The sequence below is a fragment of the Streptomyces sp. NPDC046831 genome, assembly GCF_040645305.1.
Classification (GTDB): domain Bacteria; phylum Actinomycetota; class Actinomycetes; order Streptomycetales; family Streptomycetaceae; genus Streptomyces.
The window spans coordinates 1-47,804 of sequence record NZ_JBEYXZ010000047.1 but is presented as its reverse complement, the minus strand read 5'-3'; the positions used below and the strand labels follow the sequence as shown (position 1 = coordinate 47,804).

At 73.0% G+C, this 47,804-nt stretch carries 48 protein-coding genes; 19 read left to right on the top strand and 29 right to left on the bottom strand.

Annotated features, from left to right (window positions below; translation table 11 throughout):
* The first annotated feature begins 499 nt into the window (after positions 1 to 499).
* The gene (locus tag ABZ920_RS28235) at positions 500 to 1,687 is read left to right on the top strand and encodes an alpha-hydroxy acid oxidase (RefSeq protein ID WP_361510852.1); all 1,188 of its coding nucleotides are present in this window, start codon (positions 500 to 502) and stop codon (positions 1,685 to 1,687) included.
* Between the two features lie 91 nt (positions 1,688 to 1,778).
* Here the strand turns inward: ABZ920_RS28235 and ABZ920_RS28230 are convergent, their stop codons facing one another.
* From ABZ920_RS28230 to ABZ920_RS28190, 9 genes are all read right to left on the bottom strand, one after another.
* Positions 1,779 to 3,014 (bottom strand): ketosynthase chain-length factor, encoded by a 1,236-nt coding sequence (locus ABZ920_RS28230; protein WP_361510850.1) that lies wholly within the window; start codon positions 3,012 to 3,014, stop codon positions 1,779 to 1,781.
* Positions 3,011 to 4,276, bottom strand: coding sequence for a beta-ketoacyl-[acyl-carrier-protein] synthase family protein (locus ABZ920_RS28225; RefSeq protein WP_361510847.1), 1,266 nt, complete (start codon positions 4,274 to 4,276; stop codon positions 3,011 to 3,013). Before ABZ920_RS28225 ends, ABZ920_RS28230 begins: the two co-directional genes overlap by 4 nt.
* A gap of 98 nt (positions 4,277 to 4,374) precedes the next feature.
* Positions 4,375 to 4,995, bottom strand: coding sequence for a malonic semialdehyde reductase (locus ABZ920_RS28220; protein ID WP_361510844.1), 621 nt, complete (start codon positions 4,993 to 4,995; stop codon positions 4,375 to 4,377).
* Positions 4,992 to 5,747, bottom strand: a complete 756-nt coding sequence (locus ABZ920_RS28215; protein WP_361510841.1) for a cyclase family protein — start codon at positions 5,745 to 5,747, stop codon at positions 4,992 to 4,994. Before ABZ920_RS28215 ends, ABZ920_RS28220 begins: the two co-directional genes overlap by 4 nt.
* A complete protein-coding gene (locus ABZ920_RS28210; RefSeq protein ID WP_361510838.1) occupies positions 5,747 to 6,241 on the bottom strand; it encodes an aromatase/cyclase in 495 nt (164 codons plus the stop codon). The genes ABZ920_RS28215 and ABZ920_RS28210 overlap by 1 nt, the downstream gene beginning before the upstream one ends.
* Before the next feature lie 23 nt (positions 6,242 to 6,264).
* A complete protein-coding gene (locus tag ABZ920_RS28205) occupies positions 6,265 to 6,603 on the bottom strand; it encodes a hypothetical protein (RefSeq protein ID WP_361510835.1) in 339 nt (112 codons plus the stop codon).
* A 77-nt stretch (positions 6,604 to 6,680) separates the two neighbouring features.
* The gene (locus tag ABZ920_RS28200; RefSeq protein WP_361510833.1) at positions 6,681 to 6,929 is read right to left on the bottom strand and encodes an acyl carrier protein; all 249 of its coding nucleotides are present in this window, start codon (positions 6,927 to 6,929) and stop codon (positions 6,681 to 6,683) included.
* 65 nt (positions 6,930 to 6,994) lie between these two features.
* On the bottom strand, positions 6,995 to 8,002 hold the full coding sequence (locus ABZ920_RS28195) for an acyltransferase domain-containing protein (protein ID WP_361510830.1): 1,008 nt from the start codon (positions 8,000 to 8,002) through the stop codon (positions 6,995 to 6,997).
* An 82-nt stretch (positions 8,003 to 8,084) separates the two neighbouring features.
* Complete coding sequence (locus ABZ920_RS28190; RefSeq protein ID WP_361510827.1) at positions 8,085 to 8,360, bottom strand: acyl carrier protein; 276 nt, start codon at positions 8,358 to 8,360, stop codon at positions 8,085 to 8,087.
* A gap of 185 nt (positions 8,361 to 8,545) precedes the next feature.
* Here ABZ920_RS28190 and ABZ920_RS28185 point away from each other — a divergent pair, with 185 nt between their 5' ends.
* On the top strand, positions 8,546 to 9,601 hold the full coding sequence (locus tag ABZ920_RS28185; protein WP_361510824.1) for a beta-ketoacyl-ACP synthase 3: 1,056 nt from the start codon (positions 8,546 to 8,548) through the stop codon (positions 9,599 to 9,601).
* A gap of 860 nt (positions 9,602 to 10,461) precedes the next feature.
* On the opposite strand, the gene ABZ920_RS28180 is transcribed toward ABZ920_RS28185, so the two are convergent.
* Both ABZ920_RS28180 and ABZ920_RS28175 read right to left on the bottom strand, forming a co-directional pair.
* Positions 10,462 to 11,616 (bottom strand): acyl-CoA dehydrogenase family protein, encoded by a 1,155-nt coding sequence (locus tag ABZ920_RS28180; RefSeq protein WP_361510821.1) that lies wholly within the window; start codon positions 11,614 to 11,616, stop codon positions 10,462 to 10,464.
* A 38-nt stretch (positions 11,617 to 11,654) separates the two neighbouring features.
* Positions 11,655 to 13,211, bottom strand: coding sequence for an FAD-dependent monooxygenase (locus ABZ920_RS28175; RefSeq protein WP_361510818.1), 1,557 nt, complete (start codon positions 13,209 to 13,211; stop codon positions 11,655 to 11,657).
* 188 nt (positions 13,212 to 13,399) lie between these two features.
* Here ABZ920_RS28175 and ABZ920_RS28170 point away from each other — a divergent pair, with 188 nt between their 5' ends.
* Complete coding sequence (locus ABZ920_RS28170) at positions 13,400 to 13,720, top strand: hypothetical protein (RefSeq protein ID WP_361510815.1); 321 nt, start codon at positions 13,400 to 13,402, stop codon at positions 13,718 to 13,720.
* 69 nt (positions 13,721 to 13,789) lie between these two features.
* Here the strand turns inward: ABZ920_RS28170 and ABZ920_RS28165 are convergent, their stop codons facing one another.
* Positions 13,790 to 14,725, bottom strand: coding sequence for an LLM class F420-dependent oxidoreductase (locus ABZ920_RS28165; protein WP_361510812.1), 936 nt, complete (start codon positions 14,723 to 14,725; stop codon positions 13,790 to 13,792).
* A 417-nt stretch (positions 14,726 to 15,142) separates the two neighbouring features.
* On the opposite strand from ABZ920_RS28165, the gene ABZ920_RS28160 reads away from it, so the two are divergent.
* From ABZ920_RS28160 to rfbD, 7 genes are all read left to right on the top strand, one after another.
* Positions 15,143 to 15,712, top strand: coding sequence for a helix-turn-helix domain-containing protein (locus ABZ920_RS28160; protein WP_361510809.1), 570 nt, complete (start codon positions 15,143 to 15,145; stop codon positions 15,710 to 15,712).
* Positions 15,713 to 16,051: 339 nt separating this feature from the next.
* Positions 16,052 to 16,810 (top strand): AfsR/SARP family transcriptional regulator, encoded by a 759-nt coding sequence (locus tag ABZ920_RS28155; protein ID WP_361510806.1) that lies wholly within the window; start codon positions 16,052 to 16,054, stop codon positions 16,808 to 16,810.
* 211 nt (positions 16,811 to 17,021) lie between these two features.
* Positions 17,022 to 18,176: a nucleotide disphospho-sugar-binding domain-containing protein gene (locus ABZ920_RS28150; protein WP_361510803.1), complete on the top strand. Its 1,155-nt coding sequence runs from the start codon at positions 17,022 to 17,024 to the stop codon at positions 18,174 to 18,176.
* 116 nt (positions 18,177 to 18,292) lie between these two features.
* On the top strand, positions 18,293 to 19,129 hold the full coding sequence (locus ABZ920_RS28145; protein WP_361510801.1) for an NAD(P)H-binding protein: 837 nt from the start codon (positions 18,293 to 18,295) through the stop codon (positions 19,127 to 19,129).
* A 20-nt stretch (positions 19,130 to 19,149) separates the two neighbouring features.
* The gene (rfbA, locus tag ABZ920_RS28140; RefSeq protein ID WP_361510798.1) at positions 19,150 to 20,019 is read left to right on the top strand and encodes a glucose-1-phosphate thymidylyltransferase RfbA; all 870 of its coding nucleotides are present in this window, start codon (positions 19,150 to 19,152) and stop codon (positions 20,017 to 20,019) included.
* A gap of 17 nt (positions 20,020 to 20,036) precedes the next feature.
* Positions 20,037 to 21,071, top strand: a complete 1,035-nt coding sequence (gene rfbB, locus ABZ920_RS28135) for a dTDP-glucose 4,6-dehydratase (protein ID WP_361510795.1) — start codon at positions 20,037 to 20,039, stop codon at positions 21,069 to 21,071.
* Positions 21,068 to 21,997, top strand: coding sequence for a dTDP-4-dehydrorhamnose reductase (gene rfbD / locus ABZ920_RS28130; RefSeq protein ID WP_361510792.1), 930 nt, complete (start codon positions 21,068 to 21,070; stop codon positions 21,995 to 21,997). The genes rfbB and rfbD overlap by 4 nt, the downstream gene beginning before the upstream one ends.
* 388 nt (positions 21,998 to 22,385) lie before the next feature.
* On the opposite strand, the gene rfbC is transcribed toward rfbD, so the two are convergent.
* From rfbC to ABZ920_RS28115, 3 genes are all read right to left on the bottom strand, one after another.
* The gene (gene rfbC / locus ABZ920_RS28125; RefSeq protein WP_361510789.1) at positions 22,386 to 23,000 is read right to left on the bottom strand and encodes a dTDP-4-dehydrorhamnose 3,5-epimerase; all 615 of its coding nucleotides are present in this window, start codon (positions 22,998 to 23,000) and stop codon (positions 22,386 to 22,388) included.
* A 207-nt stretch (positions 23,001 to 23,207) separates the two neighbouring features.
* Positions 23,208 to 23,615 carry an SgcJ/EcaC family oxidoreductase gene (locus ABZ920_RS28120; protein WP_361510786.1) on the bottom strand — a complete coding sequence of 136 codons (408 nt, stop codon included), beginning with the start codon at positions 23,613 to 23,615 and terminating at the stop codon, positions 23,208 to 23,210.
* Positions 23,612 to 25,189 (bottom strand): FAD-binding protein, encoded by a 1,578-nt coding sequence (locus ABZ920_RS28115; RefSeq protein WP_361510783.1) that lies wholly within the window; start codon positions 25,187 to 25,189, stop codon positions 23,612 to 23,614. The genes ABZ920_RS28120 and ABZ920_RS28115 overlap by 4 nt, the downstream gene beginning before the upstream one ends.
* 210 nt (positions 25,190 to 25,399) lie before the next feature.
* On the opposite strand from ABZ920_RS28115, the gene ABZ920_RS28110 reads away from it, so the two are divergent.
* The gene (locus tag ABZ920_RS28110) at positions 25,400 to 26,338 is read left to right on the top strand and encodes an NADP-dependent oxidoreductase (protein WP_361510780.1); all 939 of its coding nucleotides are present in this window, start codon (positions 25,400 to 25,402) and stop codon (positions 26,336 to 26,338) included.
* 251 nt (positions 26,339 to 26,589) lie between these two features.
* Here ABZ920_RS28110 and ABZ920_RS28105 read toward each other — a convergent pair whose 3' ends face one another.
* The 8 genes from ABZ920_RS28105 to ABZ920_RS28070 all read right to left on the bottom strand — a co-directional run bounded on the left by ABZ920_RS28105 (position 26,590) and on the right by ABZ920_RS28070 (position 34,127).
* Positions 26,590 to 28,206 carry a fused response regulator/phosphatase gene (locus tag ABZ920_RS28105; RefSeq protein ID WP_361510777.1) on the bottom strand — a complete coding sequence of 539 codons (1,617 nt, stop codon included), beginning with the start codon at positions 28,204 to 28,206 and terminating at the stop codon, positions 26,590 to 26,592.
* Positions 28,203 to 30,143 (bottom strand): hybrid sensor histidine kinase/response regulator, encoded by a 1,941-nt coding sequence (locus tag ABZ920_RS28100; protein ID WP_361510774.1) that lies wholly within the window; start codon positions 30,141 to 30,143, stop codon positions 28,203 to 28,205. Before ABZ920_RS28100 ends, ABZ920_RS28105 begins: the two co-directional genes overlap by 4 nt.
* Positions 30,140 to 31,186, bottom strand: coding sequence for an ATP-binding SpoIIE family protein phosphatase (locus ABZ920_RS28095; protein WP_361510771.1), 1,047 nt, complete (start codon positions 31,184 to 31,186; stop codon positions 30,140 to 30,142). The genes ABZ920_RS28100 and ABZ920_RS28095 overlap by 4 nt, the downstream gene beginning before the upstream one ends.
* The gene (locus ABZ920_RS28090; RefSeq protein WP_361510768.1) at positions 31,174 to 31,596 is read right to left on the bottom strand and encodes an anti-sigma regulatory factor; all 423 of its coding nucleotides are present in this window, start codon (positions 31,594 to 31,596) and stop codon (positions 31,174 to 31,176) included. Before ABZ920_RS28090 ends, ABZ920_RS28095 begins: the two co-directional genes overlap by 13 nt.
* On the bottom strand, positions 31,593 to 31,961 hold the full coding sequence (locus ABZ920_RS28085; RefSeq protein ID WP_361510766.1) for an STAS domain-containing protein: 369 nt from the start codon (positions 31,959 to 31,961) through the stop codon (positions 31,593 to 31,595). The genes ABZ920_RS28090 and ABZ920_RS28085 overlap by 4 nt, the downstream gene beginning before the upstream one ends.
* A complete protein-coding gene (locus ABZ920_RS28080; RefSeq protein WP_361510763.1) occupies positions 31,958 to 32,806 on the bottom strand; it encodes an STAS domain-containing protein in 849 nt (282 codons plus the stop codon). Before ABZ920_RS28080 ends, ABZ920_RS28085 begins: the two co-directional genes overlap by 4 nt.
* An 814-nt stretch (positions 32,807 to 33,620) precedes the next feature.
* The gene (locus ABZ920_RS28075) at positions 33,621 to 33,908 is read right to left on the bottom strand and encodes a hypothetical protein (protein ID WP_361510760.1); all 288 of its coding nucleotides are present in this window, start codon (positions 33,906 to 33,908) and stop codon (positions 33,621 to 33,623) included.
* A 21-nt stretch (positions 33,909 to 33,929) separates the two neighbouring features.
* Positions 33,930 to 34,127, bottom strand: a complete 198-nt coding sequence (locus tag ABZ920_RS28070; protein ID WP_361510757.1) for a hypothetical protein — start codon at positions 34,125 to 34,127, stop codon at positions 33,930 to 33,932.
* Between ABZ920_RS28070 and ABZ920_RS28065 the strand changes: the two genes are divergently transcribed.
* Both ABZ920_RS28065 and ABZ920_RS28060 read left to right on the top strand, forming a co-directional pair.
* Positions 34,114 to 34,473, top strand: coding sequence for a CAP domain-containing protein (locus tag ABZ920_RS28065; protein WP_361510754.1), 360 nt, complete (start codon positions 34,114 to 34,116; stop codon positions 34,471 to 34,473). The two genes, ABZ920_RS28070 and ABZ920_RS28065, sit on opposite strands and share 14 nt — an antisense overlap.
* A gap of 490 nt (positions 34,474 to 34,963) precedes the next feature.
* Positions 34,964 to 35,323 (top strand): DUF779 domain-containing protein, encoded by a 360-nt coding sequence (locus tag ABZ920_RS28060; protein ID WP_361510751.1) that lies wholly within the window; start codon positions 34,964 to 34,966, stop codon positions 35,321 to 35,323.
* 109 nt (positions 35,324 to 35,432) lie between these two features.
* Here ABZ920_RS28060 and ABZ920_RS28055 read toward each other — a convergent pair whose 3' ends face one another.
* The 6 genes from ABZ920_RS28055 to ABZ920_RS28030 all read right to left on the bottom strand — a co-directional run bounded on the left by ABZ920_RS28055 (position 35,433) and on the right by ABZ920_RS28030 (position 41,080).
* A complete protein-coding gene (locus ABZ920_RS28055) occupies positions 35,433 to 35,627 on the bottom strand; it encodes a hypothetical protein (protein WP_361510748.1) in 195 nt (64 codons plus the stop codon).
* A gap of 102 nt (positions 35,628 to 35,729) precedes the next feature.
* Positions 35,730 to 36,593 (bottom strand): phosphatidylinositol-specific phospholipase C/glycerophosphodiester phosphodiesterase family protein, encoded by an 864-nt coding sequence (locus ABZ920_RS28050; RefSeq protein WP_361510745.1) that lies wholly within the window; start codon positions 36,591 to 36,593, stop codon positions 35,730 to 35,732.
* Between the two features lie 366 nt (positions 36,594 to 36,959).
* Positions 36,960 to 38,051 carry an acyl-CoA dehydrogenase family protein gene (locus ABZ920_RS28045; RefSeq protein ID WP_361510742.1) on the bottom strand — a complete coding sequence of 364 codons (1,092 nt, stop codon included), beginning with the start codon at positions 38,049 to 38,051 and terminating at the stop codon, positions 36,960 to 36,962.
* A complete protein-coding gene (locus tag ABZ920_RS28040) occupies positions 38,048 to 39,229 on the bottom strand; it encodes an acyl-CoA dehydrogenase family protein (protein ID WP_361510858.1) in 1,182 nt (393 codons plus the stop codon). The genes ABZ920_RS28045 and ABZ920_RS28040 overlap by 4 nt, the downstream gene beginning before the upstream one ends.
* 8 nt (positions 39,230 to 39,237) lie before the next feature.
* Positions 39,238 to 40,215, bottom strand: a complete 978-nt coding sequence (locus ABZ920_RS28035; RefSeq protein ID WP_361510740.1) for an NADPH:quinone oxidoreductase family protein — start codon at positions 40,213 to 40,215, stop codon at positions 39,238 to 39,240.
* 292 nt (positions 40,216 to 40,507) lie between these two features.
* A complete protein-coding gene (locus ABZ920_RS28030) occupies positions 40,508 to 41,080 on the bottom strand; it encodes an XRE family transcriptional regulator (protein ID WP_361510737.1) in 573 nt (190 codons plus the stop codon).
* A gap of 237 nt (positions 41,081 to 41,317) precedes the next feature.
* On the opposite strand from ABZ920_RS28030, the gene ABZ920_RS28025 reads away from it, so the two are divergent.
* The 6 genes from ABZ920_RS28025 (at position 41,318) to ABZ920_RS28000 (ending at position 47,656) form a co-directional block, all read left to right on the top strand.
* The gene (locus ABZ920_RS28025) at positions 41,318 to 42,856 is read left to right on the top strand and encodes an ATP-dependent DNA ligase (protein ID WP_361510734.1); all 1,539 of its coding nucleotides are present in this window, start codon (positions 41,318 to 41,320) and stop codon (positions 42,854 to 42,856) included.
* A complete protein-coding gene (locus ABZ920_RS28020; protein WP_361510731.1) occupies positions 42,853 to 43,329 on the top strand; it encodes an NUDIX domain-containing protein in 477 nt (158 codons plus the stop codon). The genes ABZ920_RS28025 and ABZ920_RS28020 overlap by 4 nt, the downstream gene beginning before the upstream one ends.
* Before the next feature lie 78 nt (positions 43,330 to 43,407).
* Positions 43,408 to 44,793, top strand: a complete 1,386-nt coding sequence (locus ABZ920_RS28015; RefSeq protein ID WP_361510728.1) for an NADP-dependent succinic semialdehyde dehydrogenase — start codon at positions 43,408 to 43,410, stop codon at positions 44,791 to 44,793.
* Between the two features lie 25 nt (positions 44,794 to 44,818).
* The gene (locus tag ABZ920_RS28010; protein ID WP_361510725.1) at positions 44,819 to 45,055 is read left to right on the top strand and encodes a DUF6213 family protein; all 237 of its coding nucleotides are present in this window, start codon (positions 44,819 to 44,821) and stop codon (positions 45,053 to 45,055) included.
* Positions 45,056 to 45,959: 904 nt separating this feature from the next.
* Positions 45,960 to 47,018: a type III polyketide synthase gene (locus ABZ920_RS28005; RefSeq protein ID WP_361510722.1), complete on the top strand. Its 1,059-nt coding sequence runs from the start codon at positions 45,960 to 45,962 to the stop codon at positions 47,016 to 47,018.
* 116 nt (positions 47,019 to 47,134) lie between these two features.
* Entirely contained in the window at positions 47,135 to 47,656 is a 522-nt protein-coding gene (locus tag ABZ920_RS28000; protein WP_361510855.1) for a cupin domain-containing protein, read from the top strand.
* Positions 47,657 to 47,804 lie beyond the last annotated feature (148 nt).

Genomic DNA, 47,804 nt, shown 5'->3' with positions numbered 1-47,804 from the left:
CCCTTGGCATGCTGCGCCGCGGTCGCCTTCTCACCCGGACCCGCCACCGCCTGCGCACGAATCCCGTGCAACTCGGCGACCCGCCCACGGGCGTCGGCGGACGGAGGCCGCTCCGACGGGCCGGACGGCGCACCGGCGTGCCGCCGTGGTGTCGAGACGGTTGCCGACATCGGATACCTCCACCCCGTGGACCTGCCGTGCCGTGGAACCGCTGCGCCGGGCGCTCGGGTGGCCCGGCCGCGGATACGCGCGCCGCGCCGCGACGCGCGTCACGCAACTGGGGGAAGCGTGGCCGTCCGCGCTAACGCATCACTCAATCTCCGCTGAACGACCGTTCAGGGCCGCCGCCGCAGGTGCGCCGCGATCCCGGGAGGTGAGAGGGGAGCGTTCCTAGAGCGAAGGCCGAGTGTCCGTCGTCACTGTGGCTGCTGCCGCCGGAGGGCGCCGCCGGAGCGCAGGTGCCCCGCGGCGTCCCAGTCCACGGTCCCAGGAGGCACGCATGACGCCAGACCCTGTACTCGGCGGTCCGATCGGCACACTCACGGCCGCAGCACAGGAGAAACTCCCCGCCGAGATATTCCACTACGCGGCGGGAGGGGCCGGGGACGAGGCCACCGTCCTGCGCAACGTACAGAATCTGGACGCCTTCCGTCTCGTCCCCCGGGTGATGCGCGACGTGTCCGCCGTCGACACCTCGGCCGAGGTGGTGGGCGGTTCGCTGGCGGCCCCGCTGCTGGTGGCCCCGATGGGCATGCAGCGTCTCTACCACGAGGGTGCCGAGGTCACCACGGCGCGGGCCGCCGCGGAGCTCGGGACCGGTTTCTGCCTGTCCATGTTCGGCAGTTGCTCGCCGGAGCAGGTGGCGGGCGCGGCACCGGGCCAGGTCCGCTGGCGCCAGATGTACCTCACCAAGGACCGCCGGCTGAACGAGGAGCTGATCCGCCAGGCGGAGGCCGCCGGTTTTGACGCGGTCGTATGCACCGTGGACCTCCCGGTCATGGCCGAGCGGTTCCGGGACGCGGGCAACACCTTCCAGACCTTCGACAACGAGGTGGCGGAGGCGTGGTCGCCCGCCCTGGTCCGTGAGCCCTACTTCAAGGAGCTGCTCGGGCTGTGGCGTGAGGAGCGACCGGAAGCCACTCCTCAGCAGTTCATCGACCACGTGTTCCCGCACCCCGGATGCGGGTGGGGCGACCTGGAGCGCCTGGTCGGGCGATCGCCGCTGCCGGTCATCGTCAAGGGGGTCCTGCACCCCGACGACGCGGTGCGCGCGGTCGGCGCCGGGGCGGCCGCGGTCGTGGTGTCCAACCACGGGGGCTCGCAGCACGACCGCAGTGTCGCGGCCGTCGACGCCCTGCCGGCGGTCGCCGGAGCGGTCGACGGGGCCGTGCCCGTCTACTTCGACTCCGGCGTGCGCAGCGGCACCCACGCCGCCGTCGCCCTCGCCCTCGGCGCGGACGCCGTGCTGGTGGGCCGGCCGGTGCTGTGGGGTCTGGCCGTGCACGGCCCGGACGGTGTCCGGGCCGTGCTGGAGCACATGACGAAGGGCCTGCGTGACTCCATGGCGTTCGTCGGCGCGAGGACCGTCCGTGACCTGCGGCAGGCGACGGTCCTGTGCGAACCCGGTTCGTCCGGTGCGGTGGGCCGCCGGGACGTCCCCTCGCCCGCCGTGTCCTCCGCGCGCTGAGCGGACGGTCCCCTGTCCTGCGCCGGTCAGGACCCGACACCGGAGCGGGGCCCGGTTCCACCGGGCCCCGCTCCGGGTTCCGCCGAGGGCGTCAGGAGCGCGAGGAGTGCCCGACCCTCCGTACGACCACCGCGGAGTTGAATCCGCCCTTCCCCCGTGCCAGCACCAGGGCGCAGTCGACCCGCTGGTGGCGGGGCGTCTCGCGCACCAGGTCGATCCCGTAGTCCGGCGGGACATCGGCGACGTGGTGGGTCGGCGGCACGACCTCGTCCCGGATCGCGTAGAGCGCCGCGGCGACGTCCAGCGGCCCGCCGCCGGAGTAGAGGCGGCCGGTCAGGGTCTTCGGAGCGGTGACGGGGACGGCGTGCGGGCCGAACAGGCCGCTGATCGCCTCCGCTTCGAGGCGGTCCAGTTCGGCGACGCCCGCGGCGTCCGCGAAGACCACGTCGATCTCGCCGGGTCGCACCCGGGCGTCGTCCAGGGCGAGTTCGGCGGCCCGGCGCAGCCCCGGCGGCCTCCCCGACCCCGGCCGCGGGTCGAAGGTCGCCGCGTAGCCGGCGATCTCGCCGTAGACCTGGGGCGCCGCCCTGCGGTGCGCCTCCTCCGCGTCCTCCAGGATCAGGATGGCGCCGCCCTCGCCGGGCACGTATCCGCTCGCCTGCGTGTCGAAGGGCCGGTACGCCCGCCGCGGGTCCTCCTGCCTGCTCAGCCGGCCGCTGGCGACGTGCGACACCCAGCCCCAGGGATCGAAGGACGACTCGACACCGCCGGTGACCGACAGCGCGGTGCCCCGCCGCAGGGTGCGGCGCGCGTGACCCACCGCGTCCAGGCCGCCCGCCTGTTCGGCGACGAGCACCGCGCCCGGCCCGCGCATGCCGTGCCGGATGGAGATCTGGCCCGTGTTCACCGCGTAGAACCAGGCGAACGACTCGTACACGCTGACGAACCGGGAGCCCTTGGTCCAGAGTTTGCTGATCTCGGTGTGGGTGAACTCGAATCCGCCGGAGGCGTTGGAGGTGACGACGCCCATCCCGTACTCCGGCAGCTGCCCGGGATCGACTCCGGCGTCGGCGAGCGCCATGTCCGCGGCGACCAGGGCCAGCCTGGTGACCCGGTCGGTCTGCGGCAGCAGCCGGCCGGGCAGGTGCCGCTCGGCCTCGAAGTCGCGGATCTGGCCGGCGAGCCGCACCGGATACCGCGACGGGTCGAACCGGTCCAGCGTGCCGATGCCGCTGTGCCCCTCGAGCGTGGCCTTCCAGAACTCGTCGCCGCCTGCTCCGTTCGGGGCCATCACCCCGATGCCGGTGACAACTGCGGGCGACCTCATCGGACCTCTCCCTCACGTCGAAGGACCATGGCGCTCTGGAACCCGCCGAAGCCGCTGCCGACGCTGAGCACGGTGTCCACCCGCCGCTGCCTCGCGGTGAGCGGCACGTAGTCCAGGTCGCACTCCGGGTCCGGTTCGTGCAGGTTGGCGGTGGGCGGCACGAAGCCGTGCCGGATGGCCAGCGCGCAGGCCACGATCTCGATGGAGCCGATCGCGCCCAGCGAGTGCCCGACCATGGACTTGATGGAACTGACCGGTGTGTCGTAGGCGTGGGCGCCGAGCGTGCGCTTGAACGCGGCGGTCTCGTGCCGGTCGTTCTGCTTGGTCCCGGAGCCGTGCGCGTTGACGTAGTCCACCGCGGTCGGGTCGATGCGTGACTCGTCGAGTGCCGCGGTGATCGCGGCCGCCATCTCCCGCCCGTCGGGCTTCAGTCCGGTCATGTGGTAGGCGTTGCAGCGGGTGGCATAGCCGGTGATCTCCGCGTGGATGCGGGCGCCGCGGCGCCGCGCGTGCTCGCGCTCCTCCAGGACCAGCATGGCCGACCCCTCGGCGAGGACGAAGCCGTCACGGGTGCGGTCGAAGGGGCGGGAGGCGTGCTCCGGGTCGTCGTTGCGCGGGGTGGTGGCCTTGATCGCGTCGAAGCACGACACCGCGATCGGTGAGATCGGCGCGTCGGCGGCGCCGGTGATCATCACGTCGGCGCTGCCCTCGGCGACCAGCTGGTAGGCGTGTCCCACCGAGTCCAGGCCGGAGGTGCATCCCGAGGACACGATGGTGGCCGGCCCCTCCGCACCGACCTCCCACGCCACCTCCGCCGACAGCGAACTGGGCACGAAGTAGTCGAACATGTGCGGTGACAGGTAGTCGGGGTCGACCAGCCATTCCCGGCCGGTGTCCGACAGCACGAGGTACTCGCGTTCCAGACTGGTGGTGGCACCGACGGCGGTGCCGACGCTGACGCCGATCCGGCCGGGGTCCATCTCCTCGAACACCAGGCCGCTGTCGGCCAGGCACTCCCGGGTGGAGGCGATGGCGAGCTGCGTCGCCCGGTCCATGCGGCGGCTCTGGCGGTGCGTCAGCCCGGCCGCCTCCGGGTCGAAGTCGCATTCCGCGGCCACCTGCGAACGGAACGGCGACGGATCGAAGAAGGAAATGCGCCGGGTGGCGGTACGTCCGGACGTCAGCAGGTCCACGAATTCCTTCGTGCCTGCCCCACCGGGCGCCATCACCCCGATACCCGTGATCACGACACGGCGGTTCATGACGAGTCTCCCTACGCCAAACATGGACATGCCAGAAAGTCGGAAGGTCCTTCACCCTGCCGCAGCACGAACCCGTGCACCAGGTCGCCGGGTGAAGGTCAGACCGTGGTGACGACCTCGTGGTACTCCAGCCGCGGAAGCCTGGCGAACCAGGCGTTCTCGGCGGGCCTGCCCACGTTGACGACGGTGAGGACCGTGGCGGTGCGCTGCTCCGGGGGGCCGAAGAACTCCCGGTCGACGCCCTCGGCGTCGAAGCCCACGATCGGGCCGGCGGCGAGCCCCGCGGCGCGCACGCCGAGGATGAAGTAGGCGATCTGCAGCGTGGCGTTGAAGCGCGCCGACTCCTCGCGCACCGTGCGGTCGGCGTACAGGTCGCGGGCCTGCGGCCGGTGCGGGAAGAGGCGCGGCAGGTGCTCGTGGAAGCGGTAGTCCGCGGCGAGCAGCGCCACCAGCGGAGCGGCGCTCACCTTGGCGGCGTTGCCGCCCGCCATGTGCCGCAGCAGCCGCTCCCGCGCCCCGGCCGACCGCACGAGCACGATCCGCAGCGGCTGCTGGTTCATCGACGTCGGGGCGTACTTGACCAGGTCGTAGATGGCCTGGACCTGCTCGTCCGTCACCGGTTCGGACGTGAAGGCGTTCGCCGTCCTCGCCTCGCGGAACAGCAGGTCCTGTGCCGCCGTGTCCAGCGTCAGGAGCCGTGCCGCCGTCGTCGCGGTCACTCGGGACCGTCCACGATGGCGACCACCCGGGTCCAGCCCGCGCCGGCGCCGGCGATGGACACCGGGAAGCAGGCCACCGTGAACCCGGTGGAGCCGGGCAGCGTCCCGAGCCCGGCGAGTTTCTCCAGCTGCAGGTACTCCCGGGTCCGCCCGTAGACGTGCGCGGGCCACAGGACCGAGCTGTCGCCGGTGCGCCGGTACTCCTCGACCATCTCACGCATCGGGCGGTCCAGCCCCCAGGCGTCGATGCCGATGACCCGCACGCCCCGTTCGACCAGGTAGGCGGTGGCCTTGCCGCTCAGTCCGGGATAGGTGGTCAGGTACTCCGCCGTCCCCCACAGCGCGTCGGCACCGGTCCACAGCAGCACGATGTCCCCGGGCCCGGGTTCGTGACCGGCGGCGTCGACGGCGGCGACGAGCTGGTCGACGGTGATCTCCTGACCCGCGGGCACATGGCGCACGTCGAGCCGCAGACCCGGTCCGTAGCACCACTCCAGGGGCACCTGGTCGATGCTCTTGGCCGGCACTCCCCCGCTCAGGGGCCCGTAGTGCAGCGGCGCGTCCATGTGCGTGCCGGTGTGCGTGGTCAGAGTGACCGTCTCGTTGGAGATCGCCATGCCGTCCGGGAAGTCCTCCGGGCTCAGCCCCAGGACCGTGGCGCCGGTGCGGTGGTCGAGGAGCTCCACGGTCACCGGTGTCGCCTCGCTCGGTGTCGAACGGGTGGCCACGCTCAGGTCCAGGAAGCGGCGCATCACACGACCGCCGTCCGGTCCGCGCGGCGCTCGGCCTCGGTCTTCACGGCGTTCAGGTCCGCCACGCTGTTGCGCTCCACCGCCGCCTGGAGCATGGCGTCCGCCTCCTCGAAGGAGAACCGGCCGGCGACCTTGCCGTCCACCGGCTGCCGGGCGGCGAAGTCGTGGGTCAGCACGAGCTGGGTGCGGCCGGCGTCGAGCGGGAAGGCCCGCCACTCGCCGCCCATGCGCTCGACGATCGGGGCGGTCTCCAGCTGGCGGTAGGCGATGACGTGGCGCTGCGGGTCGAGGTCGCGGCGCGACACCCACGACTGGACCTCGCCGCCGACGTCGACGTGCAGCCGGGCCACCTGGTGCGCCGGCGACTCCTCCAGCAGGTGGACCTCACGGGTCGGCGGGAAGATGCGGGAGTAGCCCTCGACGTCGACGAGTACGCCCCACACCAGCTCGACGGGGGCCTCGACGGTGACGGTGTGTTCCGCGTGATGGGACATGGCTGGTCCTCTCGGTCGCCGGGTCAGGAGGGGAGGTCGCTCGACGGCGTCAGCGCCTCGTGGTTGGCGTAGGCCGCCTCGAACCGCAGCCGCCTCTTCCAGTCGGTGACGAAGTCGTACACCTCCGGCAGCTCGGAGAACTTCTGGAGCGCGTCCAGGTCGTCGCAGGTGAACTGGGCGATCGAGGCCGCCGTCATGCCGCGGGCGCGGTCGTCGGCGGGCAGCCACAGGTGCGGCTTGTGGTCGAAGCCCGTGATCAGCCCCGTCCTCAGCACCAGTGCGCGCATGGCGTCGAAGAACTCCGCGCGCTGCTCCTCGGCGACGTCGTCCGGGAAGCGGTAGATCAGCGTGTGTACGATCACGTCTTCTCCCTTGGTTTCCATGGCGGTTCACGATGTCTGCGGGCGCGGTCCGCGCCCGGCGGTCCGTGCCGCCCCGGTCAGATCGTCTGGACGGACGCCTCGCGGACCGCGTTCAGCAGCGAACGGGGCGTGTCGAGCGTGGTGATCAGGTCCTCGGGCAGACTGACGCCGAATTCCTGCTCAATGCGTGCCGCGGTCTCCAGTAATGCCAGCGAGTCGTAGCCGAGATCGGTGAACGAGATATCGGCGATGTCGACCCGGGGGTCGACGGCGTCACCGTCTCCCGAGCACTCGGCCAGTATTCGCCGGAGGTCTTCCAGGGTCATCTGCACCTCTCAATTGCGGTCAGCTCTTTCGCGTTCTCCACCTATTCGAGCCTCGCGAGTCAAGCTCAAAGCTCACTCAAGGACTGTTTTTGTTTCATGTGCAGTACGGCGGCCCGGTAGGTGGGCAATGCTCCGGCCGCCCGGGCCGGCAGCAGCGGGACGACCTCGCTGTGGCCCTGCCGTACTCGGTGATGGCGCCGGGCCAGCATCGAAAGTCCTTGGCCCGGCCCGGTTTCCACGAGGAGGAAATCGCGGCTTTCCAGCAGGGCGTCCAGGGCCGGCCAGAACTGCACCGGCGTGGCGAGCTGCCGGGCCCAGAACGCCGGATCCGCCGCCTGTTCCCGGCTCACGCGCGTGCCGGTACACGTCGACCAGACGGGCACCGCCGGCGGGCGCAGTTCGACCGTGGCGAAGGCCCGCTCGAACCGCTCGGCCGCGTGGGCCATGGCGGGACTGTGGAACGGCTGGCGCGCCGCGACCCGCCGGCAGGGCACACCGTGGCGCCGCAGCCTCTCCTCGACCAGGGTGAGCCGCGGTTCGGCGCCGGCGAGCACGGTCTGCCGCGGCCCGTTCCGGGCGCCCACGACGACGTCGTCCGACCGCTCCCCGGGGTCGAGGTAGGGCCGCAGTTCCTCCACCGACGCGGCCGCGGCGAGCATGCCCCCGGCGGGCACGCCGGCCGTGGCGGCGGCGCGCTCCCGCATCAGCCGGGCCGCGTCCCGCAGGCCGAACACCCCGGCCAGCGCGGCGGCCGCCAGTTCTCCGACACTGTGCCCGAGCAGCGCCCCGAGCCGGATGCCCTGGCACTCGACGCTGCGGCCGAGCGCGTAGCCGATGGCGAACAGCAGGGGCTGGGCGCGGGAGGCGTCGTCGATCTCCAGCCCGGGCGGATCGGCGAGCCACTGCGCTCGCAGCGCGGCGCCCTCGTCGCCCAGGTACGCGAAGAACTCGTCCAGGACGGCGGTGAACACCGGTTCCCGCCCGTACAGTTCGACCGCCATCCCGCGGTGCTGCGCCCCCTGGCCCGGCAGGAGCAGCGCAACCGGCCGGCAGCCCGGCCTGCCCGGCCTCACCCGCGCCGGAGCGCCGGCGGGTCACCGGCCGGCGCGGTTCCGCGCCCGGTCGCCCACCGCGTCCCGGTCGGGGCCGGCAGCCTCACGCGTCCGCCCTCTGACCGGCCGGGCGCCCGAGCAGTTCGTTGACGTGGCCGAGGAGCAGCCGCGGGGTTTTCAATTCGTCGATCTCCTCGTCGGCGATGGACACGGAAAGGTCGTCCTGGATCCGGGTGACCAGTTCGTACAGGGCGAGCGAATCCAGACCGAGATCCTTGAACGAGACGTCGAGCGACGCCTCGTCCACGACGTCCGCGTTTCCGGTTCCGACGCATGCGGCGACCGTCTGCCGCAGGTCGGCGAGAGTGAATTCCTTCATGACGGGCTCCCGAAAAGGATGCTGGCGCACTCCGACGCCTTGAGACAGTGCTGCGCGATCCTCAAGGAGGATTCAAGGACCACTGAACGGCGTGGAGTCGACGCCTTTGACGATGCTTGAGCCGGCGGCGGCACGCTGGCGCGCGGAAGGCTGGAGGAGACCGCCAAGAATCCGAGGAGGAACTCGTGGGCACTGGCCGACTCGGCTCCAACCCGACCGGGCACAGCAGGATCACCGGAGTGGGCGCTTATCGCCCACGGCGGGTGGTGTCGAACCGGGAGGTGTGCGCGCTGATCGACTCGTCGGAGGAATGGATCGAGACCAGGTCGGGAATTCGCACCCGGCGGTTCGCCGCGGAGGACGAGACGCTGCGCGCGATGGCCGCGGCGGCGGGCCGCCGGGCCCTGAGGCACGCGGGGATCGGCAGTGAACAGCTCGACTGCGTCGTCGTGGCGAGCATGTCCCATCTGGTGCAGACGCCGCCGCTGGCGGTCGCGGTCGCCCATGAGCTGCGAGCGGTGGACTCCGCGGCCTTCGACCTCTCCGCGGCGTGCGCCGGTTTCTGTCACGCGCTGGCGGTGGCGAGCGACATGGTGCGCGCCGGCGACGCACGGCACGTCCTCGTGATCGGTGCCGAGCGCATGACCGACATGGTCGATCCGCGCGACCGGAACACGGCGTTCATGTTCGCCGACGGTGCCGGTGCGGTCGTGGTCGGTCCGTCCGCCGTCCCGGGCATCGGGCCGGTGGCGCGCGGCGCGGACGGCGCCTTCCTCGACGCCTTGCGCATGAACACGTCCTGGGCCGCGTTCCGGGACGATCCGACACTGGACCGGCCCATGATGAAGATGGACGGGCGCCGGGTGTTCCGCTGGGCGGTCGACCGCGTGGTGGAGGCCGGCAGGCGGGCCCTGAAGGACGCCGGTGTCTCGGCCGGCGACCTGGTCGCCTTCATACCGCACCAGGCGAACGCGCGGATGATCGACGTCCTGGCCGACCGGCTGGCCCTCCCCGAGCACGTCGCCGTGGCACGGGACGTGGTGACGGCGGGCAACACCTCGGCGGCGTCGATCCCGCTGGCCATGGAGCGGCTGCTGGTGGACGGCGGGGCGCCGGCCGGCGGACCGGCCCTGCTGATCGGGTTCGGTGCGGGCCTGAACTACGCGGGCCAGGTCGTGCTGCTGCCGGACGCGCCCCCGGACCCCGCCCCCGTCGAGGCGCCGGCGGCGGCCGAGCGGTAGGCGCGGACGGGCCGGCGGACGACGGCCCGCCCCCCGGGGTGTGGGCGGTGCCCTCAACTGCCCGTACCACGGGGGCCGTTCGACGCGATGAGCACATCGACGAGCGGCCGGCCCCTGGTCCGCGGCGGGCGATCCCGCGGACCCGGACCGCCGCCCGAGCCGCAGCCCCCACCGGGCGTGAGCGCGGCGCGGACATCCCCCAGGCCGCGCGGCAGGTGCGGTACGGAGGGCGCGGACGGGCCGGCGGGCGACGGCCCGTCCCCCGGGCTGTGGGCGGTGCCCTTAACTGCCCGTACCACGGGGGCCGTTCGACGCGATGAGCACATCGACGACCGGCCGGCCCCTGGTCCGAGGCGGGCGATCCCGCGGCCCCGGACCGCCGCCCGAGCCGCAGCCCCCACCGGGCGTGAGCGCGGCGCGGACATCCCCCAGGCCGGGCGGCAGGTGCGGTGCGGAGGGCGCGGACGGGCCGGCGGACGACGGCCCGTCCCCCGGGGTGTGGGCGGTGTCCTCAACTGCCCGTACCACGGGGGCCGTTCGACGCGATGAGCACATCGACGACCGGCCGGCCCCTGGTCCGCGGCGGGCGATCGCGCGGCCCCGGACCGTCACCCGAGCCGCAGCCCCCACCGGGCGTGAGCGCGGCGCGGACATCCCCCAGGCCGCGCGGCAGGTGCGGTGCGGAGGGCGCGGAAAGCCTGGCGGAGTGCCCGTGGCCCGACCGCTATCCGCCGCCCGGCCGCGACGCCGCCGCCCGGCCGCCCGGCCGCCCGGCGTCTCCAGTGCCTGGAGTTTCACGGTGCCCGGAGCCTGACGCCGCCCGACGCCTCACGGTGCCCGGAGCGGCGGCCGGGTCCGGGTCACCCGCCCCAGACGTGGCGCGCGAAGTGGTCGCTGTTGCGGTCGAAGCGCAGCGCGGCGTGCGACGCCACGGCGAAGACGTCACGCCACGAGCGTTGCAGGGGGTTGGTCTCCGCCTGGGCCCCGGTGCCGCCGGCCCGGAACAGCCGGTCCACCACCGCCACGGCGAGTTCGGCCGCCACGGCCGCGTCCCTGGCATTGCGCACGGCGAGTGCGTGCGTCACCGCGCCCGAGTCCGCGGCCTGCCCGGCCCGCTCCAGCAGCAGCCGCGCGATGTCGGCCTCGGCCGCCGAGCGGGTCAGGGTCTCCTGTGCCCGGGGATCGTGCGCGGCGGGCAGGCCGTGGCCGCCCTGGCCGCCGGCCGACCGCGACCACCGGCGCAGCGCTCCGTGGGCCGCGCCCACCGCGGGCGCCGCGAAGAGCGGCGCCGCCACGGCGAGCAACGGCACCTCGTGGCACGGGGACCGCGGATTCCCGCCCTGGCCCTCCTGGCCCGCCTGGCCCCCCTGGCCCTTCATCAGCGCACCGTCGTCGAAGGACCGGTGCCGCGGCACACGGACGTCGTCGAGCACCACGGCGTTGCTGCCGGTGCCGCGCATGCCGACGGTGAACCAGACGTCCTTGACCCGGTAGTCGCGCCGTGGCACGGCGAAGAACCGCCGCGCGGGCCGGCCGTCCACGGGCACCGTCCCGCACAGCAGAGCCCAGTCGGCGTGGTCGACGCCGCTGAGGAAACGCCACTCGCCGCTCAGCCGCCAGCCCGCCGGGTCCTCCTGGACGTTGCCGGAGGGAACGAACGCCGCCGCCATGGACACGTCCGGACCGCCGGTCCAGATCTCCCGCTGGGCCTCCTCGGGGAGGTAGCCGGCCATCCTGGCCGAGGTCGCGAAGATCATTCCGCACCAGGCGGCGGAGGTGCACTCCTCGGCCACCGTCAGCAGCGCGTCGATCAGGTCGCCGAACCGCCCTGCCGGGCCGCCGTGCCGGACGGGGACGAAATGGCGGGCGAATCCGGCGTCGAGCAGCGCGTCGGCCACGTTCTTCGTCAGCCTCCGGTCCCGGTCGGCGTCCGTGGCGTACCGTGCGGCGACCTCGGCCACCCCGGCGGACGACAGCGGGAGGCGGTTCGCCTCAGCGACTACTGGGTGCGTCACATCAGTCTCCTTCGGTGCGCGGCCGTGGCCTGTTTTCCTCACGCAGCGAGCGGGGCACCGAACCACTTCTCCAGCGCGGCGGTCAGCCGGCCGGCGTCGAACCGGCTGCCGGTGCGCAGCACCCAGGCCACGCAGCCGTCGGGCCGCAGCAGGAGGGCCTCGACGTCGCCGAGGTCGCCGGCGCGCTCCCCGCCGGCGGTCACCGTCTCCACGCGTCCGGCCCAGCCGGCGGCCGTCTCCCCGATCTCGTCGCGTCCCCGCAGGTCGATCAGCAGGCCGCGCGCCGCGTGCATCGCCTCGGCCACGCTGCCTCCCGGTCCTTCGCCGGGCGCTGCCAGGGGCAGGTTCGGCAGCAGGGTGCCGACGAGGGGGTCGGAGTCGCCCAGGTCGTAGCGGATGTCGAAGCCGGCCAGCATGCGGCCGAGGAACCGGTCCACCTCGGGCAGGTCCATGAGGTCGGAGAACAGCTCGCGCAGTGCCGTGCTGTGCGGGTCGGGACGCATCAGGGCCGTCTGCGCGCGGGTGTTGTGCAGCAGCCGGGCGCCGACGGGGTGCCGTTCGGCGGAGTAGGTGTCCAGCAGCCCGGGCGGGGCGTGGCCCAGTACCTCGGCGGCGAGCTTCCAGCCCAGGTTGACCGCGTCGACGATGCCCACGTTCAGGCCCTGGCCGCCGAACGGCGCGTGCACGTGGGCGGCGTCCCCGGCGAGGAGTACGCGGCCCATCCGGTACGCCGAGGCCTGGTAGGCGTGGTCGGTGAAGTACCCGCCGGCCGTCATGGCGGTGATGGGGACGTCGGTGCCGCCGACCCTGCGTACGCTCTCCCGAAGCTCGGCGGTGGTCAGCGGCCGGCCGGGGTCCTCGGGGGGGCCGTCGAACTCGAGCGTGGCGACCCGGTTGACGCCCAGCCCGTAGACGAGCACCCCGCCGGGTCCGTACTGGAATCCCGGGGTGAGCGCCGACGGGTCGGCCAGTTCCACCACACCGCGCCGCCCGGTGACCGTGGCCGCAGTGCCCGTGAAGGCGAACCCGGTGAGCCGGCGCACGGCGCTGCCGCCGCCGTCGCATCCGACCACGTACCGCCCGCGCACCGCGCGCCGGCCGCCCGGCGTCTCGGCCGTCACGACCACGCCGCCGGAGTCCTGACGGACCTCGACGACCTCGTGCTCACGCCGTACGTCGATGCCGAGGTCCTCCGCCCTGCGGAGCAGGATCTCCACCAGCACGGGCTGTTCGACCCGCATCCTGCGGCGTCCGGCGCCCTCGTAGCGACCGGAGTCGATCTTGTCCAGCCCGGCGAAGTGCTCCTTGGGACTCGCCGTCCCGTCCTCGTCTCCCGGGTGGGGAGCCGCGGCCGCCATCTCGGCGTAGCGCCGGAGCGTGTCCTGTTCGGCGGCGCGCAGTTCCTTCGCGAGGCCGCGCCGCTCCAGTGCCTCCACGGCCAGCGGGCCGATGGACCCCGCCCTGATCGCCGGGTCCGGCCGTTCGAGACGGTCCAGCACGACGACGGAGACACCGGCCGTGCGCAGCTCGCAGGCGAGCATCAGCCCCACGGGGCCGGCCCCGGCCACCACGACGTCGGGTTCGAGGCGCGTCATCTCCCACTCCCATCGGCGACGGCAGCCGACGCACGTGTCGGCATCCGGCGTGCCCGAATCTCGTCCGGCCGGCTCAAGCCGGACTCAAGGTCCGTCAAGGGGTGGGGGCCGGGTGCCTCTTGAGCGATGGCTGAGGGAGTCGGCCCAGCCTGGCGCATCACTCCATCCAGGAAGGGACCTTGCCTCAGATGATCACACACACGCTGGTGTACCGGTTCTCGGAGCCGCCGGCGGAGGAGACCCGGCAGCGGTTCTTCGCCGAGGCCCGCGAGGTGGCACTCGGCACCGGGCTGGTGCGGGACTTCGACCACCAGCCGCAGCTCGTCACGCCGGACGGCCGCCCGCCCCGGGCGGTGATAGCGCAGCTCGCCTTCGACGACGTCGACGCGCTGCGGTCGTACGCGGCCGCGCCGGCCGTGCGCGCGTTCATCGGGCGCTGGAAGTCGGAGCTGAGCTGGGAGATCGACACGATCAGCCACCACCCGCTGCGCCTTCCCGCGGCGCACTGAGCCGGGAGGCGGCTGGTCCCCCGCGGGCCCGGTGCCCGGGCCACCGTGCCCGGGCACCGGGCCCGACGTTCAGTCGAGCTGCGGCATCACGTCGGAGGCGATCAGTTCGAGCTGGTCGAGGTCGGTGATGTCGAAGAGTTGCAGGTACAGGCGCGTCACACCGGTCGACTCGCGCCACCGGCCGATCCTGTCCACCACCTCGGCGACGGTGCCCACCAGCCCGTGGGCCAGCATCGCGTCGAAGGCCGGTCCGAGCGCGGGCCGGCGGCGCGCCACCTCCAGGTCGTCGCGGCCGACGGCGATGGTGTGGGCGGACGAGCGCACCAGTGCGGCCGGGTCCCGTCCGATCGAACGGCAGGCCTCCTCGACCCGGCGGAAACGTGCGAGCGCCTCCTGGGGCGAGGTGAAGTTGGCGTTGAACTCCGCGGCGTACCGGGCGGCCAGATACGGAGTCCGCTTCCTGCCCGCCCCGCCGATGATCACCGGAGGGCCGGGGTGCTGCGCGGGTTCCGGCAGGGCCGGCGCGTCGGCCAGTGTGTAGTGCTTCCCGGCGAAGGAGAAGCGCTCACCGGGCGGTGTCGCCCACAGCCCGGTGATGACCTCCAGCTGCTCGGTCAGCACGTCGAAGCGTTCCGCCGGCCCGGGGAACGGGATCCCGTACGCCCGGTGCTCGGCCTCGAACCACCCGGCGCCCACGCCGAACTCGACCCGTCCCCCCGACATCCGGTCGACCTGCGCGACGGCGATCGCGAGCGGCCCCGGCAGCCGGAAGGTCGCCGCCGTGACCAGGGTGCCGAGCCGGATGCGGGAGGTCTCACGCGCGAGGGCGGCGAGGGTCATCCACGCGTCGCTCGGCCCCGGCAGGCCGGCACCGCCGTCGACCGCGAGGAAGTGGTCGGACCGGAAGAAGCCGTCGTAACCGGCCGACTCCGCGGTCCGGGCCACCCGCAGCAGGTCCTCGTGGTCGGCGCCCTGCTGCGGTTCCGTGGTGATCCGCAACTCCATTGCCCAACTCCCCATTTCGCAGACGGTTCTCCGGAGGGCACCCCCGCCCGTCTTCTCGCCGGCGTCCGGCCCGTCACGGCGATCGCGCACTGAACGGCACGCGCACAGGTGACCTTGCACACATCGCCGGCTTCCCGGTCCGCCGCACGCTCCGCCCCCTGCCCGGGGTCCGCGGAGCGGCCTCGCGAGCCGCCTCGGGGGGCCGGGACAGGGATCGGGACCACCGCGGAGAAGGGCTCGCGCAGCCCTCGGCACCCAGCAGCCGCCTGTCGGCGAACCGGTCAGGACGGGACAGAACGCGGTCATGGCCGAACAAGAGGGTTGCCCTTTTGAACGAGTGGTGCGCGGGGTACGGTACGGGCCAGCGGTCCGGATAACAAGAACTACGGGGGGCGGCAGATGGCGAGAAAGGAGCGGGTGGACGCCGCCCGTAATCGGCAGGCCATTCTCGTCGCGGCGAGCGCCTTGTTCGACCAGCCCAACTCCGCAGAAGTGTCGATGCAGGAGATAGCGGCTGCCGCCGGCGTGGGCAAGGGAACGGTTTTTCGCCGCTTCGGCGACCGTACCCGTCTTATTCAGGCCGTTCTGCTGCCGCGGGTCGCGACGCTGCGATCCGCCGTGGAGTCGGGGCCCCCGCCATTGGGCCCGGGAGGCAGCCCGGACGCGGCTCTGGTGTCACTTGTCGAGGCCCTCTTCGACTTCGCCTGGAGAAACCGTCCGCTGATCCGCGCACTCGAGGTCCGCGGACCCCACGCCTACTACACCAACGAGGCCAGCCAGTTCTGGATCGCCGAACTCACCAGGAGACTCGCCGCGGCCGCCCCGGGAACCGATGCCGAATTCCGGGCGCATGCCGTGTTCACCGCACTCCGGGCGGATGTCATCGAGTACATGGTGGACAGGCGCGGGATGACGCGGGATCGGATCCGGTCAGGCCTGGCCGGTCTCCTGGGACTGCCCGGATGGCCGCCCGCCGGCAGTCCGTGAGCGTCCGGCAGGGAAACGAACAAGAACGGCCGGTTGTACTTCACCGGAATAAAAGCGATCGAAAATTCACAGCCTGAGCCCTACGCTGCCGGACCATGCCGCGGAAGCCTCAGGCATGCCGAACGACGCCCTGCGCCGGACAGGCACGAACAGCTTTGACGAAAGCTTTACGGGAGAAGTTTCGGAAACGACCTATCGTCGACGGGGTGGCTGTTCAACGTTGATGTTGCCGTCCACGCCGTCCTCGGAAAGCACAGTGCCTTGCCCTGAGCAACTCGACGAACTGCACCGACTGGACAGGGGGATGATTCGATGATCACCATACTGGGCAACTTGTCGATGACAGGCAGAAAGGGCGGCAACGCGGCCCCCAGCGCACCCAAGGAGCGCAAGGTGCTCGCGCTTCTCCTCTTCAACTACGCCCGGCCCGTCCCGGTGCACCTGTTCATCGACGAGTTATGGGCCGACAACCCGCCCAAACGGGCCCGTACGGCACTCCAGACCTACGTGCTCAATCTCCGCACCAGGCTGGCCCGCGGCCTGGGAATACCCTCGGGCCGGGTCCGCGACGAAATACTCGTCACCCGCAGCGAAGGATACCAGTTCCAACTCGAAGGGCACCCCTTCGACCTCCATGAATTCCTCCGTCTTGTCGATCTCGGCGAGAAGTCCATAGCCGACGGAGACGACGCGAGGGCGATCGAAGTACTGAGGAGGGCGGAAGGACTGTGGACCGGCCCGGTCCTTCCGGACGTGGAACACGGACTTCCGCTCCAGTCCGAGATCGCCCGCCTGGAGCAGCGCCGCACCGTGGCGCAGGAAATCAGGATCGAAAGTGAACTGCGGCTCGGCCGGCATCGCGAGCTGGTGAGCGAACTGTCGATGCTGGCGCTGCGGCATCCCTATCACGAGCGCTACCACGAGTACCTGATGTTCTGCCTGAACCGGCTGGGACATCGTGTTCAGGCACTGGAGGTCTTCCGGCGCCTGCGGTACTCCCTGGTGGACGAGCTGGGCCTGGAGCCGTCCGAAAGGATCCAGAACCTCCAGCGGGAGATCCTGGAATCACGCTGCGCGAGCTACGTGACTCTGCCGTAAGCGGGTACCGCCTTCGGACGTGGCCCGCAGAGTAGCCCTTCTCCGCGGGCCACGTCCACAGCCGCTTGCGGAAAAACAGTGACCGAAACCGCCGGCGGGTGCGCAGAGCCGACGGAAAGTGTTCCTTGAGCGGGCCCAGAGCACGGCCTCTTAGCGTCGGGGCAGCTTTCGACGAATTGCCGACTCCTCGACAAAGGGCGTATGCGGAGCCATGCGAATCCTGATCTGCACCTATTCCACGGCCAGCGACATCTTCGCTACCATCCCGCTGGCCTGGGCGCTGCGGTCCGCGGGCCACGAGGTCCTCTACGCGGGGGGCGGCGACGGAATGCGGGAGTGCGCCAAGGCGGGCTTTCCCTTCGTCGACCTGGCCCCGGACGTCGACCTGACCGAGCCGTTCCGGCGCAGAGCCGAACAGACCGGCACATCCGGACAGTTGGTCTGGTACCGCTCGGGGGTGATCGAGGAGGCCGACGTCGGCTCCGCCGTGGAGTTGTTCGGTGAGCTCTCCGACCTCGTGGCACCCGGCGCGGTGTCGCTGGCCCGGCGGTGGCGGCCGGAACTCGTCGTGAGCACCGACATCCAGGGCTCCGGCCCGCTGGTCGCGAGCCTGCTCTCGGTACCGCTCGTCCCCCTGAGCGCCCTCTTCGCGCTCGTGCCCGACATGGTCGAGCGGCTGCGCGGCGCGATGGCCGCCACGTACGACCACTACGGTGTCTCGGGGACGCCCCGGCTGGTGCAGCCGGTCAGGACGACGCCGCTCAGTGTGAACCCGCAGCGCTCCGATCACCTGCTCATGCGTCACATCCCCTACAACGGCTCCTACCTGGACGTCGGCTCCCTGCCCGACTGGCTGATGCGGGAACCGGAACGGCGCCGGGTGCTGCTCACGCTCGGCACTTTCGTGCCGAAGTACGGCGGCCTCGCCGTCCTGCCGGAGCTGATGGACCAACTTCAGGCCGTGGACGCCGAGTTCGTCCTCGCACTCGGTGACGTGGACCAGGAGCAGATCCCGCCCGTCCCGTCCAACGTCCGGCTGGAGGGCTGGCTGCCGTTGAACGCCGTGCTCGGCTCGTGCAGCGCGGTCGTCCACCACGGCGGCTCCGGCACCACCCTGGCCGCACTGTGTGCGGGTGTCCCCCAGATCATCCTGGCGCACGGCGCCGACCAGCACTTCAACGCGCACGTGGTGGCCCGGCGCGGCCTGGGTGTCGCCGCTGACAGGACGCAGCTGACCGCGGAGCTCATCGCCCGCACCCTCGCCTCGCCGGAACTGGCCGGGACCGCCGCCGAGGTGCGCGAGGAGATCCAGGCCATGCCGGCCCCGCGGGAGATCGCGGCCCTGCTCGAGGACGTCGTCAAGTAGGCGCTCCGGGACCCGGGCCGCCTGGACCCCTCCGGCCTGGCCGGCCGCTGCGCCCGCCGTGCCGGTCGCGCTTCGCACCACCCTTCCCTTTCCTGCCGCATCATGAGGAGACCCCTGTGACTGTTCTGGTAACCGGTGGCCGTGGGCACGTCGGCCGCAGTGTCGCGAAGAGGCTGCTGGCCGCGGGCGAGAAGGTGCGCATCGGCAGTTCCGACCCGGCGAACACCTCCTTCGACGGCGCCGCCGAGGTCGTCGAGGTCGACCTGGCGCGTCCGCAGACGCTCGCCGCCGCCCTCGACGGCGTCTCCAAGGTCTTCCTGTACGCCAAGCCGGAGACCGCCGGCGCGCAGGTGGAGATCCTGGAGGACGCGGGGATCGAGCACGTGACCTTCCTGTCGACGCGGTCCCTGACCTTCCTGGACGCGGACACCAACCCGATCGCGCAGCTGCACGTCCAGGTGGAGCGGGCGCTGGGCCAGTCGTCGCTGCCGTGGACGTTCCTGCGCGCCGGCACGTTCTCCACCAACACCCTGCAGTGGGCCGAGTCGATCCGCACGGCCGGGGTGGTGCGCGCACCGTACCCGGAGGCGTACGCGGCCCCCATCCACGAGGACGACATCGCCGACGTGGCGACGCTCACCCTCACCGAGGACGGGCACGCCGGCGTCGCCTACGCCATGAGCGGGCCGACCCCGGTCACGCAGCGGGAGCAGGTCGCCCTGATCGGCGAGGCCATCGGCCGGCCGGTCCGGTTCGAGGAGCTCCAGCCCGAGCAGTACCGCGAGACGCTGAGCCGGTGGGGCCGCAGCCAGGTCGTCGACCAGTTGCTGCGGTACCTGGAGACGTGGAACAAGCGGCCGGTGCCCGTGATCGACCAGCGCCGGCAGCTGATCGGCAGCCCCGGCCGGCCGTACCGGCAGTGGGCACTCGACCACGCCGACGACTTCCGCTGACCCGTCAGGACGGCTGGACGATGAAGGGGATCATCCTCGCCGGAGGCACCGGCAGCCGGCTGCACCCTTTGACGATGGCGATGTCGAAGCAGCTCCTGCCGGTCTACGACAAGCCCATGATCTACTACCCGCTGTCGACGCTGATGCTCGGCGGCGTGCGGGAGATCCTCGTGATCTCGACGCCGACGCACCTGCCGCTGTTCCGGCAGGTGCTCGGCGACGGGTCCGAACTCGGCCTCGACCTCAGGTACGCGGAACAGCCGCAGCCGGCGGGCATCGCCGACGCGTTCCGGATCGGTGCCCGCTTCATCGGCGCCGATCCGGTGACCCTGATCCTGGGCGACAACATCTTCTACGGCCAGGGCCTGTCCGAGCTGCTGCAGACGAGCATCCGGGACCTGATCGGCTGCACGCTCTTCAGCCACACGGTGCGCGACCCGCAGCGGTACGGGGTGGCCGAGTTCGACGCGGAGGGCCGCCTGGTGGACATCGCGGAGAAGCCGGCCCGGCCGAAGAGCTCCGAGGCGATCACCGGGCTGTACGTCTACACCAACGACGTCGTCGAGATCGCGCGCGGGCTCACCCCCTCGGCCCGGGGCGAGCTGGAGATCACGGATGTCAACCGGGTCTACATCTCCCAGGGCCGGGCCCGGCTGAGGTCCTTCGGGCGCGGCTTCGCCTGGCTGGACGCCGGGACGCACGACGGCCTGCTCAACGCCGCCCAGTTCGTGCAGGTGCTGGAGCACCGGCAGGGCGTGCGCATCGCCTGTCTGGAGGAGATCGCGTTGCGGATGGGGTTCATCGACGCGGACTCCTGCTACGCGCTGGGGCGCAAGCAGCAGAACTCCGGATACGGCCAGTACGTGATGACCGCGGCGCAGGCCGGCTGAGGGGAGGCGGGGCACGGATGTCGCGACAGCTGCGGATCCTGGTGACCGGCGGTGCCGGGTTCATCGGATCGCACTATGTGCGCCGGCTCGTCGGCGGTGCGTACCCGGCGTTCGCCGGGGCCGCCGTGGTCGTCCTGGACAAACTCACCTACGCGGGGACCGAGGCCGCCCTGGCACCGGTGGCCGACGACGAGCGACTCCGGCTGGTCGTCGGCGACATCTGCGACGCGGACCTGCTGGACGACCTGCTGCCGGGGACCGACGTGGTGGTGCACTTCGCCGCCGAGTCGCACGTGGACCGCTCGATCACCGGAGCGGCGGAGTTCGTGCGGACGAACGTGGAGGGCACGCACACGCTGCTGCGGGCCTGCCGGGATGCGCGTGTCGGCAGGTTCGTCCAGGTGTCGACGGACGAGGTCTACGGGTCGATCACCAAGGGGTCCTGGCGCGAGGACCAGCCGCTGGACCCCAGCTCACCGTATTCCGCGTCGAAGGCGAGCGCGGACCTGCTCGCCCTGGCCTACCACCGGACGTACGGCCTGCCCGTCTGCGTCACCCGGTGCTCCAACAACTACGGGCCGTACCAGTTCCCGGAGAAGATGATCCCGCTGTTCGTCACCAACCTCCTCGACGGTGCCACGGTGCCGCTGTACGGCAGCGGCCGGAACATCCGCGAGTGGCTGCACGTCGACGACCACTGCCGCGGTGTCCAGCTGGTCGCGGAGGGCGGACGGCCCGGCAGCGTCTACCACGTCGGCGGCGGGACGGAGCTGACCAACCGCGAGCTCACCTCCCTGCTGCTGCGGGAGCTGGGGGCCGACTGGCAGGACGCGGTCAGGCCGGCCCCCGACCGGCCCGGCCACGACCTGCGGTACTCGATCGACGACACGAGGATCCGGACGGAGCTCGGCTACCGGCCCCGGATCGACCTGTGCACCGGCCTGGCCGACACGGTGCGCTGGTACGCGGAGAACCGTTCCTGGTGGGAACCGCTGAAGGCCCGCACGGCAGCCGCCGGTGCGGCCGCCGCCGCGACCCGAGAGGCATCATGACCACGGCGATCTGGGTACCGGGTGGCAGCGGCCAGGTCGGTACCGAACTGGCCCGTGCGTGCCCGCCGGGGAACGTCCTGGTGGCGCCGGGGTCGCACGAGGTGGACATCACCGATCCGCAGGCCACGGCGGCCGCGCTCGGCAGGTTCGCCGCCGCGGCGCGCGAGCTCGGTCTGCCGCCCGTGGTGGTCAACGCGGCCGCCTACACCGACGCGGACGCCGCCGAGACCGACGAGCGGCGGGCGTTCCGGGTGAACGCCCTGGGTGCGGGGCAGCTCGCCGAGGCGTGCCGGGAGCACGACGTGCCGCTCATCCACCTGTCGACGGACTACGTCTTCGACGGCACGGCGGGCGAGCCGTACGAGGCGTCGGCCCCGCCGAACCCGCTCAACGCCTACGGCCGCACCAAGCTCGCGGGCGAACGGGCCGTCCTCGGCTCCGGCGCCGATGCCTGGGTGGTCCGGACGGCCTGGGTGTACTCCACGCACAGCGTCAACTTCGTCCGCACCATGGCCCGGCTGGAGCGGGAACGCGAGGAGGTGAGGGTGGTCGACGACCAGACCGGCTCCCCCACCTCGGCGGCCGACCTGGCCTCGAGCCTGCTGTCGCTGGCCGGGCGCGTCGCCGGGGGCGCCGGCCCGGCCGAGCGGCTGCTGCACTACGTCAACACCGGCCGGGCGAGCTGGTACGAGTTCGCGCGCGCGGTCTTCGAGCACCTCGGTGCCGATCCCCGCCGGGTGCGGCCGTGCACGTCGGCCGAGTTCGGGCGTCCCGCGCCGAGACCCGCCTACTCGGTGCTGGGTGTCGGTGCGTGGACGGCGTCCGGACTGCCCGCGCCGCGGCCGTGGCCGGCGGCTCTCCCGGAGGTCACCGCGGCCCTGCGCGCGGAGCGTGCCGGCGAGGACCGGGCCGCTCAGCGGGCCTGAGTCGCGGCGGCCCGCCCGGCGCGGACCGCGGAATGCGGTGGTGCGCCCGCCCTGTGGCCGGGCGCCGTCACCGGACCGCGCCGCGCCCGCGCCCGCGCCCGCGCCGGGAAGGCCGGCAGGGTGAACGGGGCGAGACCTGGCCGGTTGCACGGATCCGCCGACCGCGCACGCGCTGGGGCGGAACCGGCTCGGCCGGCAGGCTGGACGGGCCCGGTACTGATCGGCACGGTGGGCGAGCCCGACCTGGCCCGGTGTGCGGATCCGCCGAGCGCGCCCGCGCTGAGCGGCCGGCACAGCGCGGCGGCGCTGCGACACCGCACCCACGCCGGGCGGGTCCTGCCCTGCCGGCACGGTGGACGGGGCGCGGAGCGGTCGTGGGCAGCGTGCCTCAGGCGGGCGGGGCGGCTCGGCGCAGCCGGTCGTAGTGCGCGAGGCAGTCCTCGTAGCGGGGCAGCCGGCCTTCGGCGAGGGCCCGGGCCAGGGACGGCGCCGACCGGTCCTTGTCGGACAGGATCAGCTCCAGGCCCTCGGGCAGGGGCAGGCCGAGGTCCGGGTCCGTCGGGTCGATGCCGTGCTCGGCGGCCGGGTTGTAGCCGGTGGAGGTCAGGTAGGTGAGCGTGGTGCCGGGTTCCAGCGCGATCACCGCGTGGGCCAGTCCTTCGGCCAGGTAGACCGCGTGGTAGCCGGTCGCGTCGAGCCGTACGGTGTCGTACGCGCCGAAGGTCGGGGAGCCGACCCGGACGTCGACGACGAAGTCCAGCAACGATCCCTGCGTGCAGAAGGCGTACTTGGCCTGCCCCGGCGGGACGTCGGCGTAGTGCGGGCCCCGCACCGCGCCCCGGTGCGACACGGCGTGGCTGACCTGCACGAAGGCGGGCGTGAACCCGAGCACGTCGGCCAGCACGGCGGCCTGGAACGGGGCGCAGTAGACACCGCGCCGGTCGGGGAACGTCGGCGGGACGAGTTCGTACGCGTCCTGCACTGCGAGCTTGCGCACCTGCATGGTTCTCGGCTCCGGGGGCGAGGCGCGGCCGCACGGGTGTGGGTCCGGCGGCCCGGGACGGGAGTGCACCACGGCGCACGAGGGGGCGCGCCGTGGTGCACGAGGGGGGTGCTCGGGAAGTGTCCGCGGATCGAGTCGGAGGGAACCGGCGGCACCTCACGGACCGGGTGGCCCCGCGTCTCGGCATGATCCGTCGGGCGGCGGCTCCTAGCCGACGGGGCAGTTGTGGTAGGCCGCGATCAGCCAGCGGCCGTCCCGCCGTGTCAGCACCCAGGTGGCCACGCGTTCGTCGCCTTCGGCGACGCCGTCGTTGCCGGCGAGGACGATCCCGATGTCGCTGTTGACGACGGCCGTGTCGGCGCCGACCCTGCGGATCAGCCGCGGCACGTTGTGCGGGCGGCTGCCGACCAGCGGGCCGGCGAACGCGTCGGCCATGAACTTGCGGATGTCCTCCCGGCCGTTGAGGAACACCCCCGTCATCACCAGTGTCGCGTCCTCGGTGTAGAGGTCGGCGACCGCGTCCGGGTCGTTGGCCGTCCAGGTCTGCTGCAGACGGTCCAGGACCTCGCCCACCGCGCTCTCGATCTCCGTGTGGCCGGCGTCGGTGCTCGTCATGCGTTTCCTCCGGGTTCTGCGGGACGGATGGACAGGGAGTGCCGGAAGACGTGGAGCGGGTCCCACCGGCTCTTGACGCGCTGCAGCCGCGGATAGTTGTCCTTGTAGTACAGGTAGTGCCAGGGCACTCCGGACGTGTTCCAGCGGGGGTCGGCGAGGTCGGTGTCCGGGTAGTTGATGTACGTGCCGTCGCTGACCTCGCCGGGGACCGGGACTCCGCCGGTGTCCGCGTAGACGTCGCGGTAGAAGCGGCGCAGCCAGTCCAGGTTCTCCGCGTCGTGCGCGGGGTCGGTCCAGGTGGCGGTGTAGACCGCCTTCAGGATCGAGTCCCGTTGGGCCAGTGCGGTCGCCTCCGGGGCGACGGCGTTGACCTTTCCGCCGTACGAGACCAGCCACAGCCTGCCGATCTCCAGGTGCGGCCGCGGCTCGGTCAGGTGGTCGTACAGGACGTCGATCTGCCGGTCGGTGTACCCGCGCCGCAGGTAGCCGGCCTTCCCCTTGTAGCGGGCGTACTCGGAGCCCCGCTGGGAGTCGGCGTCCACGTCGTGCGGGATGACGGCGTGCAGCCACGGTGCCGGTTCGCCGACCTGGCGGATGCCCCCGACTCCTTCGGCGAGGCGGTCCAGGTACCCGTCCATCAGGGCGCGGGCGTCGGGCCGGCTGCCGTCCAGCATCGCGAAGACCAGCACGTCGGTCGGTGTGTCCTGCTCTCCCCGGCAGGTGATCATCAGGGTCGAGTGCAGGGTCCGGCCGGGGCTGTCGGGGCCGCTGTTGGCCTCGTGCCAGGCGGCGTGGTTGTGCATCAGCCGCCGGAACGCGTCCCGCGGCAGATCGGCCCAGGACCACATGATCGCCCCGCTGAGCAGGGACGCCGGGGGCTTGGGCAGCAGGGTCGCCGGATCGTCGCCCTCCGCGCCGGGTGAGCGCAGCCAGTACCGGGTGACCACGCCGAAGTTGCCCCCGCCGCCGCCGGTGTGCGCCCACCACAGGTCGTGGTGCGGGTCCTCGGGATCGCGGGTGGCCACCACCGCCCGGGCGGAGCCGGTGTCGTCCACCACCACGACCTCCACCGCGTGGAGGTAGTCCACCACCGAGCCGAGGCTGCGGGACAGGGCCCCGTAACCGCCGCCCTGGATGTGGCCGCCGACGCAGACGGAGTGGCACCAGCCGCCCGGAATGGTGACACCCCAATTGAGGTAGAGAAGACGGAACACCTCCCCCAATGTCGCGCCCGACTCCACGGCGAAGGCCCGGACTTCCGGGTCGTAATACACGGCGTTCATTCCCGCCATGTCGATGACCACGCCGTCCGGGTGCTCACCCACGGAATTCTCCATGGAGTGCCCGCCGCTGCGTACGGAAATCGGCCGTCCGGACCGGACCGTCTCGTTCACCGCGGCCACCACCTGGTCGGTGGTCCTGGCCAGCTGGAAGTACGCCGGCCGCTGGGTGAAGCGCTCGTTGCGGCGGCGCAGCGCCAGGTCGTCGTAGCGCGGATCGCCGGGCCGGACCGTGACGGGCGGCGGTGTCCCGCCGCTGCGGGGCGGCGTCCTTGCCGTAGAGGCGGGACTCATTGTGTCTACCATGAGAAGTCTTCCTCTTATTTCAGGACTCGGCCGGTCGCGTGTGGTCCTGTCGCTGACCACGGTCGAGTGCGGCGCTAGTCACTTGCTCAAGGAACACTCACCGCTCCACTGGCGGCTTCGGAACTGTCAACCACTGTGCGTACAACCGGAGTTGCTATGCTCCGACGCCGTCAGTCAAGCCCTTTCAGGAGGAAGTCCATGCAGGCGAACTACCGAGCTGTCACCTTTTCCGAATACGGCGCTCCCGAGGTGCTGCAGGTGGTGGAACGTCCTCTTCCCGTCCCGGGAGCGGGCGAGGTCCGGTTGGCGGTGCGCGCCGCGGGCGTGAACCCTCTGGACTGGAAGATCCGCAGCGGCGCCGCGGCGTCCTTCTTACCGGTCGAGTTCCCGGTGGTGCCGGGCGGGGACGTGGCGGGGGTGGTCGACGCGGTCGGACCCGGCGTCACCGGGTTCGCCGTGGGTGACGAGGTGCTCGGCTCGATCGGCTTCGGCGGCTACGCCGAGGCGGTGGTCGTCAGCGCCGGGACGCTGACCAGGAAGCCCGCCTCGGTGCCGTGGGAGACGGCCGCGGCCCTTCCGGTCGCCGCCAACACCGCCCTGCACGCCCTGGACGAGCTGAAGCTGCGGGACGGCGAGACGATCGTGATCGACGGCGCGGCGGGCGGTGTCGGGACGGTGGCCGTCCAGTTGGCCGTGCTGCGGGGCGCCCGGGTCGTGGGAACGGCGCGGGAGGCCAACCACGCGTACCTGCGCTCGCTCGGCGCGACCCCGGTGGAGTACGGAACGGGCCTCGCGGACCGGGTCCGGTCCGTCGCCCCGGAGGGCGTCGATGCGGTACTCGACGCTTCCGGGCGCGGTTCGCTGCCCGCGCTCATCGAGGTGGCCGGCGGTCCCGACCGCGTGGTCACGATCGCCGACTTCTCCGCCGCCGGACTGGGAGTGCGGATGATCTCCGCCGACGCGGAGGGCGCCGGCCGGCGGATCGGCGAGGCGGCGGCGCTGGCGGCGGAGGGGAAGCTGACCGTGCCGATCGCGGCCACGTATTCCCTTCAGGAGGCCGCCGAGGCGCACCGGGCCAGCGAGCAGGGCCATGTCCGGGGCAAGCTCGTCATCGTCCCGGACGGCAAGGCGGACTGACCCCGCCGCCCCCCGCGGACCTCGGCCGGCCGTCCCGTCCCGAACCCTGATCCGGGCAGCCCGCCCGCGCGGTCCCGCTCGCGCCGCTTCCCGTGGCCGGGACGGCGGCCGGCCGTCCGTGCGGCGCTGTCCGGAGCAGCCGGGTCCACCGGGGGCGAGTGGCCCGCATCGCCGTCCCCCGGCGAGTCCGGGGCCTGCTCCGACCGGGTTCCGCGGCCCGGCTCCCCGGTGCAGCCGGCCGGCGGAGCCGGTCAGTCCGGGTGGGCGTCGTTCAGGCGCACGGCGACCAGCGCCACGTCGTCGCCGCCGTCCGGTACCAGGCGGTCCAGCACGTGCGCGCAGGCCTCCTCGGGGTCCGCGGGCGCCTCGCCGGCCACGGCGGCGAGGGTGCACAGGGAGTGCTGGAGGTCTTCGTGACGGCGTTCGATCAGGCCGTCCGTGACCAGGAGGACCAGGGAGCCGGGCGCGGCGTCGACCTTCCGGGCCGGCGGGTGCGGCAGGCCGAGCCCGAGGAGGGGGCCGTGCTCGCGCAGGTACTGCGTCGTGCCGTCCGGGCTGCGCAGCAGGGGCGGCAGGTGACCCGCGTTGGCGACGTGGAGGGTGTTGGAGCCGAACTCGATCAGGACGACGCAGAGCGTGACCGTGGCGCCGGGTTCCACGGAGGTGAGCAGGTGGTCGAGCCGGGAGAGGATCACCTCCGGCGGGTGGCCCTCCACGGCGTAGGCGCGCAGCGCGTGGCGCACCTGGCCCATCACCATGGCCGCGTCCAGCGAGTGCCCGGCGACGTCCCCGACGGCGACGACCAGACCGGCGGGTGTGGTGATCGCCTCGTAGAAGTCCCCGCCGATCTCCGCCCGGGCGCTGGCCGGCAGGTAGCGCACGGCCAGGTCCGCGCGGGCGGTCTCGGGCAGGCTCTCGGGCAGGAAGCTGCGCTGCAGGGTGAGGGCCAGGGCGTGCTCCTCGCTGTAGCTGCGCAGCGCCTCCAGCGCCAGGGCGCTCGCCTGGGTGAGCTGGACCAGCAGTTGCTCGTCGTCGGGCGTCGTGACGGCGTCCGCGGACGTGATGATGACGACCGGCGGACGTTCGGCCTTGGCGCGGCCGATGACGGTGCGCCGTCGCGCCGGGTCCTTCAGGCCGGCCGGAAGGCACGGGAGGTCGGATCCGTGTTCCGCGGTGCTCCGGGCGCCGGAGTGGTCACGCCACTGCGGCCAGGCGGACGTGGAGTGGACCTGCGGCTCGCCGGGGCGCGCGGAGCCGTCCTGGTCCTGCCAGGTGTGGGCCACCAGGGGGCTGCCCTGGGGCGTGGTGAGCAGCGCGGCCGCGCTGCACCGGAGGATGGCCGCCGCTCCCTCGGCGGTCACTCTGACCAGTTCGTGCGCGTCGGACGCGCTGTACAGGGCCAGGGTGACGCGGTTGAGCAGGTGCAGCCGGTCGGCGAGGAGCTCGGCGTGGCGGCGGGCACGGGCGTAGCGCAGGGCGGCGGTGACGGTGGCGAGCAGTTCGTCGGGGGCCACGGGGTCGACGAGGTAGGCGTCGGCTCCGCGGTAGAGCCCCTGCGCCCGGTCGTTGACGGTGACGGCGGAGGCGGAGATGTTGATGACGGGGACGGTCGCGGTGGCCGGGTTGTTCTTGATGTGCTCGCACACCTCGAATCCGGTCATGTCCGGCAGCCGTACGTCGACGATGGCGACCTCCGGCAACGGGCCGGGGCGGTCCAGCAGTTCGAGCGCGCGCGTGCCGTCCTCGGCCTCGGTGACCTCGTGTCCGGCGCGGCGCAGGGTCGTGGCCAGCACGTACCGGTTGGTGGGGGCGTCGTCCACCACCAGGATGTGCGCCGGACTGTGATCCATGTCGGTTGGCTGGGTCATCGATGTTCCTCGGGGGCCCTGGACAACATCGGGGGGACACTGGTGGGCGCCTGCGGCGCGGACGGTGCGTCGTGCCGTCGCCTCAGGGCGGCGGCGAGGTCCTCGGCGGTGAGGCGGGACTTGTTCAGCACGACGTGGACCCGGGCGAGGCGTGAGCGGTCCACGTCGGCGGGTTCCAGGGCGGTCAGGACGATGACGGGCACACCCGCCGTCGAAGGACGGGCGGCGAGCGCCTGCCGGACCTCGTACCCGTCCGCACCGGGCATGTTGAGGTCGAGGAAGACGGCGTCGGGCTGCAGGGACTCGACGGTGGCGACCGCCCGGCTGCTGTCGGTGAGGACGGTGACGGATTCGGCGAGGCCGTCCAGCAGGGGACGGAATCCCGCGAGGAACGCCTCGTCGTCGTCGACGACGACCACGGACCCCACCCGGAGGCCGGCCGCGGCGGGCCGGCCCCCGGCCGCCCGCTCCGCCGTCGTGCCGCCGGCGCGCACCGCCTTCGGCTGCGCGGCGTCCGCCGCCCCGCCCGGTGCCGGGGCGGCGGTCGTGTCCTCCGCCGCCGGCCGGACGGGGCGGGCGGGGATCTCGATGGTCACGCGGGTGCCGTGACCGGCTTCGCTGTCCAGTGCCAGGCTGCCGTTCAGCAGTTCCGTCAGCCTGCGGGCGTAGGGGAGCCCGAGACCGGTGCCGGACCGGCCGCGCTGGTGTGGTCCGCGCACCTGGTAGAACTCCTCGAAGACCCGCTCGACGTCGGCGGCCGGTATGCCGACGCCGGTGTCCTGGACGCAGAAGACGAAACGGGAACCGTCGCCCTCCTCGTCCTGCTGTTCGCTGACGTCCAGCGTCACCGAGCCCTCGGCCGTGAACTTCAGGGCGTTCGACAGCACGTTCCGCAGGATCCTGGTGAGCATGACCTCGTCGGTGACCAGGGGGCCCCACTGGATGTGGTCCGGGATGTGCAGGCCCACCCCGGGCTGCGCGGTGCCCCGCAGCGTGCCGCGCAACTGGTGCAGGACCGACCGCAGGTCGACCTCGACGGGATGCGGTTCCAGCCGCCCGGACTCGGCCTTGGCGACGTCGAGCAGTTCGTCGACGAGGGCCAGCAGGGTGCTGCCCGACGCCTGGACGAGTGCCACCTGCTGGCGCTGCTCGTCGGACAGCGGATCCGCTCCGGAGTCCAGCAGCAGCCGGGCCAGGGCGATGACGGAGTTCACCGGCGAGCGGAGCTCGTGGCTGACGCTGGCCCAGAACCGGGTCTTGTACGCGTGGGCCAGTTCGAGCTGGCGGGTCTTGTCCTCCAGTTCGGCGTAGAGGGCGACGACCCCGCTGTTCGTCTCCTCCAGCTCGCTCGCCAGCTCCGAGTACAGCGCGACGACGCCGGCGTTGGTCTCCTCCAGTTCGGCGTTCAGCCGCTGGAGCTCGTCCTGCTGGGACTGCGACTCCTCCAGCGCGGCCAGGAGCTGGCGGTTCTGGGTGCGCAGGGCCTCGATCAGGTCGGCTGCCGTGTCGGCGCCGGCCAGTTTGCCGCGGACCTCCGTCGCCAGCTCCCCGACGGACGTGGTCGGCGTGGGGGTGCGCTGGGCGAGGAGGAGTTCGTGCCGGCCGCCGCCGTCCGCGGACCGCAGGCGGCTGTCGTCGAGCAGCCGCTTGGCGGCACTGAGCAGGGTCGACGGCGGCCGGCGTGCCTCCCGCCAGCCGAAGCGGACGGCCACCACGACCGCGTCGGTCTCCTCCAGGCAGAGCTGCGCGGTGAGCCCCGCGGCGCCCAGCAGATGCTCGCCGGCCTCGCTCACGACAGTGGTCAGCCGGACCAGGGAGCTGCCCGTCAGGCCCAGGGCCCGGCACGCCGACTGCGTGCACCGGCGCAGGGTGACCACGTCGCCCCCCTCCCGGAGGGCGATCGTGATCAGTTCGTGCACGGACGCTCCGGTGGTCATGGCTGCCTGTGCACGGCCACGACGATCCCGGCGTCGTCCCTGCGGACCGCGGCCTGGTTGAGGATCTGCGCGGCGACCAGAGAGGCGTCCTGCGTGAACAGGCCGGGGAAGTCCGCCGGCTTCCAGCGTTCGCTGAGGCCGTCGGAGTGCATGACGAGGGCGGCACCGGGCGGGAAGGCCGCCTCGAAGGTGCGGGGGCGGGGCAGCTGCAGTCCGACGATGCCCGGCATGGACAGCAGTCCGGTCCGGGTGTCGCCCGCACCGACCAGCGCCGTGATGTTCCCGGCACCGCTGAGATGCACCCGCCGGCCGACGAGGTCGATCAGGGCGATCGCCACGGCCGCGCCCCGGGTGCCGCGCAGGCCGTGGTGCACGTCCTGCAGTACGGCCGCCGGGCTCGTGTGACGGCTGGCGCGGAAGGCCTCCCTGGCCCGGTCGGCGACCCGGGCCGCGAGCGGGCCGTGCCCGAGCCCGTCGCACATCAGCAGCTGCAGGGCGTCGGAACCCCCCTCGCTCGGCCTGCGTACGGCCCAGGTGTCGCCGCACACCTGTTCGCCGCTGATCGGGCGGGTCAGCCCGGCGGTGTCCACCGGACCGGGTGCCGGTGCCGGCTCCTCCGCCCAGAAGCGTGCGTACACCACCGTGCCGCGCCCGCGCAGGGAGTGGACTCCGAAGACGTCGGCGAGCCGCCCGATGGCACCCAGGCCGATGCCCAGACTGCCGTAGGCGGACGTCCCGTCGCGCAGTGCCCTCGGGACGTCGTCGATGCCGGGACCGTCGTCCAGGGACAGGCACTCCACGGCGGCGCGGCCGCGCGCACGCACCACGCGCAGGGCCAGGGAGCCGTCCTGGGCGTGCTTGAGGAGGTTGGTCGCCATCTCCGTGACGCACAGTTCCAGGCGCGCCACCCGCTCCTCGGGGAGGCAGATGCCGCGGGCGAGCTGACCCGCGTGGCGGCGCGCCGACGCCGCCAGCGCGACGTCGGCGCGCAGCCAGCACACGTCACCGGCCTCGGCGACGAGAGTGCCGTTCACCGGCCCCACTTCACTATGCGCACGGTGGTGCCCCTGCCGTCGGCCCCGGACTCGATGTCGAACTCGTCGACGAGCCGTTTGGCGCCGCTGAGTCCGAGTCCCATGCCGTTGCCCGACGTCCAGCCGTCCGTCAGCGCGAGCTCGACGTCCTCGATACCCGGGCCCTCGTCCTTGAACTCCACGAAGACGCCGGGGCGGCCGCCGTCGACCACGGTCGCCGCGCGTACGACGCCCCCGCCGCCGTAGATCAGCATGTTGCGCCCGAGTTCGCTGGCCGCCGTGACGAGTTTCGTCTGGTGGACCAGGGACAGGCCGCTGCGCTGGGCGAGGGTGCGCACCACCTGGCGGGCGGTGACGACATCGCCGCTTCTGACGATGGGGACGGTCTCGACCGAGGCGCCCTCGCCGTAGTCCTTCATGCGCGGCCTGCGCTCAGACGCCGTAGCAGCTTCAGGCCGCGCTCCAGGTTGAGGGCGGTGCGCACGCCCTTCAGGGACAGCCCGAGCTCGACGAGCGTCATGGCCACGGCGGGCCGCATGCCGACCACGATCGTCTCGGCGCCGAGGATGCGCGAGATGGAGGCGTTGGTGGCCAGCATGCGCCCGACGAAGGAGTCGACGATCTCCAGGGCCGAGATGTCGATGACGACGCCCTTGGCTCCGGTCTCGACGATGCGGTGGGACAGGTCCTCCTGGAGATCCATCACCATCTGGTCCTCCAGGTCCGTCTGGATGGAGACCAGGAGGGTCTGGCCGATCTTGAGAACGGGGACGCGGTCGGTCACAGCAGCCCCCGCGAGTCGTCCTCGGCGTCCTGGGCGACTTCCTTCAGCGCCTGGCGCAGCGCGTCGGAGAGCGAGGCGTTGGTGGGGATGTCGCCGAACTCGATGCCGAGCGCCACGATGGTCTGGGCGATCTGCGGACGGATGCCCGAGATGGTGCACTGCGCGCCCATCATGCGGGCGGCGACGACGGTCTTCAGCAGATGCTGGGCGACCTGGGTGTCCACGGTCGGGACGCCGGTGATGTCGATGATCGCGTGCGTGGAGTTGGTGTCGACGAGCGTCTGCAGCATCTTCTCCATGACGACCTGGGTGCGGGCCGAGTCGAGCGTGCCCACCAGCGGTACGCCGACGACGCCGTCCCAGAGCTTGACCACGGGCGTGGAGAGTTCGAGGAGCTGCTCGGCCTGCGAGGAGATGATCTCCTCGCGGGTACGGACGTACGCTTCCGTCGTCAGCAGGCCGAGGTCGTCCAGCAGCCGGGAGAACTGCAGGTACGCGAGGGCGCCTTGCTCGTCGCCGGTGAGGAACGGCTCGAGCACCTCCTTGAAGGCGAAGACGCTCCTCGCGGTCTCGGTGGGGGTGAAGCCCTGCCGGGCGCGGGCCCGGGAGAGTTCGATCAGCAGGCTGCGCACCTCGCCGAAGTGCTCGGCCCGGCCGTCCAGTCCACCGGCGGACATGGCCTGGAGGATGGCCTCGTAGAGCTCACCCAGTTCGCGGCCCAGCTCTGCCATGCTCAGCCGGCCCTGGAGGTCGTCGCCGACCGTCCTGATCCACTGGGTGAGGAACACGTCGCGCTGTGCGGTCAGTGTATCGACCAGAAGGTGCGTTTTGCTCTCAGTCGCCACGTCTTCCTCATCACGTCATCGAATGAATATGCCTCCCAGACGATACGACAGTCCGGCAATCTCCCATCGCGCCCCTTGCCCGGCCGGCGCCCGTGTCACGGCCCTGCGAGGGCGAGCGCGCCTCCGTCAGCCGGCGCCCCCTTCCCCGCCTCCCAATCGGCGGGCGGAACCGGCCACTTCGCAAGGCGGCGCCAGGGTGTCGCCCCGGCCGTGACGGCTGGGGCACGGCCCGCCGGGACACGGCGCGCACCCCGGCCCGGGCCGGGCCGGGAGGCGTCCTCGGCGCCCCGTCTCCGGGGGAGTTCACCCCGGAGGCCCGCCGGCTCGAGACGCCCACCGGCGGCGGCCGCCGTCCGGGAGGACGGACGCCCCGGGCGGCAGGACGGCTCCGTGACATGCGTCACCCCTCCGCCCTCCACTAACCGGGCCGCATAGTAGGTGCCGCCTTGGTGATATTGAGGATTTGTCCGGCTTGTGATCATCGCCGGCGCGGCCGGACCTCGCGGCCGGGCCCGGATCGGCGCGCTCCCCTGTTGTCGCCGGACGCGGGGCTTCTGACGGAACAGCAGCCCTCTTGAGTGGTGCGCGGCAGTCGGGGCAGCACTCCCCCACCCCCCTGGCAAGAACCCCGCAGGCCTACTAAGCACATTAGTACCGAGGTCCTTTGCGCTCCCCGCGGAGCCCTTCTAACAATGGCCATCCGCAGCACGTCTCCGCAGCTCAGAGGCCGTGCCTGCACAGAGCCAACCGCACGAAGGGTGCTCGGCGACTACCGAGTGAGGTCACGCATGGGCAAGCATCGCAAAGACAAGCACTACCGACGGATAGTCATCGCCGCCGCCGCCGTGGGCGCCGTGGCGATACCGTCCGTCGCCATGGCCTGCACGGATTGGGGGAACAGCGGCAGCACTCGGGCGGACGGCGGGAGCGCACCGTCCCAGCGTGCCGAGCCGGTCGCGGCCAAGGGCTGGTGGAACGACTCGGACTGGAACCGGAACCGGACCACCGGCGGGGACGGCACACCGACGGCGTCGCCGACGCCGAGCGCCTCCGCGAAGCCGGCGAAGGCCGCCGCGCCGAAGCACCGGACCCCCGCGTCCACCCACCCGCACCGGAGGGCAGCTCACCAGGAGCGGAGCACGGCCCCGTCCGGCGCTCCGAAGGCCACCACCCCCTCGGCCCCCACGTCGCCGAGCACCCCGAAGGCCACCACCGCGCCGGCGAGCACGCCCAAGGCCACCACCGCGCCGGCGAGCACGCCGACGGCCACGGCCACGGCCACCGCGTCCGGGGCCACCGCGCGCGTCGTGGAACTGGTCAACGCCGAGCGCAGCAAGGTCGGCTGCGCGCCCCTGACCGTCAACGCGACGCTGACCAAGGCCGCCCAGGCCCACAGCGAGGACATGGCGGCGCACCGGAACATGTCGCACACCGGGTCCGACGGGTCCTCCCCGGGCGACCGCATCACGCGCGCCGGCTACACCTGGAGCACCTACGGCGAGAACGTCGCCTACGGTTACGCCACTCCGGAGAAGGTGATGGCGGGCTGGATGTCCAGCCCCGGCCACAAGGCCAACATCCTCAACTGCGGGTTCAAGGAGATCGGCGTCGGCCTCGCACAGCCCGGCGACTACTGGACCCAGGACTTCGGCACCACCCGGTCGTAGCCGCGGGCAGCGATCCGGTGCGGGACTTTTCACCCACCCGCGCGACTGATCGCGTCCCACCGCAACGGGGCCGCCCTCTCCATGAGGGGCGGCCCCGCCGCGCGTTCACCAGCCGGCTTCACGGTGCAGCCGTCGCTCGGTGCTGCAGATGAACCATGTACCCGGCCGCAACGGTCGTGTACGGGCGTTGTACGGGTACGGGTTTGCGCTCTGCGGCAGGCTGCGGTCACAGGCCCTTCGTGGCGCTAGCGGCGGGACGCGCCGTGCGGGGCTGCTGAGCGCAGCCCCGCACGGATTCGGGAGTTCGACCGGGGCTCGCTCGCGTCACCCGGGGTGAGACGGGCGAGCCCGTGGCCGTGCGGGGCGCCCTCCGGGCGCGGCCCGTCAGCGGCGGGCGCGGGTCCCGGGAAGCGGGCCGCTGCAACGTCCTCGCAACCCCTGGGCCGGTTGTCTCGGTCCGACGGCTTCCGTGCGGCGAAGGACGGCGACGATGTACGAGGAGTTCCCGCGTGTCGAGCTCACCCCCGCGGCCGCCGGCCTGGTGCGGCGGCTGAGCCGGACCCACGGCCCGCTGATGTTCCACCAGTCCGGCGGCTGCTGCGACGGCAGCGCCCCGATGTGCTACCCGGAGGGCGAGTTCCGCACCGGTGACGCGGACGTGCTGCTCGCCGAGCTGGAGGTCGAGGGCGTCGAGCGGCCGGTGGCGTTCTGGATGTCGCGCAGCCAGTACGCGGTGTGGAGCCACACCCGGCTGATCGTCGACGTGGTGCCCGGCCGGGGCAGCGGCTTCTCGCTGGAGGCGCCCGAAGGAGTGCGTTTCCTCCTGCGCTCCCGCGTCGTCGGCGCCTGACCACCGGGCGCGGGACGGCCGTCCGGCGCACGTGCCGGACGGCTCGTTGCGCGCCGGACCACCGCGGCGGGCCCACCGGCGCCCGGCGCGCCCCGCCGCCTCGTGAGTGTCACGGGCGCAGGCTGCTGACGAGTTCCGCGGTCGCCGAGAGCCCCTCGTGGATGGTCGGCGCCATGCTGGAACCGGCCAGGAAGAAGCCGAGGAGGACGCAGACCAGGGCGTGCGAGAACTTCAGGGCGCCGTTGCGGACGAAGACCACCACAAGGATCAGGAGCAGCAGCACCACCGAGATGGAAATGGCCATCGTCAACCTCCTCCGCCACGCCCGCTTCGCGGCGTTCGCCCGCAAGTGTGGCGCAGCGGAGTGTCGGCCGGGGCGGCTGACGTGTCCGCCGAACGTGTGGTTCTACCCGCGTGCGCGGGCGTCCAGGAACCGCTCCAGCCCGGCGAGGTCGTCGGTGTTGAGGTGGTCGACGCCGGCGGCGAGCAGTTCCGTCCACAGCGCGTCGCGGGCGGGCCCGGCGGTGTCCGGGGTGGCCCAGAACCGCACCCGCTGCCCGTGCGCGTGCGCCTCGGCGACGATGCCGCGCAGCCTGCGGCGCTCGGCGTCCGGGAACGGGCCGTCGCCCAGCCAGGTGAAGTTGAGGGTCCAGTTGTCGCTGACGAGCGGGAGGAACGAGGCGGGCGCCGGACCGCCGAGGTCGGCGAGCCGGCCGTCGTAGAAGGCGCGGCGCACGCGCTGCGCCGCCATGGGCGCGCGGGCGCCGCGGTCGCCGGAGACCACGGCCGTGACCGGTCCGGGGTGGACACGTCCGTGCGCGTAGGTCGTGAACAGGTGCGGGTAGCGGCTGAGGTGCCGGTCGAGTTCCCGGTACGTGGCGGCGCCCTCGGTCTTGATGTCGACGAGGAGTTGCAGGGGGCGGCGCCAACCGCGGTGGACGGTGCCGTGGTTGGCCCGGACGCGGGCGGCCAGCGGGTCCAGGTAGAGGGATTCGAGGGTGCGGCGCGGATCGAGGTCGACCGGGTCGTGGGCGACGAGGAGCTGGTCGCCGACCAGGTAGATGTCGGCCTCGACGCTGGCGAAGCGGTGGTCCAGCGCGTCGAGGAGGGGGCGCGGGTGCTCGTAGTCGTTGTGCGCGTGGGCGTGCCACAGCGGCCGGGGACCGCGGTGGCCGCCGGCCGCGGACGCGCGCGCGGCGGGCAGGGCGACCGCGCCGGTGAGGGCGGCGCCGAGGGTGGTGAGGGCTCTGCGTCGGGTGGTGAGGGCCATGCGCTGCCTCCCTGGAGGTGCCGTACGGGACCTTCAGGGAGTATGGAGCCCTCACCAGCCGAAGTAGCCATGTGCGCCGGGGAGTTGGCCGGATCGCCGCCGCCCGTTCACTTCGTGTCGCGGGCGTGCCCGAGCGGGGCCCGTCGTCCGGATCGGGCCGGCTGTGAGGCGCCGTGCTCTCGGCCGGCCCGGGCGGGGTCCGGGGCGTGCGGCGGCGGGGCGGAGGCGGGCGCCGGCTGCTGAACGCCGGCGACCGGCGGTGACGTGGCAGATGTGCGCACCGGGCCCCGCGACGCCGGGGTGGTCCGCCCGACAGGGCTCGGCCAGGCCCGCCCGGGTGCCGGGCGGGCCTGTGCGCGGCGTGCGTCAGGGGGCCTGGAGGTCGACCAGGCCGGCCAGCGCCTCGCGGTGGGCGCCCGCCGTGCCGTAGGCGATCGAGTCCGCCTTGGCGCGCTTCAGGTAGAGGTGGACCGGGTGCTCCCACGTCATGCCGATGCCGCCGTGCAGTTGCAGGGCCTCCTCGGCGGCGTGGACGGCGACGGGCGCCGCGTAGGCCTGGGCGACGGCGACCGCCACGTCGACGTCCTCGCCCTTCGCGAGCGCGTCCGCGGCGTTCCGGGCGGCGGCGCGCAGGTTCACGACCTCCAGCCACAGCTGGGCCAGCCGGTGCTTGAGGGCCTGGAAGCCGCCGACGGGCCGGTTGAACTGCTTGCGCTCCTTCAGGTACCGGACCGTCTCCGTCAGTGCCCACTCCGCGACACCGAGCTGCTCGGAGGCCAGCAGCCCCGCCCCGGCGCGCAGCGCCCGTCGTACGGCGGGTGCCGCCTCGCCCAGGCGACGGGCCGGAGCGCCGGTGAGGGTGACGGTCGCCAGGGGCCGGGTCAGGTCGAGGGAGACCTGCGGGGTCACCGTCACGGCGACCGTGTCCACGGCGTAGAGCGCGCCGTCGTCGGCCGGCACGAGCAGGACGTCGGCCACGGCGGCGTCGGCGATCGCCGTCAGCTCGCCGTGCAGCAGGCCGTCCTCGGCACGGGCGGAGGCGTGCGCGGCGCCCGCGGCGGTGTGCAGGCCGACGGCCAGGGCGCCGACGGCGCGTCCGGACGCCAGGCGGGACAGCAGTTCGGCGGCCTCGTCGCCCTCGCACGCCAGCAGGGCCTCGGTGGCGACCACGGCGCTGGTCAGGTAGGGCACGGGCGCCACCGCCCGGCCGAGCTCCTCCAGCACCACGGCGGCCTCCCGGTGCGTGGCGCCCTGTCCACCCCGCTCCTCGGGCACCAGGAGGCCGGCCAGCCCCATGCCCTCGGCGAGCGACTTCCACGCGGCGAGGTCGTGGGGGGCGCCGGACTCGGAGCGCGCGATGACGCCCGCCGGGTCGCAGTGGTCGCCGAGCAGGTCCCGGACGGCGGCGCGCAGCGCCTCTTCCTCCTCCGAGTACAGCAGATCGGGCTGTGCGCTCATCGGGCCAGGTCCTTCCATGCGACGTCCTTGTCGGTGCGCGGCTCGGGGGGCAGGCCCAGGACGCGCTCGGCGACGATGTTCAGCAGGACCTCCGTGGTCCCGCCCTCGATGCTGTTGCCCTTGGACCTCAGGTAGCGGTAGCCGGCGTCACGGCCGGTGAAGTCCACGAGCTCGGGCCGGCGCATGGTCCAGTCGTCGTACAACAGGCCCTCCTCGCCGCGCAGTTCCACCTCCAGGCCGCTGATCTCCTGGTTGAGGCGGGCGAAGGCGAGCTTCATCGCGGAGCCCTCGGGCCCGGGTTGTCCGGCCACGAGCTGCTGGCGCAGCCGCTCGCCGGTGAGGCGGGCGACCTCGGCCTCGACCCACAGTCCCAGCAGTCGCTGGTGGAGGTCGTGGGTGCGCAGTTCGGGGCGTTCGCGCCAGGTCTTCGAGACCGGGCCGATCATGCCGCCCTCGCGGGGCAGGCGCATGCCGCCGATGGACACGCGCTCGTTCATGAGCGTGGTCTGCGCGACCCGCCAGCCGTCGCCCACCTCGCCGAGCCTGCGCTCGTCCGGGACGGCGACGTCGGTGAGGAAGACCTCGTTGAACTCGGCCTCGCCGGTGACCTGGCGCAGGGGCCGCACCTCGACCCCGGGGTCGGTCATGTCGCAGATGAAGTAGGTGATGCCCCGGTGCTTGGGCACGGCCGGGTCGGTGCGGGCGATCAGGATGGCCCAGCGGGCGAGGTGGGCGCTGGACGTCCACACCTTCTGCCCGTTGACCACCCAGCCGTCGCCCTCGCGGACCGCGCGGGTGCCGAGCGCGGCGAGGTCGGAGCCCGCGCCCGGCTCGCTGAACAGCTGGCACCAGACCTCCTCCCCCGTCCACAGCGGCCTGAGGTAGCGGCGCTTCTGCTCCTCGGTGCCGTAGCGCAGGATCGTCGGCGCGGCCATGCCGAGGCCGATGCCGATGCGCCGGGGGTCGTTGTCGGGGGCGCCCGCGGCCTCCAGCTCGGCGTCGACGACGGCCTGCAGGGAGCGCGGGGCGCCGAGACCGCCGAGGCCCTCGGGATAGTGCACCCAGGCGAGCCCGGCGTCGAACCGGGCCCTGAGGAAGTCCAGGCGGTCGGTGCTCGCGGGCGGGTGGGCGGCCAGCAGCTCGCGGGTGCGGCGGCGCAGTTCCGCCGCGTCGACCAGGGTGTCCGTCATGCGGTGGCTCCGTTCTCCAGCGAGGGCAGGACGGCGATACGGCCGGTGGTCACGCCGTCGGCGACGCGCTGGACGGCGGCCGCGGCGCCGTCCAGCGGCACCCGCTCGCTCACCAGCGGCCTGATCGCGCCCCGGGCGGCCAGGTCGGTGAGCTGTTCGTGGCAGTGCTGGACCAGCTCGGGGTTCTTGGTGTTGTACAGGCCCCAGTGCAGGCCGAGGATCGCGTAGTTCTTCACCAGGGCGTGGTTGAGCGCGGGGCTGGGGATCGTGCCGCTCGCGAAGCCGACGACCACGATGCGGCCCTCGAAGGCGACCACCTTGGCGGACTGGGCGTAGGCCGTGCCGCCGACCGGGTCGTAGATCACGTCGGCGCCCCGGCCTCCGGTGGCCTCCTTCACCGCGGCGACCACGTCCTCGGTCCGCCGGTCGATCACCACGTCGCAGCCGAGTTCGCGGGCCACGGCGGCCTTGCCGGCGCCGCCGACGACGCCGATGACCCTCGCGCCGGCCGCCTTGCCGAGCTGTACGGCGGCGCTGCCGACGCCACCGGCCGCGGCGTGCACGAGCAGGGTCTCGCCGGCCTCCAGGCGGGCCCGGCGGTGCAGACCGAACCAGCCCGTCTGGTAGCCGATGTGCAGCGCGGCCGCCTCGGCGTCGTCCAGGGCGTCCGGAGCGGGCAGCAGGGCGGCCGCGTCGGCGACGGCGTACTCGGCGAAACCGCCGTACGGCAGCGCCGGGTTGGCGATCACCCGTCGCCCGTCCTCGGTCTCGCCGCAGATCTCGACGCCCGGGGTGAAGGGCAACGGGGGCCGGACCTGGTACTGGCCGCGGCACAGCAGCGCGTCGGGGAAGTTGATGTTCGCGGCGCGCACCTTCAGCAGGACCTGGCCCGCACCGGGCGCCGGCGGCTCGGTCTCCTCGAGCCGCATCACCTCGCTCGGCTCACCGTTCTCGTGCACTCGCCATGCCTGCATGCGCCGCCTCCACGGGACTGCGTCGTCTGACCGGGGTCGACGGCATACTAAGCGGTCGCTTGCCGATCAGGGAACCGTCGCGTGCGTCATACCGCGGATACACGTCGTTACCTGCGTCACGCGGCGGACGCCGGCAGGCCGGCCCGCCGGGCGCCGGCCGCCACCGCAGCCGTGCGCCACCCGCGGGGTACGGCCCGCCGTGCCCCGCGCGCGCCGGTACCGACCGCCCCGCGCGCCGGCGCGGACGCGGCCCGCCGCGCGCACCCCGGGCGCACGCACCAGGGGCAGGCCGTCACGCGCGCCTGGGCCGTGCCCGGACGTGCATCCGCTCCCCTTGCGGGCCGAAGAGGCTCAGGAACTCCGCCGGCCCCTCCCCCGTCGACCCGAACCAGTGCGGCACGCGCGTGTCGAACTCGGCCGCCTCCCCGGCCGTCAGCACGACGTCGTGCTCGCCGAGGACGAGCCGGAGTCTGCCCGAGAGCACGTAGAGCCACTCGTAGCCCTCGTGCGAGCGCGGGTCGGGGTCGCGTCTGCGCCGCGGTTCCAGCACCTTGAAGGCTTGGAGCCCGCCGGGCTGCCGGGTCAGCGGCCAGTGGGTGCGGCCGTCCCGCACGATCGGCTCGGCGCGCACCCGGGGATCGCCGACCGGCGGGGCGCCCACCAGTTCGTCCAGCGCCACCTGGTGGGCCCGCGCGATCGGGAGCAGCAGTTCGAGGCTGGGCCTGCGCAGGCCGGACTCCAGCCGGGAGAGGGTGCTGACGGAGATGCCCGTCGCCTCGGACAGGGCGGCCAGGGTCACCTCCCGCTCCTTGCGGAGCCGCCGCAGCCTCGGGCCCACGCCCGCCAGCACGTCGTCGGTACTCATGACCGCATTGCAGATTCGGCAAAGGCGTTTGTCAAGGTCGCACGGGCCGGGCGGCGCCTTCCCGGGAGCCGGCGACCACCACGGCCGCGGCGCCGACGGCGGCCACCGCGGCCGGAGGCGGCCGTCCGGCACGCCGGCCGTCGCGCCGTGCGCCGTGCGCCGTGCGCCGTGCGCCCGGGGCGGATCCGTCCGGCACGCCCAGGTGTGAAGCCCCCGCCCGCGTAGCACGATGACTGCATGTTGCTGATCCGGTTGGCACGTGTGTCCCAGGAGGTCGCCGCCACCTCGGCACGGTCCCGGAAGATCGCTCTGCTCGCGGAGCTGTTCCGGGCCGCCGAGGCGGAGGACGTGCCGATCGTCATCCCGTATCTGGCGGGGCGCCTGCCGCAGGGGCGGATCGGTGTGGGGTGGAAGGTGCTGGGCCGGCAGGTCGCCCCGGCCGCCGAGCCGACGCTGACCGTACGGGAGGTGGACGCCGTGCTGTCGGAGCTGGGCAAGGTGTCCGGCACCGGTTCGCAGGGCGAACGGGCCCGGATCGTCGGCGCGTTGATGGCCGCGGCCACCGAGGACGAGCAGCGGTTCCTGCGGGGGCTGCTGACCGGCGAGGTCCGGCAGGGCGCCCTGGACGCGCTCGCCGTCGAGGGGCTGGCCGAGGCCACCGGCGCCGGCGCGGCGGACGTGCGGCGGGCGGTGATGCTGGCCGGGTCCCTGCAGACGGTGGCCCGGGCCCTGCTCGCCGACGGGCCCGCGGCCCTGGACCGCTTCCGGCTGACCGTCGGCCGTCCCGTGCTGCCGATGCTGGCGCACAGCGCCTCCTCGGTGGCCGAGGCGGTCGGCAAGCTCGGCGCGTGCGCCGTGGAGGAGAAGCTGGACGGCATCCGGGTGCAGGTCCACCGGGACGGAGACGCGGTACGTGTGCACACCCGCACCCTCGACGACATCACCGACCGGCTGCCCGAAGTGACGTCGGCGGCCCTGAAGCTGGCGGGCGAGCGGTTCATCCTGGACGGCGAGGTCATCGCCTTCGGCCCCGACGGGCGTCCGCGCTCCTTCCAGGAGACCGCCGGCCGGGTCGGCTCGCGCATGGACGTCGCGACGGCCGCCGAGGCGGTCCCCGTCTCCCCCGTCTTCTTCGACGTGCTGTCGGTCGACGACCGCGACCTGCTCGACCTGCCGTTCGCCGAGCGGCACACCGAGCTGGCCCGGCTGGTCCCGGAACCCCTGCGGGTGCGCCGGACGCTGGTGTCCGGGCCGGAGGAGGCCGACGAGGCCGAGCGGTTCCTCGCGCGGACCCTGGAGCGCGGGCACGAGGGCGTCGTGGTGAAGTCCCTGGACGCGCCCTACAGCGCCGGCCGGCGCGGCGCCTCGTGGCTGAAGGTCAAGCCCGTGCACACCCTCGACCTCGTCGTCCTCGCCGCCGAATGGGGCCACGGCCGCCGCACCGGCAGGCTGTCCAACCTGCACCTGGGCGCCCGCACCGCCGACGGCGGCTTCGCCATGCTCGGCAAGACCTTCAAGGGCATGACCGACGCGATGCTGGCCTGGCAGACCGAGCGGCTCGGGGAACTCGCCGTGCAGGAGCACCGCTGGGGGGTCACCGTGCGCCCGGACCTCGTCGTCGAGATCGCCTACGACGGCCTGCAGCGCTCCTCGCGCTACCCGGCCGGCGTCACCCTCCGTTTCGCGCGGGTCCTGCGCTACCGCGAGGACAAACGGCCTGACGAGGCCGACACGGTCGAGGCCCTGCTGGCCGCGCACCCGCACGTGCGGCCGTGACCGGGGCGCGGAGGGCCCGGCGCAGCGCCGGACTGCTGCTGTTCCGGCGCACCGGCGACGGCCCGGAGGTCCTGCTCGGCCACATGGGCGGCCCGTTCTTCGCCCGGCGGGACGCCGGGGCGTGGACCGTGCCGAAGGGGGAGTACGAGGAGGACGAGCCCGCCTGGGAGGCCGCCCGCCGCGAATTCCGGGAGGAGCTGGGGCTGGAGCCGCCCGACGGCGAGGCGGTGCCGCTCGGCGAGGTCCGGCAGGCCGGCGGCAAGACCGTCACGGTGTGGGCGGTCGAGGGCGACCTCGACCCGGCGGCGGTCGTCCCCGGCACGTTCGTGATGGAGTGGCCGCCGCGCTCGGGACGCACGCGGGAGTTCCCGGAGCTCGACCGGGTGGCCTGGTTCGGCCTGGACCGGGCCCGTGAGGCGATCGTCAAGGCCCAGAGCGCGTTTCTCGACCGGCTGGCCGAGCACCCGCACTGAGAAGGCGACCACGCGTTGCGGTCCCCACCGCGGCGCGGGAAGGTCGAAGCACAGCCCGCTCCCAGGGAGGTGGCAGCCATGGCCATCGCAACGGTGAATCCGGCCAACGGCGAGACACTCAAGACGTACGAGGCCATGGGCGAGGAGGAGATCGAGCGCCGGCTCCAGCTCGCCGAGGCCACGTTCCGCACGTACCGTTCGACGTCGTTCGCCGAGCGGGCCCGGCTGATGAACCGGGCCGCGGACCTGCTGGAGGAGGACCAGGAAGAGATCGGCCGTGTCGTGACCACCGAGATGGGCAAGCCGGTCAAGCAGGCCCGCGCGGAGGCGGCGAAGTGCGCGAAGGCGATGCGCTGGTACGCCGCGCACGCCGAGGAGCTGCTCGCCGACGAGGAGCCCGCCGAGGCCGACGTGCACGACTCCGGCGCCTCGCGGGCCTTCGTGCGCTACCGCCCGCTCGGGCCGGTGCTCGCGATCATGCCCTGGAACTTCCCGCTGTGGCAGGTGGTCCGCTTCGCGGCGCCCGCGCTGATGGCGGGCAACGTGGGTCTGCTCAAGCACGCCTCGAACGTGCCGCAGACCGCCCTGTACCTGGAGGACCTCTTCCTCCGTGCGGGCTTCCCCGAGGGCTGCTTCCAGACGCTGCTCGTCGGCTCGTCCGCGATCGACGGCATCCTGCGCGACGACCGCGTGAAGGCGGCCACCCTCACCGGCAGCGAGCCGGCGGGCCGGGCCGTCGCCGCCACCGCCGGGGACGTGATCAAGAAGACGGTGCTGGAGCTGGGCGGCAGCGACCCGTTCGTCGTGATGCCGTCCGCCGACCTCGACCGGGCCGCCGAGGTGGCGGTGACCGCGCGGGTGCAGAACGCCGGGCAGTCGTGCATCGCGGCCAAGCGGTTCATCGTGCACACGGACGTCTACGACGCCTTCGCCGAGCGCTTCGTGGAGGGCATGAAGGCGCTCAGGATCGGGGACCCGCTGGAGGAGGACACGGAGGTCGGGCCGCTCTCCAGCGAGCGGGGGCGGGCGGACCTCGAGGAGCTGGTCGAGGATGCCAGGCGTGCCGGAGCGAAGGTGCTGTGCGGTGGCGAGCGGCCCGACGGGCCCGGCTGGTACTACCCCCCGACCGTCCTGGCCGGCATCACCCCCGAGATGCGCATCCACCGCGAGGAGACGTTCGGTCCGGTCGCCACGCTGTACCGGGTGGAGGACCTGGACGAGGCGGTGCTGACCGCCAACGACTCGCCGTTCGGGCTCAGTTCGAACGTGTGGACGCTGGACGAGAACGAGGTGGTCCGGTTCGTGCGGGACCTGGAGGCGGGCGGCGTGTACGTCAACGGGATGACGGCTTCCCACCCGGCGCTCCCGTTCGGCGGTGTGAAGCGGTCGGGCTACGGGCGTGAGCTGTCCGGGCACGGAATCCGGGAGTTCTGCAACATCACCACGGTATGGCACGGAGCGTGAGGCTTCCGCGGCTACGATCCTTTTTGTGAACCGCGAAGTGACTCTGCCTCTGATCGTCGACGACCGCGGTACCTTGCAGGTGGCCGCGGCCGACGTGAGCAAGCTGCTGCGCACGGTGGGCGGACGGTGGGTGCGTCTGGTCGAGGCCGGGCAGGAGGGTCTGGACGAGGACACCGTCGCGGCCCTCACCATCGAACTCGCCAAACTGGCCGATCGCATCGACGTGGCCTGCATCGCGCACAGCAGCGGCAAGACCGGCTAGTACGCGGACGCTTCCTGCCGCGGCCCCGTCGCCCTCGCAGGACGCGGAGGGCGCCGACGCGCAACGCCGGTGACCGGCCGGAGCGCGGCAGGAGTGCCGCCGGCGCGACCACCACGGTCCGGCAGCCCGTCCCGTCCGGAAGGCGCGAAGCAGCCACCCGGTCCAGGAGCGGGCCGCTCCCGCTAGGCGCGAAGCCCGGCCACTGTGGCACGGCGGCCGGCCCGCCCCCGAAGGCGGCGGAAGCAGGGCGCGTGCCGCGGACCGGAGGCCCCGGAGCGGATCGCGCTCCGGGGCCTCGGCTCGCGTCGCCGTCAGCCTCCCGGTTCCTCGATCGCGCCGCGTCCGGCCCTGAAAAGGACCGCCCTCCTCCCCCTCGGCTCCCGTCCGAGCGGGCGTGGCCGGAGCCCGGCCGAGCGGCCGCCGCCCGTCGGCGGCCACCGCCTCACTCCGAGCCGCCGCGGGGACGACGTGCGCGCGATTGCCGCGTCACGGCGGCACCACCGGAGCGCCGGCTTCGGCCGGCCGGCGGTACGGCCGGCCGGCGGTACGTTGCGCCGGATGCAGCAGCCTGGGCCGGCCGGCGGTTGTCACCCACCCGGGCCGGGGGCCGGGCGCCGGGCGCCGGGCCGGGCGGGTGCCGCCCCGCACGACCAGCCACGACAGCCGGTTGGCCTGCGGCTTCGCGGCGCAGCGCCCCCGGATCGCCGCCCGGGGTTCCCCTGCCGCCGTCCTCCTCACGTACTCCGTTCGTGGAGCGTCCCGGGCCCACTCCGGCCCCGCCGGGGTGTCCCCGGATTGGAGTAGTCCGGCGAGAGATCGTCGCTCTCCCGAGTGATCGTGGGTGGACCAGACCACCTTCTGAGCGGAGGGCCATGGCTCTCCCGGAGGCGAAAGCAGGCGAGGCATGGCGACCTTGTGCAGACCCTCGGTGTCCGTCCCAGAGCACGTCATCACGATGGAGGAGACGCTGGAGCTCGCGCGCTCGCGCCACGCGGACCACCCACAACTCCCGCTGGCCCTCCGGCTGATCGAGAACACCGGTGTGCGCACCCGGCACATCGTCCAGCCCATCGAGGAGACCCTGGAGCACCCCGGCTTCGAGACCCGCAACAAGATCTACGAGGCCGAGGCCAAGGCCCGCGTCCCCGAGGTGATCCAGCGCGCGCTCGACGACGCGGAACTGCTCACCACGGACATCGATGTCATCATCTACGTCTCGTGCACGGGCTTCATGATGCCCTCGCTCACGGCGTGGCTGATCAACGAGATGGACTTCGACAGCACCACCCGGCAGATACCCATAGCCCAGCTGGGCTGTGCGGCGGGCGGCGCGGCCATCAACCGGGCCCACGACTTCTGCACGGCCTACCCGAACGCCAACGCGCTGATCGTGGCCTGTGAGTTCTGCTCGCTGTGCTACCAGCCCACCGACCTCGGCGTCGGCTCCCTGCTCTCCAACGGCCTGTTCGGTGACGGCATCGCCGCCGCCGCGGTCCGCGGCACGGGCGGCACCGGCGTCCGGCTCGAACGCAACGGTTCGTACCTGATCCCCAAGACGGAGGACTGGATCGCGTACGACGTCCGGGAGACCGGCTTCCACTTCCTGCTGGACAAGCGGGTACCCACCACCATGGAACCGCTCGCCCCGGCTCTGCAGGACCTCGCGAACATGCACCAGTGGAACGCGTCCGACCTGGACTTCTACATCATCCACGCGGGCGGGCCGCGCATCCTCGACGACCTCAGCAGGTTCCTGCGGGTCGAGCCGTGCGCGTTCCGGTTCAGCCGGGCCACGCTCACCGAGTACGGCAACATCGCCAGCGCCGTCGTGCTGGACGCGCTGCGCCGGCTGTTCGACGACGGCGGCGCCGAGGACGGCGCGCGCGGGCTGCTCGCCGGCTTCGGTCCCGGCATCACCGCGGAGATGTCCCTCGGTCGCTGGACCCGCGGAGGGGCGGCATGACCCGGGAGACACTCGCCGGGGCCCTGCCGCCGCCCTCCGGCTCGGGCGCGCCGGTCCGCGGGCCCGAGGCTCCGCCCGTGACGTGGTGAGGTGCGATGACCGCGATCGAGGAACCGATGCCGTCGACCGACGGGCTGCTGGTGCCTCCGGGCCACGGCCGCGTCGTGGAGACGCCCGCCCAGCGCGTGACCTTCAAGGTGACCGGCTCGCACTCGCGGATGGCCTCCACCTTCGAGGTGGAGGTTCCGCCCGGGTTCGACGTGGGCGCCCATGTGCACACGCGCAGCGAGGAGTTGTTCTACGTGCTGGAGGGCGAGCTGGACGTGCTGGCCTTCGAGCCGCGGATCCGGACCCCCGACCACTGGCAGAAGTGGGAGTCCCGGTCGGGCAACCGGGTGGTGCGGGCCGGTCCGGGGACGGTCATCGTCGTGCCGCCCGGCTGCCCGCACGCGTTCGCGAACCCGACGGACACCCCGGCGCGGATGTTCTTCCAGGCGTCCCCGCCGCCCGACCACGAGCGGTACTTCGAGGAGCTGCTGGAGATCCTGGGTGACGGGGGCCCGCCGGACCACGCGGCGATCGAGGAACTGCGCAAGCGGTACGACATCGAGCAGCTCACGCCCCTGAGGCATCGGTGAGCCGTTCCCCGTGACGGGCGCGGGCCGGCTGCGTGCTGCGGCCGGGCCGGGCCGCGCGGGCGCGGGGCGGGCCCCCCGCGCCGGCCCCCGGGCGCCCCCCCCCGCCCCCCGGCACCCCGGCGGGCCCGGGGCGGCGGCCCCCCCCCCC

What these genes read in the sequence shown, in the direction of transcription:
- ABZ920_RS28235 (WP_361510852.1), top strand. Translation starts at nt 500, where the DNA reads ATGACGCCAGACCCTGTACTCGGCGGTCCGATCGGCACACTCACGGCC.
- ABZ920_RS28230 (WP_361510850.1), bottom strand. Translation starts at nt 3,014, where the DNA reads ATGAGGTCGCCCGCAGTTGTCACCGGCATCGGGGTGATGGCCCCGAAC.
- ABZ920_RS28225 (WP_361510847.1), bottom strand. Translation starts at nt 4,276, where the DNA reads ATGAACCGCCGTGTCGTGATCACGGGTATCGGGGTGATGGCGCCCGGT.
- ABZ920_RS28215 (WP_361510841.1), bottom strand. Translation starts at nt 5,747, where the DNA reads ATGCGCCGCTTCCTGGACCTGAGCGTGGCCACCCGTTCGACACCGAGC.
- ABZ920_RS28210 (WP_361510838.1), bottom strand. Translation starts at nt 6,241, where the DNA reads ATGTCCCATCACGCGGAACACACCGTCACCGTCGAGGCCCCCGTCGAG.
- ABZ920_RS28200 (WP_361510833.1), bottom strand. Translation starts at nt 6,929, where the DNA reads ATGACCCTGGAAGACCTCCGGCGAATACTGGCCGAGTGCTCGGGAGAC.
- ABZ920_RS28190 (WP_361510827.1), bottom strand. Translation starts at nt 8,360, where the DNA reads ATGAAGGAATTCACTCTCGCCGACCTGCGGCAGACGGTCGCCGCATGC.
- ABZ920_RS28175 (WP_361510818.1), bottom strand. Translation starts at nt 13,211, where the DNA reads ATGACGCGCCTCGAACCCGACGTCGTGGTGGCCGGGGCCGGCCCCGTG.
- ABZ920_RS28170 (WP_361510815.1), top strand. Translation starts at nt 13,400, where the DNA reads ATGATCACACACACGCTGGTGTACCGGTTCTCGGAGCCGCCGGCGGAG.
- ABZ920_RS28165 (WP_361510812.1), bottom strand. Translation starts at nt 14,725, where the DNA reads ATGGAGTTGCGGATCACCACGGAACCGCAGCAGGGCGCCGACCACGAG.
- ABZ920_RS28155 (WP_361510806.1), top strand. Translation starts at nt 16,052, where the DNA reads ATGACAGGCAGAAAGGGCGGCAACGCGGCCCCCAGCGCACCCAAGGAG.
- ABZ920_RS28150 (WP_361510803.1), top strand. Translation starts at nt 17,022, where the DNA reads ATGCGAATCCTGATCTGCACCTATTCCACGGCCAGCGACATCTTCGCT.
- rfbA (WP_361510798.1), top strand. Translation starts at nt 19,150, where the DNA reads ATGAAGGGGATCATCCTCGCCGGAGGCACCGGCAGCCGGCTGCACCCT.
- rfbB (WP_361510795.1), top strand. Translation starts at nt 20,037, where the DNA reads ATGTCGCGACAGCTGCGGATCCTGGTGACCGGCGGTGCCGGGTTCATC.
- rfbD (WP_361510792.1), top strand. Translation starts at nt 21,068, where the DNA reads ATGACCACGGCGATCTGGGTACCGGGTGGCAGCGGCCAGGTCGGTACC.
- rfbC (WP_361510789.1), bottom strand. Translation starts at nt 23,000, where the DNA reads ATGCAGGTGCGCAAGCTCGCAGTGCAGGACGCGTACGAACTCGTCCCG.
- ABZ920_RS28120 (WP_361510786.1), bottom strand. Translation starts at nt 23,615, where the DNA reads ATGACGAGCACCGACGCCGGCCACACGGAGATCGAGAGCGCGGTGGGC.
- ABZ920_RS28115 (WP_361510783.1), bottom strand. Translation starts at nt 25,189, where the DNA reads ATGAGTCCCGCCTCTACGGCAAGGACGCCGCCCCGCAGCGGCGGGACA.
- ABZ920_RS28110 (WP_361510780.1), top strand. Translation starts at nt 25,400, where the DNA reads ATGCAGGCGAACTACCGAGCTGTCACCTTTTCCGAATACGGCGCTCCC.
- ABZ920_RS28105 (WP_361510777.1), bottom strand. Translation starts at nt 28,206, where the DNA reads ATGACCCAGCCAACCGACATGGATCACAGTCCGGCGCACATCCTGGTG.
- ABZ920_RS28100 (WP_361510774.1), bottom strand. Translation starts at nt 30,143, where the DNA reads ATGACCACCGGAGCGTCCGTGCACGAACTGATCACGATCGCCCTCCGG.
- ABZ920_RS28090 (WP_361510768.1), bottom strand. Translation starts at nt 31,596, where the DNA reads ATGAAGGACTACGGCGAGGGCGCCTCGGTCGAGACCGTCCCCATCGTC.
- ABZ920_RS28060 (WP_361510751.1), top strand. Translation starts at nt 34,964, where the DNA reads ATGTACGAGGAGTTCCCGCGTGTCGAGCTCACCCCCGCGGCCGCCGGC.
- ABZ920_RS28055 (WP_361510748.1), bottom strand. Translation starts at nt 35,627, where the DNA reads ATGGCCATTTCCATCTCGGTGGTGCTGCTGCTCCTGATCCTTGTGGTG.
- ABZ920_RS28050 (WP_361510745.1), bottom strand. Translation starts at nt 36,593, where the DNA reads ATGGCCCTCACCACCCGACGCAGAGCCCTCACCACCCTCGGCGCCGCC.
- ABZ920_RS28045 (WP_361510742.1), bottom strand. Translation starts at nt 38,051, where the DNA reads ATGAGCGCACAGCCCGATCTGCTGTACTCGGAGGAGGAAGAGGCGCTG.
- ABZ920_RS28035 (WP_361510740.1), bottom strand. Translation starts at nt 40,215, where the DNA reads ATGCAGGCATGGCGAGTGCACGAGAACGGTGAGCCGAGCGAGGTGATG.
- ABZ920_RS28030 (WP_361510737.1), bottom strand. Translation starts at nt 41,080, where the DNA reads ATGAGTACCGACGACGTGCTGGCGGGCGTGGGCCCGAGGCTGCGGCGG.
- ABZ920_RS28025 (WP_361510734.1), top strand. Translation starts at nt 41,318, where the DNA reads ATGTTGCTGATCCGGTTGGCACGTGTGTCCCAGGAGGTCGCCGCCACC.
- ABZ920_RS28015 (WP_361510728.1), top strand. Translation starts at nt 43,408, where the DNA reads ATGGCCATCGCAACGGTGAATCCGGCCAACGGCGAGACACTCAAGACG.
- ABZ920_RS28005 (WP_361510722.1), top strand. Translation starts at nt 45,960, where the DNA reads ATGGCGACCTTGTGCAGACCCTCGGTGTCCGTCCCAGAGCACGTCATC.
- ABZ920_RS28000 (WP_361510855.1), top strand. Translation starts at nt 47,135, where the DNA reads ATGCCGTCGACCGACGGGCTGCTGGTGCCTCCGGGCCACGGCCGCGTC.